The sequence below is a fragment of the Halalkalicoccus paucihalophilus genome (genome assembly GCF_001593955.1).
GTDB classification, from domain to species: Archaea; Halobacteriota; Halobacteria; order Halobacteriales; family Halalkalicoccaceae; genus Halalkalicoccus; species Halalkalicoccus paucihalophilus.
In genome coordinates, this window is record NZ_LTAZ01000003.1 from 217,665 (window position 1) to 275,335 (window position 57,671).

General features: G+C 66.0%; 47 protein-coding genes, 1 rRNA gene and 1 pseudogene (2 of these 49 cut by a window edge). 21 read left to right on the forward strand and 28 right to left on the reverse strand.

Translation table 11 applies throughout. From position 1 onward, the window contains the following. From HAPAU_RS04700 to gdhB, 3 genes are all read left to right on the forward strand, one after another. Positions 1-2,378, forward strand: the 3' portion of a protein-coding gene (locus HAPAU_RS04700; RefSeq protein ID WP_066380199.1) for a bacterio-opsin activator domain-containing protein. It extends 373 nt beyond the left edge of the window; only the last 2,378 of its 2,751 coding nucleotides appear in the window; its start codon lies off the left edge, out of view; its stop codon occupies positions 2,376-2,378. 66 nt (positions 2,379-2,444) lie between these two features. Beyond that, positions 2,445-2,618, forward strand: coding sequence for a rubrerythrin-like domain-containing protein (locus tag HAPAU_RS20840; RefSeq protein WP_157078419.1), 174 nt, complete (start codon positions 2,445-2,447; stop codon positions 2,616-2,618). A 2-nt stretch (positions 2,619-2,620) separates the two neighbouring features. Beyond that, entirely contained in the window at positions 2,621-3,892 is a 1,272-nt protein-coding gene (gene gdhB / locus HAPAU_RS04705) for a glutamate dehydrogenase GdhB (protein WP_066380201.1), read from the forward strand. On the opposite strand, the gene HAPAU_RS04710 is transcribed toward gdhB, so the two are convergent. From HAPAU_RS04710 to HAPAU_RS04735, 6 genes are all read right to left on the reverse strand, one after another. Continuing rightward, a complete protein-coding gene (locus HAPAU_RS04710; RefSeq protein WP_066380203.1) occupies positions 3,893-4,396 on the reverse strand; it encodes an amino acid-binding protein in 504 nt (167 codons plus the stop codon). Then, complete coding sequence (gene hisB, locus HAPAU_RS04715) at positions 4,396-4,983, reverse strand: imidazoleglycerol-phosphate dehydratase HisB (RefSeq protein ID WP_066380206.1); 588 nt, start codon at positions 4,981-4,983, stop codon at positions 4,396-4,398. Before hisB ends, HAPAU_RS04710 begins: the two co-directional genes overlap by 1 nt. Before the next feature lie 38 nt (positions 4,984-5,021). After that, positions 5,022-5,906, reverse strand: coding sequence for a transcription initiation factor IIB (locus HAPAU_RS04720; RefSeq protein WP_066380209.1), 885 nt, complete (start codon positions 5,904-5,906; stop codon positions 5,022-5,024). Between the two features lie 125 nt (positions 5,907-6,031). After that, positions 6,032-6,457 (reverse strand): HIT family protein, encoded by a 426-nt coding sequence (locus tag HAPAU_RS04725; protein WP_066380210.1) that lies wholly within the window; start codon positions 6,455-6,457, stop codon positions 6,032-6,034. A 69-nt stretch (positions 6,458-6,526) separates the two neighbouring features. Continuing rightward, positions 6,527-7,603: a DUF2891 domain-containing protein gene (locus tag HAPAU_RS04730; RefSeq protein ID WP_066380213.1), complete on the reverse strand. Its 1,077-nt coding sequence runs from the start codon at positions 7,601-7,603 to the stop codon at positions 6,527-6,529. 39 nt (positions 7,604-7,642) lie between these two features. Further along, entirely contained in the window at positions 7,643-8,299 is a 657-nt protein-coding gene (locus HAPAU_RS04735; RefSeq protein WP_066380214.1) for a uracil-DNA glycosylase, read from the reverse strand. A 288-nt stretch (positions 8,300-8,587) separates the two neighbouring features. Here HAPAU_RS04735 and ileS point away from each other — a divergent pair, with 288 nt between their 5' ends. Continuing rightward, positions 8,588-11,815, forward strand: a complete 3,228-nt coding sequence (gene ileS, locus HAPAU_RS04740) for an isoleucine--tRNA ligase (protein WP_066380216.1) — start codon at positions 8,588-8,590, stop codon at positions 11,813-11,815. Here the strand turns inward: ileS and prs are convergent. Together prs and HAPAU_RS04750 are read right to left on the reverse strand one after the other, a co-directional pair. Continuing rightward, positions 11,807-12,655, reverse strand: a complete 849-nt coding sequence (gene prs, locus HAPAU_RS04745; RefSeq protein WP_066380217.1) for a ribose-phosphate diphosphokinase — start codon at positions 12,653-12,655, stop codon at positions 11,807-11,809. The genes ileS and prs overlap by 9 nt on opposite strands. A 51-nt stretch (positions 12,656-12,706) precedes the next feature. Next, positions 12,707-13,471, reverse strand: coding sequence for an HVO_0234 family beta-propeller protein (locus HAPAU_RS04750; protein ID WP_066380219.1), 765 nt, complete (start codon positions 13,469-13,471; stop codon positions 12,707-12,709). A 74-nt stretch (positions 13,472-13,545) separates the two neighbouring features. Here HAPAU_RS04750 and glmM point away from each other — a divergent pair, with 74 nt between their 5' ends. Both glmM and HAPAU_RS04760 read left to right on the forward strand, forming a co-directional pair. Further along, positions 13,546-14,910 carry a phosphoglucosamine mutase gene (gene glmM, locus HAPAU_RS04755; RefSeq protein ID WP_066380220.1) on the forward strand — a complete coding sequence of 455 codons (1,365 nt, stop codon included), beginning with the start codon at positions 13,546-13,548 and terminating at the stop codon, positions 14,908-14,910. Positions 14,911-14,968: 58 nt separating this feature from the next. Further along, a complete protein-coding gene (locus tag HAPAU_RS04760; protein WP_066380223.1) occupies positions 14,969-15,331 on the forward strand; it encodes a group I truncated hemoglobin in 363 nt (120 codons plus the stop codon). Here HAPAU_RS04760 and HAPAU_RS04765 read toward each other — a convergent pair. The 5 genes from HAPAU_RS04765 to fer form a co-directional block, all read right to left on the reverse strand. After that, positions 15,304-16,434 carry a DUF7118 family protein gene (locus HAPAU_RS04765; RefSeq protein WP_066380227.1) on the reverse strand — a complete coding sequence of 377 codons (1,131 nt, stop codon included), beginning with the start codon at positions 16,432-16,434 and terminating at the stop codon, positions 15,304-15,306. The genes HAPAU_RS04760 and HAPAU_RS04765 overlap by 28 nt on opposite strands. Further along, on the reverse strand, positions 16,427-16,795 hold the full coding sequence (hisI, locus tag HAPAU_RS04770; RefSeq protein WP_066380229.1) for a phosphoribosyl-AMP cyclohydrolase: 369 nt from the start codon (positions 16,793-16,795) through the stop codon (positions 16,427-16,429). The genes HAPAU_RS04765 and hisI overlap by 8 nt, the downstream gene beginning before the upstream one ends. Positions 16,796-17,029: 234 nt before the next feature. Then, complete coding sequence (locus HAPAU_RS04775) at positions 17,030-17,818, reverse strand: helix-turn-helix transcriptional regulator (RefSeq protein ID WP_066380231.1); 789 nt, start codon at positions 17,816-17,818, stop codon at positions 17,030-17,032. A 43-nt stretch (positions 17,819-17,861) separates the two neighbouring features. After that, positions 17,862-18,800: an A24 family peptidase gene (locus HAPAU_RS04780; protein ID WP_211263532.1), complete on the reverse strand. Its 939-nt coding sequence runs from the start codon at positions 18,798-18,800 to the stop codon at positions 17,862-17,864. Positions 18,801-18,883: 83 nt separating this feature from the next. Beyond that, entirely contained in the window at positions 18,884-19,273 is a 390-nt protein-coding gene (gene fer, locus HAPAU_RS04785) for a ferredoxin Fer (RefSeq protein ID WP_066380232.1), read from the reverse strand. Positions 19,274-19,490: 217 nt separating this feature from the next. On the opposite strand from fer, the gene hisA reads away from it, so the two are divergent. Beyond that, positions 19,491-20,219 (forward strand): 1-(5-phosphoribosyl)-5-[(5-phosphoribosylamino)methylideneamino]imidazole-4-carboxamide isomerase, encoded by a 729-nt coding sequence (hisA, locus tag HAPAU_RS04790; protein WP_066380235.1) that lies wholly within the window; start codon positions 19,491-19,493, stop codon positions 20,217-20,219. Positions 20,220-20,224: 5 nt separating this feature from the next. Here hisA and HAPAU_RS04795 read toward each other — a convergent pair whose 3' ends face one another. Further along, entirely contained in the window at positions 20,225-22,327 is a 2,103-nt protein-coding gene (locus HAPAU_RS04795; protein WP_066380236.1) for a minichromosome maintenance protein MCM, read from the reverse strand. Positions 22,328-22,727: 400 nt separating this feature from the next. Here HAPAU_RS04795 and thsB point away from each other — a divergent pair, with 400 nt between their 5' ends. After that, positions 22,728-24,392: a thermosome subunit beta gene (gene thsB / locus HAPAU_RS04800; RefSeq protein WP_066380238.1), complete on the forward strand. Its 1,665-nt coding sequence runs from the start codon at positions 22,728-22,730 to the stop codon at positions 24,390-24,392. 147 nt (positions 24,393-24,539) lie between these two features. Next, positions 24,540-25,529 (forward strand): ornithine cyclodeaminase family protein, encoded by a 990-nt coding sequence (locus tag HAPAU_RS04805; RefSeq protein WP_066380240.1) that lies wholly within the window; start codon positions 24,540-24,542, stop codon positions 25,527-25,529. On the opposite strand, the gene HAPAU_RS04810 is transcribed toward HAPAU_RS04805, so the two are convergent. Together HAPAU_RS04810 and leuS are read right to left on the reverse strand one after the other, a co-directional pair. Next, a complete protein-coding gene (locus HAPAU_RS04810; protein WP_066380241.1) occupies positions 25,522-25,731 on the reverse strand; it encodes a DUF7535 family protein in 210 nt (69 codons plus the stop codon). The two genes, HAPAU_RS04805 and HAPAU_RS04810, sit on opposite strands and share 8 nt — an antisense overlap. Positions 25,732-25,804: 73 nt before the next feature. Then, positions 25,805-28,465 carry a leucine--tRNA ligase gene (gene leuS / locus HAPAU_RS04815; RefSeq protein WP_066380243.1) on the reverse strand — a complete coding sequence of 887 codons (2,661 nt, stop codon included), beginning with the start codon at positions 28,463-28,465 and terminating at the stop codon, positions 25,805-25,807. A gap of 383 nt (positions 28,466-28,848) precedes the next feature. Here leuS and HAPAU_RS04820 point away from each other — a divergent pair, with 383 nt between their 5' ends. Genes HAPAU_RS04820 through HAPAU_RS04840 form a run of 5 tightly spaced genes read left to right on the forward strand, consistent with a single transcriptional unit; the run spans position 28,849 to position 32,803 of the window. Next, positions 28,849-29,952, forward strand: coding sequence for an ABC transporter substrate-binding protein (locus tag HAPAU_RS04820; RefSeq protein WP_245634029.1), 1,104 nt, complete (start codon positions 28,849-28,851; stop codon positions 29,950-29,952). Next, positions 29,949-30,773 carry an ABC transporter permease gene (locus HAPAU_RS04825; RefSeq protein ID WP_066380245.1) on the forward strand — a complete coding sequence of 275 codons (825 nt, stop codon included), beginning with the start codon at positions 29,949-29,951 and terminating at the stop codon, positions 30,771-30,773. Before HAPAU_RS04820 ends, HAPAU_RS04825 begins: the two co-directional genes overlap by 4 nt. A 28-nt stretch (positions 30,774-30,801) precedes the next feature. After that, on the forward strand, positions 30,802-31,647 hold the full coding sequence (locus HAPAU_RS04830; protein WP_066380249.1) for an ABC transporter ATP-binding protein: 846 nt from the start codon (positions 30,802-30,804) through the stop codon (positions 31,645-31,647). Then, a complete protein-coding gene (locus HAPAU_RS04835) occupies positions 31,647-32,402 on the forward strand; it encodes an ABC transporter permease (protein WP_066380250.1) in 756 nt (251 codons plus the stop codon). Before HAPAU_RS04830 ends, HAPAU_RS04835 begins: the two co-directional genes overlap by 1 nt. Then, complete coding sequence (locus HAPAU_RS04840; RefSeq protein ID WP_066380252.1) at positions 32,399-32,803, forward strand: hypothetical protein; 405 nt, start codon at positions 32,399-32,401, stop codon at positions 32,801-32,803. Before HAPAU_RS04835 ends, HAPAU_RS04840 begins: the two co-directional genes overlap by 4 nt. Positions 32,804-32,812: 9 nt before the next feature. On the opposite strand, the gene treF is transcribed toward HAPAU_RS04840, so the two are convergent. From treF to pheA, 3 genes are read right to left on the reverse strand one after another with little or no spacing between them, the layout of a single operon-like run. Then, complete coding sequence (gene treF / locus HAPAU_RS04845; protein WP_066380253.1) at positions 32,813-34,294, reverse strand: alpha,alpha-trehalase TreF; 1,482 nt, start codon at positions 34,292-34,294, stop codon at positions 32,813-32,815. A 50-nt stretch (positions 34,295-34,344) separates the two neighbouring features. Beyond that, complete coding sequence (locus HAPAU_RS04850) at positions 34,345-36,300, reverse strand: bifunctional metallophosphatase/5'-nucleotidase (protein WP_066380254.1); 1,956 nt, start codon at positions 36,298-36,300, stop codon at positions 34,345-34,347. Between the two features lie 45 nt (positions 36,301-36,345). Then, a complete protein-coding gene (gene pheA, locus HAPAU_RS04855; RefSeq protein WP_066380331.1) occupies positions 36,346-37,158 on the reverse strand; it encodes a prephenate dehydratase in 813 nt (270 codons plus the stop codon). Between the two features lie 97 nt (positions 37,159-37,255). Between pheA and HAPAU_RS04860 the strand changes: the two genes are divergently transcribed. Continuing rightward, entirely contained in the window at positions 37,256-39,220 is a 1,965-nt protein-coding gene (locus HAPAU_RS04860; RefSeq protein ID WP_066380255.1) for an ABC transporter substrate-binding protein, read from the forward strand. A gap of 39 nt (positions 39,221-39,259) precedes the next feature. On the opposite strand, the gene lpdA is transcribed toward HAPAU_RS04860, so the two are convergent. The 6 genes from lpdA to lipA all read right to left on the reverse strand — a co-directional run bounded on the left by lpdA (position 39,260) and on the right by lipA (position 47,537). Next, entirely contained in the window at positions 39,260-40,684 is a 1,425-nt protein-coding gene (lpdA, locus tag HAPAU_RS04865; RefSeq protein ID WP_066380257.1) for a dihydrolipoyl dehydrogenase, read from the reverse strand. Between the two features lie 2 nt (positions 40,685-40,686). Beyond that, positions 40,687-42,231 carry a dihydrolipoamide acetyltransferase family protein gene (locus tag HAPAU_RS04870; RefSeq protein WP_066380259.1) on the reverse strand — a complete coding sequence of 515 codons (1,545 nt, stop codon included), beginning with the start codon at positions 42,229-42,231 and terminating at the stop codon, positions 40,687-40,689. Beyond that, positions 42,231-43,214, reverse strand: coding sequence for an alpha-ketoacid dehydrogenase subunit beta (locus HAPAU_RS04875; protein WP_066380261.1), 984 nt, complete (start codon positions 43,212-43,214; stop codon positions 42,231-42,233). Before HAPAU_RS04875 ends, HAPAU_RS04870 begins: the two co-directional genes overlap by 1 nt. Continuing rightward, complete coding sequence (gene pdhA / locus HAPAU_RS04880; RefSeq protein WP_066380262.1) at positions 43,215-44,327, reverse strand: pyruvate dehydrogenase (acetyl-transferring) E1 component subunit alpha; 1,113 nt, start codon at positions 44,325-44,327, stop codon at positions 43,215-43,217. 223 nt (positions 44,328-44,550) lie between these two features. Then, positions 44,551-46,479, reverse strand: a complete 1,929-nt coding sequence (locus HAPAU_RS04885) for an alkaline phosphatase PhoX (protein WP_245634030.1) — start codon at positions 46,477-46,479, stop codon at positions 44,551-44,553. Positions 46,480-46,598: 119 nt separating this feature from the next. Next, positions 46,599-47,537, reverse strand: coding sequence for a lipoyl synthase (gene lipA / locus HAPAU_RS04890; protein WP_066380265.1), 939 nt, complete (start codon positions 47,535-47,537; stop codon positions 46,599-46,601). Between the two features lie 97 nt (positions 47,538-47,634). Here lipA and HAPAU_RS04895 point away from each other — a divergent pair, with 97 nt between their 5' ends. Further along, complete coding sequence (locus tag HAPAU_RS04895; RefSeq protein WP_066380267.1) at positions 47,635-49,971, forward strand: DEAD/DEAH box helicase; 2,337 nt, start codon at positions 47,635-47,637, stop codon at positions 49,969-49,971. On the opposite strand, the gene HAPAU_RS04900 is transcribed toward HAPAU_RS04895, so the two are convergent. Next, positions 49,954-50,604 (reverse strand): HAD family hydrolase, encoded by a 651-nt coding sequence (locus HAPAU_RS04900; protein ID WP_066380269.1) that lies wholly within the window; start codon positions 50,602-50,604, stop codon positions 49,954-49,956. The two genes, HAPAU_RS04895 and HAPAU_RS04900, sit on opposite strands and share 18 nt — an antisense overlap. A 90-nt stretch (positions 50,605-50,694) precedes the next feature. Between HAPAU_RS04900 and HAPAU_RS04905 the strand changes: the two are divergent. The 3 genes and pseudogenes from HAPAU_RS04905 to HAPAU_RS04915 all read left to right on the forward strand — a co-directional run bounded on the left by HAPAU_RS04905 (position 50,695) and on the right by HAPAU_RS04915 (position 53,968). Beyond that, positions 50,695-51,344 (forward strand): annotated as a pseudogene (locus HAPAU_RS04905) (DUF91 domain-containing protein). A 30-nt stretch (positions 51,345-51,374) separates the two neighbouring features. Further along, a complete protein-coding gene (endA, locus tag HAPAU_RS04910; RefSeq protein ID WP_066380271.1) occupies positions 51,375-52,403 on the forward strand; it encodes a tRNA-intron lyase in 1,029 nt (342 codons plus the stop codon). Continuing rightward, positions 52,400-53,968 (forward strand): tryptophan--tRNA ligase, encoded by a 1,569-nt coding sequence (locus HAPAU_RS04915; RefSeq protein WP_066380273.1) that lies wholly within the window; start codon positions 52,400-52,402, stop codon positions 53,966-53,968. The genes endA and HAPAU_RS04915 overlap by 4 nt, the downstream gene beginning before the upstream one ends. Here the strand turns inward: HAPAU_RS04915 and HAPAU_RS04920 are convergent. Together HAPAU_RS04920 and HAPAU_RS04925 are read right to left on the reverse strand one after the other, a co-directional pair. Further along, the gene (locus HAPAU_RS04920; protein WP_066380275.1) at positions 53,965-55,023 is read right to left on the reverse strand and encodes a quinone-dependent dihydroorotate dehydrogenase; all 1,059 of its coding nucleotides are present in this window, start codon (positions 55,021-55,023) and stop codon (positions 53,965-53,967) included. The two genes, HAPAU_RS04915 and HAPAU_RS04920, sit on opposite strands and share 4 nt — an antisense overlap. Positions 55,024-55,051: 28 nt before the next feature. Beyond that, the gene (locus HAPAU_RS04925) at positions 55,052-55,249 is read right to left on the reverse strand and encodes a hypothetical protein (protein WP_008419196.1); all 198 of its coding nucleotides are present in this window, start codon (positions 55,247-55,249) and stop codon (positions 55,052-55,054) included. Between the two features lie 184 nt (positions 55,250-55,433). Here HAPAU_RS04925 and HAPAU_RS04930 point away from each other — a divergent pair, with 184 nt between their 5' ends. Beyond that, positions 55,434-55,742, forward strand: coding sequence for a non-histone chromosomal MC1 family protein (locus HAPAU_RS04930; protein ID WP_066380279.1), 309 nt, complete (start codon positions 55,434-55,436; stop codon positions 55,740-55,742). Positions 55,743-56,548: 806 nt separating this feature from the next. Then, positions 56,549-57,671, forward strand: a 16S ribosomal RNA gene (locus HAPAU_RS04935) (it continues 351 nt past the right edge of the window).

Here is a 57,671-nt window from a genome sequence, read left to right on the forward strand (position 1 = left end):
CACACGCTCGCAAGGAGCGCAACCGGCGCGCCCGACAGTTCGAGGCGCTGTTCGCGGACTCCCTCTCGGCGACGTGGGTCCTCGATCCGGAAGGCCACGTCAGGCGGGCGAACGACGCCGCTCGGTCGTTCGCGCCCGACGCGGACCCGGACGCGATCGGCGAGCCGCTCTGGGAGCGCCCGTGGATCGCGGACGCGGACCGCGACCGGCTCCGTGATGCGGTCGAACGCGCCGGCGACGAGCCCTCGACGCTGACCCTCGACTGTGTGGGAGACGAGCGCGCGCCGACCACCGTCGAACTCGCCGTCAGACCGGTCGAGGGAACCGACTCGCTGCTGGTGACGGCCGTCGACGTCACCGAGCGCGCCGAACTCGCGGACGAACTCGGGCGTTCGGAGGAACTCCACCGGGTGACGCTCAACAACATGACCGATACGGTGCTGGTCACCGACGACGGGGGCTCGTTTACGTATATCTGCCCGAACGTCCACTTCATCTTCGGCTACACCGTCGAGGAGATCCGCGAGATGGGCACCATCGAGGAACTGCTCGGCTCCGAGCTGTTCGACCCCGCCGAACTCCGCCGGAAGGGCGTGTTAACCAACATCGAGTGTACGGCGACCGACCGCGCCGGACGGGAACACACGCTGCTGGTCAACGTCAAACGCGTCTCGATCCAGGGCGGCACCACCCTCTACAGCTGTCGGGACGTCACCACCCGTAAGCAACGCGAGCGTGCGCTCTCGACGCTTCACGGTACGGCCCGCGACCTGCTGTACGCCGAGAACCGCGGGGAGATCGCGGGGATCGTCACGACGGACGCGACCGACGTGCTCGACGTTCCCGGGATCGGCTGTTACCTCTTTGATGCCGAGGAGAACTCCCTCGAACCGGCGGCGACCACCGACGCCCTCGCGGAGGGCCGCGCGCTCCCCTCGAACCATCCCGGCGACGACCACCCCGTCGGCCGGGCGTTCATCGAGGGGGGCGTCGTCACGAACGGTGACCTCCTCGCGGTCCCGTTGGGCGATCACGGCGTGCTGGCGGCCGAGTCCGACGGGGGGTTCGATGCGCTCGCCGAGGAACTGGCCGACCTGCTGGCGGCGACCGCCGAGGCGGCGCTGGATCGCCTCGAACGCGAGGCCGAACTCTGCGAGCGCGACCGGGAGCTCCGCGAGCGAAACCGCGAGCTCTCGCGGCTCAACCGGATCAACGACGTGATCCGGGGGATCGACGGGGCGCTGGTCGGGGCCGAGACCCGCGAGGAGATCGAACGCGCGGTCTGTGACCGCCTCACGACCGACGACCGCTACCGCTTCGCCTGGACCGGCGAACCCGACGGCGAGGGCGTCGTTCCCCGCGAGTGGGCCGGCGAGGACCGCGAGTATCTCGCAGGCCGTTCGTTCGAGGACGACGAGCCCGCGGCCCGTGCGGCCGAGACGGGCGAGCCCGTCGTCGTCGGGAACGTCGCGGAGGGCTTTCGCAAGGCTCCGTGGCGGGCGGCGGCGCTCGAATACGGCTATCAATCGGTCCTCAGCGTCCCGCTGGCCCACGAGGGCCTCTCCTACGGCGTGCTGTCGGTCTACGCCGACCGGCCCAACGCCTTTGACGAGATGGCCCGGACGGTGTTCCTCGAACTCGCCGACACCATCGCCGCGGCGCTCACGGCGGTCAAACAGCGCGACGCGCTCCTGAGCGACACGGTCAGCGAACTCGAATACGAGATCCGATCGGACTCCTGTCCGCCGCTTTCGCTCGCGCTCGCGGCCGACTGCGAGGTCGCCCTCGACGGCGGCGTCCGACGGGTCGAGGGCGGCGTGCTGGCGTTCGTCTCCGTCGAGGGAACGCCGCTCGACCGGGTCCACGAGGCCGCGAGCGACGTTCCCGCCATCGAGGAGGCGACCCCCATCGCCGAACGCGAGGACGGTGGTGTCTTCCGGCTTCGCCTCGCCTCGCCGTTCGTCGGGACCCGACTCGCCGACCACGGCGCGACCCTCCGAAGCCTGCGGGCGAGCGCCGACGACGCGAGCGCCCGACTGGTCGTCGATGTCCCGAACCCGACGGACGTCCGGGCGGTCGACGGGGCGCTCACTGGGCTGTACGCCGACGCGACGCTGCTGTCCCAGCGCGAGCGAACCCGGGAGAACACGGCCGAGCACACCCGTTCGGCGGTCGTCGACCGGCTCACCGACCGCCAGCGCGAGGCCGTCCGGACGGCCTACCACAGCGGCTTCTTCGAGTCGCCCCGCGCGTGTACCGGCGAGGCCGTCGCGGACGCGCTCGGGATCAGCCCCTCGGCGTTCTACCAGCTCAACCGGGCCGCCCAGCGCGCGCTCTTCGGGGCGGTGTTCGACGGGAACTTCACAATTGAAGCGTGAGTCATTATCACAAACTTCTCTATTGAACCCATTCGTACTTCGCCGTCCGGCAAGTATTGCGCGCCGATGACAGCGAACGGCACCTCACCGACCCCGACGTGGGACGTAGCTTCCGACGCCGAGACCGAATCGACCTACGAGTGTCTCGATTGTGGTACCCGCGTTACCGGGACCTCGCATCCCGGCTCGTGTCCGAACTGTGACGCCCCGTTCCGAAACTGCGCGACCTCGATCGAGTGAGCATGAGTGTTCCCGTTACCGAGGAGCGAGAGGAGCCCGAGACGGCGCTCGCGACGGCGCGGCGCCAACTCGACCGGGCGGCAGCCCACGTCGAGATCGATCCCGCAGTCGTCGAGCGGTTGAAACACCCCGCGCGCGTCCAGCGCGTCTCGCTGCCGGTCGAGCGCGACGACGGGAGCCTCGAGGTCTTTACGGGCTATCGCGCCCAGCACGACAGCGTCCGGGGCCCGTTCAAGGGCGGGATGCGCTATCACCCCGGCGTCACCGAAGAGGAGTGCATCAGCCTCTCGATGTGGATGACGTGGAAGACCGCGGTGATGGACCTGCCCTTCGGCGGCGCGAAGGGCGGCGTCGTGGTCGATCCCAAGGAGCTGAGCGAGGCCGAAACCGAACGGCTGACACGACGGTTCGCCCAGGAACTGCGCGACACGGTCGGCCCGATGCACGACATCCCGGCGCCCGACATGGGCACGGATGCCGAGACGATGGGTTGGTTCATGGACGCCTACAGCGTGTTGCAGGGCGAGACCACGCCCGGCGTCGTGACGGGCAAGCCGCCGGTGATCGGCGGGAGCCACGGCCGCGAGGAGGCCCCCGGACGGAGCGTAGCGATCGTCGCCCGTGAGGCCTGCGAGTACCACGGCCTGCCGCTTGAGGAGGCGACGGTCGCGGTCCAGGGCTACGGCAGCGTCGGCGCGAACGCCGCGCGCCTGCTCGACTCATGGGGTGCGACGGTCGTCGCCGTCAGCGACGTCAACGGCGCGGCCTACGACCCCGCTGGGCTCGACACGACCGCGATTCCGACCCACGAGGAGGAGCCAGAAGCGGTCACGCGGATCGCAGAGCGGACCATTGAGAACGAGGAGCTGCTGGAACTCGACGTCGACGTGCTGGTCCCGGCGGCCGTCGGCAACGTCATCACGGCGTCGAACGCCGACGCGATCGCCGCGAATCTGGTCGTCGAGGGGGCGAACGGCCCCACCACCGCTACCGCCGACTCCATTCTGCGCGAGCGCGGAATCCCCGTTATCCCGGACATCCTCGCGAACGCCGGGGGCGTCACCGTGAGCTACTTCGAGTGGCTCCAGGACATCAACCGGCGATCGTGGAGCCACGACCGCGTCAACGAAGAGTTGGAGACGGAGATGCTCCGCGCGTGGAACGCGGTCGCGGATCGCGTCGACGAGCGGGGGCTGGCGTGGCGCGACGCCGCCTACGCGCTCGCGCTCGAACGCCTCGGGGCCGCCCACGAGGCCCGCGGGCTGTGGCCCTGACTACTGGAGTTCGAGCTTCCGGACGAACGGGAGCTCCCGAAGCTCGTTGAGCACGTCGCCCGGAACCGGCTCGTCGGTGACGATGTAGAGCCGTGGCTCGTCGGTGAACTCCGGGTCCTCGCTCACCGTTTGACGGATCGAGATGCCGTTGTCGGCGAGCAAGCCAGTAACAGTGGCGACGATCCCCTCCTGGCCCGCGTCCCGGACCGCGATCGTCAGCGTCGAGAGGTCGATGACGGGCGCCAGATCCATCAGGCTGGGGATCTGGGAGATGTTCTGGAAGACGAGCCTGAGCTCCTCGTCCGCGAGGATCGCACTCGTGGTCGAATCGACCACTCGCCGGTCGACGTCGATCTCGCGGGCGACCTGCGTATTGGGGATCTCGATGGTCCCCGAAACGACCCGTCCGTCGTCGTTGACCGAGAAGCCGCGTTCGAGGAGGAGCCGTATCACTGCTTGCTGACTCGGCGATCCCTCGAACTTGGCCATGATCTCGTCGAACATCACAGCTGCCCCTTCGTGCTCGGGGTCCCACCGCGGCGCTCGTCGATCCGTGTCGCGTCGTCGAGCGCGCGGGCGAGGCACTTGAACAGCGCCTCTGTCTCGTGATGGGCGTTCTCGCCCTCGACCTCGAGATGGAGCGTGAGTCCGGCATTCATTGCCAGTGACTCCGCGAAGTGCCGCGCCATGTCGCTCGTGAACTCCCCAACCGACTCCTGGGAGAACTCCCCGTCGAAATAGAATCGAGGTCGGCCGCTGACATCGACTACCACCGAGGCGACGGCCTCGTCCAGCGGTACTCGGCGATCCGCGTAGCGGACCATCCCCGCCTTGTCGCCGACGGCTTCCTTAAAAGCGTTCCCGAGGACGATCGCCACGTCCTCGACGGTGTGGTGGTCGTCGATCTCCAAGTCGCCGTCACAGCGTACGGTGAGGTCGAACAGGCCGTGGGTCCCAAAGGCCGTGAGCATGTGGTCGAAAAACCCGATTCCCGTCTCGATCTCCGCGTCGCCGCTGCCGTCCAGATCCAGTACGCACTCGATCTCGGTCTCGGCGGTCTCTCTACTGATTTCCGCCGTCCGGTCGGTCATAACCGACCGAACACGCCGGGGGCACATGGCGGTTGCGCTTAGCCGGTGAGTTCGGCCTCACAGAGCGCTTGGTAGGTCACGCGGATCGTCGGCGGGCTCACGTCCGCGACGTCGGCGGCCTGCTTCTGTGTGACCTCCGCCTCGCGCTCCCTCGCGGCCGTGTAGAGACAGGCCGCCGCGACGCCGGCGGGGTTGTGCCCGCCGATCAGTTCGTCTTCGACGGCCGATTCGAGCAGTTCGGTTCCACGATTTCGCACCTCTTTCGGGAGGTCGAGGCGACTCCCGAACCGGGGGATGTAGTCCCCGGGATCGAGCGGTCCGACGGGGAGGCCGAGTTCGCGGTTGATCGCGTCGTAGGCGGCGTCGAGCTCCGACCGAGAGGCACGCGATACCTCGAGTATCTCGGCGCGGATCCGCGAGACGTCGTGAACCCGGCAGGCGGCGTACACCGCCGCGGCGGTAAACCCTTCGAGCGAGCGCCCCGTGACGATCCCCTCGTTTTGGGCGGAGCGAAACAGGTCACACGCCTGATCCCGGATCGAATCGGGAAGCGCCAATGCCGAGGTCAGGCGACGGATCTGCATGAACACGTCGCGCTGGTTCGCCTCGGCTTTGGTCTCACACTGTGACCACCTGCTGTGCTTTCGCATCCGAGCGTACAGCCTGCGCTTGCGCCCGGTCGCTCGGTTGAGCCCGCCGTAGCCGATCTCCGTCGAGAGCCCGTAGTCGTGGCGCGAGCGCGACAGCGGCGCACCCGTCCGGCGACGATCGTTCTCCTCGTCCTCGAACGAGCGCCACTCCGGGCCGGGGTCGATCGGGTCCTCCGCCACGATCAGTCCACACTCGGTACAGACCGTCTCCGTGTCGTGAACCGAGAGCGATCCGTTACATTCCGGGCAATCCGATGGTTGATTCGCTGCCATTATAATGTAATATATACGACTAATATTTAAAACTAGGTATTGTATTAAGGATTCAAGTAACAGTGGCTGTGATTCGTTTTCTCACCACACGACTGGAGCCTCTCACTACCTCTGAGATCACCGGATTACATCTGGCCGTTCGCGGAGATCCTCTCCGCGATATCGTCCAACTCCTCGTCGTCGAGATCGGGCGGCGAACCCGCTACCGAGTGAATCGGGCCGCCCCCGTCACCCTCGAATCGGGGGATGATGTGACCGTGGACGTGTGGGACCTCCTGGCCGGCGGCCTCGCCGTTGTTGAACGCGACGTTTGAGGCCGAGGCGTCGACGGCCTCCTCGACGACGGGGATCAGCTTCTGAAGCGTATCGTACAGATCGCTCGCGAGGTCGTCGGGGAGGTCGTTCAGGCGCTCGTACTCCTCTTTGGGGATCACGAGCGTGTGGCCCAGTGCGAGCGGGTTGGCGTCGAGAAACGCCATCGTCGTCTCGTCCTCGTAGACGACCCGTGCCGGGATCTCGCCCTCGACGATCTGGCTGAAGATGCTTGCCATATGGGGACGTGTGGTGGCATCCGGCAAGAAGGTTGGCGATGGCCGTAGTGCGATCCGGATCGACGAGATCTACGCTGGCCCAACGGTTCCCTCGCCTCTCGTGACCAGATATAGTGCAAAGGAGGTGAGCCAGTGTGAGCCGGAATACTCATCGGTAAAGGCAACTGTAAGGCCGGTCTCGGCATGTCTGCCGGCGAACTCCTCGAATACGGCTCCGAGGTGCTGATTGTCGATTGCTTCCGCGACTCCCGCGAGACACCACGCCCGCGACAGGTCGAGCCCGGCGAGGTGAAGTTCCATTCCGTCCTCGGCTTCGGGGTCGACCGCGGCCGGCTCCGGAAGTTCCTCATACGGCGATTCGACCACGTCGGGCAGGAAATCCCCGAGCCACCCCGCGAACGCCTTCTTGTCGAGGACGCGCCGCATCAGGTCGGCCTCGGTCAGTGCCGGCGACAGGAAATCCCAGCCCAGCGGCTCGTACTCGATCGGGTAGTCCCGGTCGTCCGCATAGAACCGTCTCGCGGTTTCGGTGGCTGCCGACGCGAGCGACCCGTCCCCGACGACCCGCGCGTAATCGAGGACGCAGGTCAGCCCGAACGCGGAGTTACCGTGAGTCCCGACCCGAATCGGCCGCTCTCGGGACAGGAACCCGGTCTCGACGAGGTCTACGATCTTCATCTCCAGCGGGCGGAGAACCGCTCGCCACTCGTCGGCACGCCGGTCCTCCCACGCGTGGAGTTCCGCCGCGAGCCGCAGAAACCACCCCCAACCATACGGGTTCTCGAAGGAAGGGTTCTCCTCGAAATGCGCGACCTCGTGCCCGACGTTTTTCGGGGTGAGCCGCGATTCGACACTTTCGACGATCTCCCCTGTTCGTGGGTGGTCGTCGAACAGCCGCAGCTGGCGACACAACGACCAGTGCCCGTGGACCGCCGAGTGCCAGTCGAAACAGCCGTAAAACACCGGATGTCGATCGGCTGGACTGGGTATGTCGCTCGACGATTCGACCGAGCGGACGTAGTGGGGGAATTCCCGCTCGATACCCGACAGGGGATGCTCTGCGAACCGATCTATGAGTTCGGGTTCGATCCAATCGAACCGACCGGAGAGAACGGCCTCGGTATCGATCTCCTCAAGCGAAGCCATGTCACCCCGATCGGGTAGGTCACTCGTGATACTTCCGACTCAGACGGATCTTCCGACGAGTTCGTCGAGCTCTTCTTCGAGTCTCGTCCGGTACTCCTCGGGCTCGTAACCGAGGCGCGCGATCCAGATGTTCTGATAGGAGGGATGGAGGACAGGCAGGAGCGGGGTGGAAAGGGCCTCGCAGTCGATGGGTTCGAGGACGTGGTCGGTGAACCCCTCCAAACTCCGACCGTCGAGCGCGAGCAGCGTCTCGGTGGCGTGCTTTCCGGTGGGAACGATCACGCTTGGTTGGACCTGTTCGACCTCGGTGACGAGGTGGGTCCGGCAGGTCGCGAGTTCCTCGTCGGTCGGTTCCCGATTAGAACCCTCGCCGTCCGGCGGGAAGCACTTCACGGCGTTCGTGTAGTAGGCGTCGTGATAGCCCACGGACTCCATCAGGTCGCGGATGACGCGCCCGGAGTGGCGGGCGGTGTAGGCCATCCCGGTCCAGTTGCCACCCTTCCACTGCTCGGCCTCGGGCGTCCCCGCGCCGGGAGCCTCGCCGACGACGATCACCGAGGAATCGAGCGGCCCGGTCCCCCACGAGATGCACTCGCGGGTCTCCGCGAGGTGGGGACACCGGGTGCAGTTCGGTTCGAGGACGTTGCGTGAATCGGGGTACTGCGGCACGGTAGATCCGATGAACCCGCCGACCAAAGCCGTGTCGAGTTGAAACGAGGTGCGGTGGCCAGCGCGAGGGCGGTCGCCATATCGGCGACCGCACGAGCGGGGCGGGGAAGGGCTGGTGTTCCCGGAAGCGGCGCGTGATCGCGCGCCGCGACTCAGCGGAACCTGGCGGTCCTCAGAAATCTCCGATTTCTGGGATCCAGAAAGGCCGCGAAGCGGCCTTTCTTAGGGACATGAAAAGGGCGAGCAGCAGACGCCAGTCTGCTGCGAGGGCTTTCGACCGAACGCTCTTTACCGCGCCGCCGGATTCCTACTGGTATGAGCAGGTCCGATATCGACGAGGAGGACCGACCCTCGGAGGGTGCGCGGTTCGGGGAGGTCCCCGACCAGTACGACCCCGAGGCGGTCGAGAAGCGGGTGTTCGAGTACTGGGAGGAGGTCGACGCCTACGAGAAAACGAAAGAAGCGTTCGCCGACGAGGAGCCCTTCTTCTTCGTCGACGGGCCGCCGTACACCTCCGGGGCGGCCCATATGGGAACGACGTGGAACAAGAGCCTGAAGGACGCCTACATCCGTCACATCCGGATGCGGGGCCACGACGTGACCGACCGCCCGGGCTACGACATGCACGGGCTGCCCATCGAGACGAAGGTCGAAGAGCGCCTTGGCTTCGAGAACAAGAAGGACATCGAGGAGTTCGGCATGGAGAACTTCATTTCCGAGTGCAAGTCCTTCGCGGACGAGCAGTTGGAGGGCCTCCAGAGCGATTTCAAGTCTTTCGGTGTCTGGATGGACTGGGAGAACCCCTACAAGACGGTCTCGCCCGAATACATGGAGGCGGCATGGTGGGGCTTCTCGCAGATCGCCGAACGCGGGCTGGTCGATCAGGGAAAGCGATCCATTTCACAGTGTCCCCGCTGTGAGACCGCCATCGCGAACAACGAGGTCGAGTACGAGGACCGCGAGGACCCGACGGTCTACGTCTCGTTCCCGCTCAGAGAGCGCGAGGGCAGCCTCGTCATCTACACCACCACGCCGTGGACCATCCCGGCGAACGAGTTCGTCGCGGTCGGCGAGGAGCTGACCTACCAGAAAATCCGCGCGACCCGCGACGGCGAGGAGGACGTCCTCTACATCGCCGCCGAGTGTGTCGAGAACGTGCTCTCGAAGGGACGCTACGAGGACTACGAAATCGAGGAGGAGATTTCGGGTGCGGAGATGCTCGGCTGGGAGTACGACCTCCCGCTCGCCGAGGAGGTGCCCGCAAACCCCGACAGAGATGGCACTCACACCGTCTATCACGCCGACTACGTCGAGGCCGAGGACACCGGATTAGTGCACTCCGCGCCCGGCCACGGTGAGGTCGACTTCGAACGCGGACAGGAGTTGGGACTCCCGATCTTCTGTCCCATCGGCGGCGACGGCGTTTATACCTCCGAGGGCGGCAAGTACGAGGGCCAGTTCGTCAAAGAGGCCGACGAGGAGATCACGGCCGACATAGAGGAGAAGGGCCTGCTCGTCGCCTCGGGGACCATTACCCACTCGTACGGCCACTGCTGGCGGTGTGACACGCCGATCCTCCAGATGGCGACCGACCAGTGGTTCATCACGATTACCGACGTCAAAGAGGAACTGCTCGACAACATCGAGGACAGCGAGTGGCACCCACAGTGGGCGCGGGACAACAGGTTCAGGGACTTCGTCGAGAACGCCCCCGACTGGAACGTCTCGCGACAGCGCTACTGGGGGATCCCGATCCCGATCTGGGTCCCCGAGGGCTGGTGCGGGGAGATGGACGACGTGATCGTGATCGGCTCCCGTGAGGAGCTCGCCAAGCGCGTGGACGAAGACGTCGATCCCGAGGAGGTCGACCTCCACCGCCCGACCGTCGACGACCTGACGATCACCGAGGACGGAACGACCTACGAGCGCGTCCCGGACGTCTTCGACGTCTGGCTCGACTCATCCGTGGCCTCGTGGGGCACGCTCGATTATCCGGGCGACGAGGAACGCTTCGAGGAGCTGTGGCCCGCCGACCTCATCATGGAGGCCCACGACCAGACCCGCGGGTGGTTCTGGTCACAGTTGGGTATGGGCACCGCCGCGCTCGGGGAGATCCCCTACGACGAGGTGTTGATGCACGGCTTCGCCAACGACAGCGAGGGCAAGAAGATGTCCAAATCGGTGGGCAACGTCGTCCAGCCCCACGAGGCGATCCAGCGCCACGGCTCGGACGCGATGCGACTGTTCTTGCTCTCGGTCAACCCGCAGGGCGAGGACATGCGCTTCTCGTGGGACGAGATGGCGACGATGGAGCGCAACCTCAACATCCTCTGGAACGTCTTCCGGTTTCCCCTCCCCTATATGCGCATGGACGGGTTCGACCCCGAGGGGACCGATCTGGAGGCGGTCGATTCCGACCTCGAACTCGTCGACGAGTGGATACTTGCCCGCCTCCAGACCGTCACCCGCGAGATGACCGCCGCGTGGGACGACTTCCGCCAGGATCAGGCGCTCTCGGCGCTGATGGAATTCGTCGTCGAGGACGTTTCGAGGTTCTATATCCAGGTGGTGCGAGAGCGCATGTGGGACGAGGAGGACAGCCCCTCGAAGAACGCCGCGTACGCCACGCTGTATCACGTCCTGAAGCAGGTCTGTGCGCTGCTGGCGCCCTATGCCCCCTTCATCACCGAGGAGATCTACGGCGCGCTCACGGGCGACCGGGGCCACGACACCGTCCATATGCTCGAATGGCCCGAGCAAGAGGAGTACTGGACCGACGAACAGCTCGAGACAGACATCGAGCTGGTCCGCGCGGTCGAGGAGGCGGGCTCGAACGCCCGCCAGCAGGCCGAACGCAAACTGCGCTGGCCCGTTTCCCGTGTCGTCGTCGCGGCGGGAGAGGACCGCCTCGCCGAAGCCGTCGGCCGCCAGGGGGCGCTCCTCGAAGACCGGCTCAACGCCCGCGAGATCCATGTCGTCGCCACCGACGAACGCTTCGAGGAACTCGCCTACAGCGCACGGGCCGACATGAGCGTCCTCGGGCCGCAGTTCGGCGATCGGGCCGGCGAGGTCATGAGCGCGCTCAACGAGGCCCGCATCGAGGAGCCCTCGCTCGACGCGCTTTCGGCGGCCGTCTCGACGGCGCTCGGCGAGGACGTCGAGCTGACCGAGGAGATGGTCGAATTCGTCGAGGAGACTCCCGAGGAACTCTCGGGTTCACGGATCACCATCGAGGGCAATGGGTTAGGAGTCGTCTACGTCGACACCGAACTCACCGAGGACATCGAAAGCGAGGGCTACGCCCGCGAGGTTATCAGGAGAGTTCAAGAGATGCGAAAGGAACTGGACCTGCCCATCGACGCCCCGATCCGCCTCGACCTCGACATCGCGGACGACCAGGTCGCGGGGCTCGTGAGCGAGCACGAGGACCTGATCGCCGAGGAGGTCCGCGCGGCGGAACTCGAAACGGTCGAGGACGGCCATCGCAAGGAATGGGAGGTCGAGGGGATCGAGATGGAGATCGCGATCGAATCGTTAGAGTGAGCGGATCACCTCGGCGAGCGGCCGGGCGACGCTGACCTCGCTTTCGGCGCGCTCGATCGTGTCGGTGCCGTACACCCGCTCGACGCCCGCACGGGCGAGTTTCGTTCTGGCGTTGGCCGCGAGCATTGGGTGGACGCAGGTCACGAACACTCGTTTCGGGTTTTCGAGCGCGGCGATCGCCCCGCTCATCGTCGACCCCGTCGCGATGATGTCGTCGGCGATCACCACGTCCCGACCATCCACTTCGACGTCGCTGGGCGTGATTTCGACCTCGCTGCCCGAGCGCCGGATCTTCTCGAAGTAGTCGACCTCGCCCTCGCCGTGGGAATCCTGTACCGTTTCCGCGAGTTCGATCGCCCCCGCGTCGGGCGAGAGAAACACCGGGTCCGTGAGTTCGGGGAGCGGGTCGGCGAGCACGCTCGCGCCCTCGACCGCCTCCGCGGGCACCGAGAAGTGTTCGAGGGCGCTCTCCTCGTGGGGTGAGACCGTCAGCACGCGATCGGTGCCGGTGCTCACCGCGCGGGCGACTGCGCGTACGGAGACGGGCTGGCCCGGCTCGAAGGCGCTGTCCTGGCGGGCGTAGCCCATGTAGGGCAGCACGGTCGTGATCTCCGAGACGCCCGATTCTCGCAGGGCGTCCTGTAGCTGGAGCAGTTCGAGGTGGGCGTCGCTGGTGGTCGTCGAGGCGACGATCACCGCGGAATCGGTCTCGACCTCGGGTGTGGCGGCGAGCAGTTCGCCGTCGGGAAAGCGCTCGAACTCGACGGGTGCCAGCGGTCGGTCGAGTTCGCTCGCCAGTGCGGCCGCGAGCGACTGTGATGACGAACCGGGTACGATCATACCCGTGGATCCACCGGGCGCGCTAAACCCGTTTTCGGTCTCAACGGAGCACTACCGAACGAGCATCGCCCGCACGCCCGGGACGCCGAGCGCCTGCGAGCGCCACCCCTCGCCCGCATCGACGTACAGCATTCCGTCGGAGCTCGCCCCGTAGACCGCCTCGCCGACCGCCACCGCCGCCAGCGGTTCGGGCGTCTCGCGCTCGCGCCACTCGCCGCCGTAAACGGAGAGGGTATCGCCGGCGAGTGTGGCTCCAGAAGAGAGTTCACCCGGCGAACCGGTCCCCGAAACCCGGTCGAACGCCCCGTCGAGGTCGCGCATCCAGCCGTTGCCCAGACGGTAGAGCCCCGAGTCGGTCGCCGCGAGCGGGATCCCGGGGGTCGAGACATCGTGTACACCCTCCAACCCGACGTGTGTGAGGTCGTCGCCGACGCGGTAGACGCCCTCACCGGTCGCGAGCAGGTCCCCGTCGGCCGCCCGCACGTCCTCGTGGGTCCCGATCTCGGTCCACTCGCCGCCTTCGAGACGGGCGACCCGTCCCACCGGGGAGACGGCGATGGGTTCGACACTTCCGCCGACGGCGACGGCGGGGCCGAACCCCGTCGGTTCGCCCTCCAGCAGGACGTCCTCGTCGGTGGCGACCGCCAACTCGCCGACCCACGCGAGGTCGCGGGCGACACACCGGTGTTCGATGCCGAAGTTCCCGATCGAATCGCCCGAGACGGAGACGCCGAGGACGCCGAGATCGGTCGCGAGATAGACGCGCGTCTCGGCGCTCTTGTCGGCGTAGACGCGCTTTTCCTCGATGCTGCTCATACGGGAGGTTCGCGCTCGGGCGTCAAATGGCTGTTCCGGAATCCATTTGCCCCGTCGCTCCCCAGAGTCGGGTGATGGACGTGTTCGGATCGAGCGGGACGCGCGGGGTTGCGAACGAGGAGATCACGCCGGCGTTCGTCCTGCAGGTCGTCGCGGCCGCCGGAACGGTCTGGGGGACCGACCGGATCGCCGTCGCCCGCGACACCCGATCGACCGGACGCATGCTCGAAAACGCCGCCGTGAGCGGCCTCCAGAGCGTCGGCTGTGACGTCGATCGGCTGGGCGTGATTCCCACGCCGGGCGCACAGGCCTACGCCGCCCGCGAGGGCGTCCCGGCGGTGATGATCACCGCCTCACACAACCCACCGGAGTACAACGGTGTCAAACTCATCGGAGCCGATGGCATCGAACTCTCCGTCTCGGAACTTGAGGTCGTCGAGGAGACCTTCCTCTCGGAGGCCGACGGCGCGCGCTCGTGGGCCCGAACCGGCGACGAGTTCGCCGTCGAGGACGCCACCCAGCGATACGTCGAGGGCGTCCGCGAGGCGGTCGATACGGAGAAAATCGCCGACGCCGATTTGACCGTGGCCATCGACCCCGGCCACGGCGCGGCCTCGCTGACCAGCCCACGGCTCTTCCGGGAACTGGGCTGTCGGGTCGTCACCGTCAACGCTCAACCCGACGGCCGGTTCCCGGGGCGAAACCCCGAACCCGTCGAGAAGAACCTCGCGGATCTGGGGCGGCTCGTCCGCGCGAGCGACGCCGACGTCGGCATCGCCCACGACGGCGACGGCGACCGGGCGATCTTCTACGACGAACTGGGGACCTACATCGAGGGCGATGCGGCGCTGGCGGCGCTCGCGGACGCCGAACTCGGTCCCGAGGACGCTACCGTCGCCGCGGTCAACGTCTCCCAACGGCTGGTCGACGTCTGTGACCGAACGGGGGCGGACCTCGAACTCACGCCGATCGGCAGCACCTACATCACCAGCCGGATCCAGCAGCTCCGGGCCGAGGGGATCCCCGTGCCGGTCGCGGGCGAGGGTAACGGCGGGATCTACTTCCCCGAGTACAGCCTCGCGCGCGATGGGGCGTACATCGCCGCGCGCTTTCTCGAACTAGTAGTAGAGAGGCCCGCCAGCGAGGTGGTCGAACCGTTCGGCGGCTATCACAACGTCCGGCTGAAACTGGCCTACACGAACGACGCCGAACGGGAGGCGATGCTTACGGCCGTCGAGGACGCCGCGGCGGACTCCCGCGCCGAGAAGAACACGACCGACGGCGTGCGTCTCGACTACGGCGACGGCTGGGTGCTCGCCCGCCCCAGCGGGACCGAACCCGTCATCCGGGTGTACGCAGAGGCCCGCGGGGAGGGGCGAGCCGAGGAACTGGCCGCGCGGCTCTACGACGCCGCCGAGGCCGCCCGCCGGTCGGTATAGCTCGGCCGAACCCGTTCGGGACAGGTAGTATAACGCCTCAGTGTCAACACGCATCCGTATGTCAGAGCAGACGCTCTACGAACGACTCGGTGGCGAGGAGTCGATCGAGGCAGTCGTCGATCGATTCTACGGATACGTCATGGACGACGATCTGGTCAACGGCTACTTCGAGGACACCGATATGCAGAAACAGATCGCCCACCAGACCCAGTTCATCAGCTCCGTCACCGGCGGGCCCGTCGAGTACTCCGGCGAGGACATGTACGCGGCCCACGAGGGCATGGGGATCTCCGAAGAGGAGTTCAACGCCATCGCGAAACACCTCAACACGGCCCTGAAGGAGTTCGACGTGCCCGAAAGCGACCGCGAGGACGTCCTCGACGAGATCGCGAGCTACGAGGACGATATCGTCGGCGCGTAACGCGAGAGTACCTCTTCCAGTCGCCGTTTCTCCTCGCTCGCCGCCTCCCGTTCGGCGGCGATCGCCCCGCTCACGAGTCGCGTTCGTTCCCTCTCGTCGAGTCGCTCGCGGGCCTCGGCCGCCCGGCGGAGGCGCTCGTAATCCGGGTCCCGCGTCACCGTCTCGACCTCCCGGAGGCGGGCAACGGTCTCCTCGGGGGCGAACCGCCCGACGACCGCCCGGAGTTCGCGGAGGCGAAATCGGAGCTCGGCGGCGGGCCGGGGCGGCCACTCCAGTCGAAAGGGCTCGGCGTCGATCCGTTCGAGGGCCGTCCGCTGGGTCGCGACCGCCCGCTTGAGGGCGTCGGCGTCGGCGACGTAGTGGTCCAGTTTCGAGCGCGAGTAGCCGGCGTACTCGAGTAGCGTCGGGATCGGTTCGGTCCCAGCCTCCGCGCGCTCGATGTAGGCCCGCAGGTCCGCCGGCACTTGTGGAGTGTCGACCAGCGGGAACAACTCGGTCCGATCGAGGAAGACGGCGACCTCGCGGGCGCTCGTCCGGTCGAGGTACGCCGAAAAGGCCGCCTCGACCGCGTCGTTGTACCCCTCGATGGGGACCCGCAGGTCGGCGACCGGGGCGTCGAGGTCGATATCGGAGAGCGCGAGCAGTCGGTCGTACTCGTCGATCCGCTCTTCGAGGGTTTCGATCCGCGTCTCGGCCGCTCGGCGCGCCTCGCGTAGGTCCTCGCGGGCGGCCGCGCGCTCCTCGAGCCGGTCGAGGTCGTCGTCGACGGGTGCGAGCAACTCGCGTGCGCGCTCGAAGTCGCCCTCGTTGAGCCGCCGTTTGTCGAAGGCGTCCTCGGCCGCCTCGAAGGCCTCGCGGTGGGCGAGGTCCTCGGGGAGTTCGGAGACGACCGAGTCGAGCCCGCCCTGAAACTCGATGAAGGCCGTGAAATCGCCCGTTCCCGTCGCCCGGTCCTCGTAGCGATCGAAGAGTTCGTTCAGGCGTTCGCGGGCGTCGGCGAGCCGCCGTAGCTCCGACTCGCCGAGTTCCTCGACGGCCTCGGTTGCGGCCTCGTAGCGGGCGTGGGCGTCGGCGAGCCGCCGTTCGGGGTCGTTCTCACTCATAGGCGTCGTCGGGGTCGAACACCTCCTCACCGACGTGTTCGCCCTCGATGGTCCGGTAGAAACACGTGCGGTGGCCGGTGTGACAGGCCCCGCCCTCCTGGTCAACGAGATACAGCAGGGTGTCCCCGTCACAGTCGACCCGGATCTCCCGTACCGCCTGCGTGTGGCCGCTGGTCGCACCCTTCTCCCAGAGCTGCTGGCGGCTGCGCGAGTAGTAATGTGCCCGGTCGGTTTCGCGGGTCCGCTCGATCGCCTCCCGGTTCGCGTACGCGAGCATCAGCACGTCGCCGGTGTCCGCGTCCTGGGCGATCACGGGCAGCAGTCCACGGTCGTCGAACTCCAGATCGGGTGCGTCGCTCATGGATCGAACGAGCCACCGGCGTCGAATAGGTCTTCCGTGTCGATCGATTGACGGTCGAAGCAGGAGCGTGGATCGGCGGTGTGACCACGAGCGCAGGGGTGCGTAGTATGGGCCATCCGGGTGCGACTGTCAGGGGCACCGCCGATCCGGGCACGCCGGCCGGCCCATACTCCCCGTTTGGGACGAACCGAACCTATAGCTACCCCCCACCACATGTGGCGCGGCGTCGGACACCTACGACGAGAGCGCCGTCGCGTCCACCTCGCGGGCGGCTTCCTTATGGGTCTCGTAGGCCAAAAGCGCCTGCTCCCTGACGTCGGGGTCGCCCCACTCGAAACAGGCGACGAACTGTCCCCCCTCGTAGGCTCCGAGGAAGACCCGCTCGCCGATGATCGAGAGCCCGAACGAGAAGGAATCGGGATGGGCGTACAACGAGAGCCCGTCGATCGAGACGGCGTCATCGAACTCGGTGTCGTACTCGGTTTTCGAGGCCGAGAGCGCGGCCGTGTCCAACACGAGTTCGCCCTCGGCGCCCCGCTCCAGCAGCGTTCGGTGGGCCTCGTTGAACAGCGGGCTGACGACCGGAACGATCCCGACGAACCGCGACGGCTCGAGTTCCCGCACCCGCTCGGTGTAGTACCGGAGCGGGGCGTGGGGGTCCGTTTCCGTCGCCGTGACGACCGTCGCGCTCTCCAGGACGGCGGGCGACAGCGTCATACCGGCCTCGTCGAGCGGTTCGAGGCTCTCGCCGTACGTCTCGACGAGCCCGACGGTTGCGATCAGTTCGTCGTACGCCGCGAGGACGAGTCGACCCCCGACCGTGCAGGTGTACCCCCCGTCGACCCGGCGAATCCAGCCCAGGTCGGTCAGTTCCTTGAGGTTGCGCTGGGTCGCCGAGCGGGACAACCCCAGTTGATCGACGAGTTCTGCGGGCTGCAGCGGGCCGTCTTCGAGTTCACTCAGCAGGGAGACGCGGTTCGGCGAGGTCGCGAGAAAACGAACGCGCTCGTCCGGCGATGGCATCGTCCGAGTGCTTCGGGCCGACCGTTATAGTGTTTCCGTCACGCTATACCACACCGACTGTCCGAAGGGCGCTCGTCAGCAGGTCACCGTAGACGAGCGCGACGAGCAGACCGACGAGGATGGGGACGAGAAACGGGATCCCCGGCGAGACCCAGACCGTCTCCCGCGTGGCGAGCACGTCGAGGCCGTCGCGCAGTCCCTCGGGCGTGGTCCCGTAGGCCGAGCTGACGTCGGCGAGAAAGGCCGCCGCGCCCCAGTCGTCCTCGATGACCCCTCCATCGGCCACTGCGCCGTCACCGGCGGGCGACGGTTCGGCGGGCAGCGACCCCGGATCCCGGAAGCGTTCGGGGTCCTCGCGGAGGTCCGCGAGCGTCGTCCCCCGCCACCGCAGGTACATCCGTAGGGCGTCCAGATCGAGCCCCGATCGGGTGAATCCCTTCCCGTTTTCGAGCAGCCGTCCGTGGGTTCGCTCGGCGTCCGACCAGTGGACCGGCCAGCCCACGACCATCAGCGGGGTAACGCGTCCGGCGAGTGCGTTCCTGATCGCGAGGACGAGCGGGTAACACGCCCCGACGAGCACGGTGTTCGAAAGGATCGTGAGCGCGAACGCCCTCGTGGGGGTTTCGACGACCGGAAGCAGGGAGGGGCCGACCGCGTAGGCCGGGAAGGTCGGGAACAAGAGGGCAAGAACGATCAGCGCCTTCGCGTCCGCGCCGCCGAACGCGCCGAACCGCCAGAAGCCATAGGAGACAGGGATCACGAGCAGTAGGCTGATCCCCGCGCCGACGAGGAAGTACGACCACGTCAGCCCGCCCGCGAGAAACGAGTCGACCCCGTCCCACACCAAGAGGACGGTCGCGAGCGCGAAGAGGGGTCTCCACGTCCGGTTCGGGACTCGTCGGTTTTTCACGTCACGGTAGGCCGCCCAGACGAGGACGGGGACGACGACGAGGCGCAGGAGGTCGGGAACCGAAGCGAACACGACCCTACGGGTGCGGTCGCTCGGTGAATATTTTGTGGTTTAACCAGTGGAAAGAAGAACGCGTAGCCGTCGGCCGTATCAGCTCAGATGACGCGGTTCTGGAGGTAGTCGAGGTGTTTCGCGTTGTAGACGATCTTGACCGTATCGGCGGCGGGCGAGCCGATGCAGGTCAGGCGGACGTTCTTGTCGTCGACTTCCTCGTCCGAGAGGATCTGCTGCATGTCCATCTCGATCTCGCCCTCTTTGAGGATCGCCGCACAGTTCGCACACGCACCGGCGCGACACGAGAAGGGCCAGTCGTAGCCCTGGGCCTCCGCGGCCTCGAGGATGTACTCGCCCTCGTTGACGTCGAGCGTGCCGTAGTCTTCGTCGTCCAGGCCGGCGTCGGCGGCCTCCTCGAAGAGGTCGTCGTCGTCGATGTCCCAGCCCTGGTCGTCCAGCGTCTCGTAGTTGAGGTATTCTACTGTTGGCATCACCCGGTCCTTCGTCGGCATGCCTGTTAGACCTTGCTGTTCATTTCTAAATCACCTCATTTGACGATTTGCGTACTCTTAGGGCTCACAGCGGCTATGTTCTGATATAATTTGCCGTAAATTTGGTCGACCAAAACCCGCGTGAGGGCCTGTAAACGGGATCGAGTCGTCGCACGAGACCGGTGCGTTTAGGCCTGCACCGAGCCTCGCCAAGACCATGTTCGAGGAGTACGAGGTGATCCCCGCCGTGGACATGCAGGACGGTGAGGTCGTCCAGTTGGTACAGGGCGAACGTGGCACCGAGAAACGCTACGGCGAGCCCGCGGCGGCCGCCCGACGGTGGATCGAGGCGGGCGCACGAACCCTCCATCTCGTCGATCTCGACGGCGCGTTCGAGGGAGAGCGGAAGAACGCTCCCGCGGTCGAGGCCGTTCTGGACGCCACCGACGACGAGGTGGCGGTCCAACTGGGCGGGGGGATTCGGACCGCCGAGGACGCGATCGAGCTACTGGACCGGGGCGTCGACCGGGTGATCCTCGGTACGGCGGCGGTCGAGACTCCCGAGATCGTCCGGGAGATCAGCGCCGAATATAAGGGAAGCGTGATGGTCAGCCTCGACGCGAAAGGGGGTGAGGTGGTCGTCTCCGGATGGACCGAAGGTACTGGATTAGACCCCGCCGAGGCCGCCGCCCGCTACGAGGAGTTGGGTGCGGGCGCGATCCTCTTTACGAACGTCGACGTCGAGGGTCGGTTAGAGGGCGTCAAGAGGGGTCCGGTCGAGCGGCTCGTTGAGGCGGTCTCGATCCCGGTCGTCGCGAGCGGCGGCGTCGCGAGTCTCGATGACGTGCGGGCACTGAAGGAGGCGGGCGCGGGCGCCGTCGTGATCGGAACGGCGCTCTACGAGGGGCGGTTCACGCTCGAAGACGCGATCGACGCTCCGGCTTAACTCGCTTAGACCAGCCTGAGGTGGTTCTGATCGGGCGAGTAGATCTCGCCTTTGTCCCGAAGCTTCTGGATCTCGTGTTCGGCCTTGCTGTCCTCGATTCCCGCTTCGGCGGCCCGTTCGATGACCTTCTCTTGGGGTGCGCCGGGTTCGCCGTCGTACTCCTCCTGAAGCTCCCGGATGATCTCCTTGATCCCTTTCACTCGATCGCGCTGGGTTTTCGAGCGACCCGTCTCGATCACGTCGACGTCGTACTCGCCGGTTTCGGGATCGACACCGATGTCCTGCAGGCAGGAGCGCACGATCTCGATGACGCGTTCGGCGTCCTCGCGCTCGACGGTATCGGAAAGCCGGACGCGGGCGCTCGCCTCCGCGAGCCTGACGAGCGCTTCGAGCTTCCGGGCCGTGACGGGGACGGGTGCGTCCTCGTCGGCGCCCTTCGAGCGCAGGTCGACGTAGAACTCCTGGATCGCCTCGCGGGCCTCGTCGGTCATCCGGGGGAAACAGCTCTGTTGGGCGTACGCGATGTACTTTCTCAACAACTCGGCGTCGATGTCGGGGGCGACCTCCTCGGTGACGGCGTCGACCTCCTCGCGGGTGACGTCGGGCGAGGGGAGGTTGGTCCGCTGGGTGTTCAACTCGCCGGCATAGTTCGTCTGGAGGATGTGCTGGGCGAGCTTGCGGTCCTCGTCGGGGTCGGGCTTGTCGGTGACGGTGAAGATCAGGTCGAACCGCGAGATGAGGGCCGGTTCGAGGTCGATCTGCTCGCCGATCGGCTCGTACTGGTCGAACCGTCCATATTTCGGGTTCGCCGCACCGAGTAGCGAACACCGCGACTTGAGGGTGGCGTTGATCCCCGCCTTCGAGATCGAGATCGACTGCTGTTCTAATGCCTCGTGCATCGCAGACCGGTCCTCCGGGCGCATCTTGTCGAGCTCGTCGACCGCGGCGATTCCCCGATCGGCGAGCACGAGTGCGCCGGCTTCGAGTGTCCATTGTTGGCCCTCGCCGAAGTCGTCGCGTACGGCAGCGGCCGTTAACCCGGCCGAGCTGCTCCCTTTTCCGGAGGTGTACACGGAGCGGGGCGCGATGTTGCGGATGTACTGCAACAGCGCGGACTTCCCGGTCCCGGGGTCCCCGATCAGGAGCATGTGCATGTCCCCGCGGGTGCGCGAGCCGTCGGGGAGGTGTTTGGTCACGCCCGAGAACAGTTGGAGGGTCATCGCGAGTTTGGCCTGGCGGTGGCCGTAGATCGAGGGCGCGAGGCTGTCGACCATCCGCTCGTAGATGTCGGGATCCGAGGAGAGCTCGACGATGGCTTGCTTGTCCTCGTCGGTGATCTCCATGTCCTCGAACTGCTCCTCTTCGACCTCGACCGCGTGGCCCTCCATGTAGATGTCGAACATGGTCGACTTCTCCTGGTTCGAGCCCTGCTGTTCGAGGTGGAGTACCCCGGTCACGCGGACGTGATCCCCTGCCGTGACTTTCCCCGTTATATCGTCCTCGATGTGGACGTCCAGACTCTGGGGGGTTTCGCCGCCGCGGAGTCCTTCAGGACTCTCCTGGACGCGGAGCTTCTGGGCGTCGATGAACTCCGACTGGTCGAAGTTGATCCTGAACGGGCCCTGGCGTTCACAGCCCGAACACTGGTGGGGCTCTTGGAAATCGCCGCCGGTCTGTGGGATCCGGGTGAGGGTGCCACAGCGCTGGCACTCGAAGGCCGCCTGCTGGATCTTCGGGCGGACGTCCGTCGCCTTGCGGACGATTCCACGGACCTCGACGAGCGTGTTGACGTTCTTCGAGCGGATCTCGCGAATGTCGGTCGCGCCGGGGAGGTTCAGCACCCGGACGTGGGCCTGTCCGAGGCTCACGTCGACCGGGAGGTCGTAGAGGCGAAGCGCCTCCTCGGCGTACGGTTGCATCTGTTCGGGCTGATTCCGGAAGTCGTCAGCGATGTCGGGGTCGAAGCGGTTCAGGTCGGTCCAGTCGAGGTAGAGCGAGCGCTGTTCGTTCGGGTAGTGCTGTGCCAGCGTGCCGATCTCGTCGTGATAATAGGTCCGGTAGAACTCCTCGAATCGGCCGACAAGCTCCTGATTCTCCGCACTAGCCATACTACTTTCTGTAGCTTCCGACCGGTATGAACCTTCGGACCGCAGCTTTTGCGCTGCGGGCGGCTTCGCCGCCCTCGGCAAAAGCTGCATCAAAAGCGCAGGCGGTTCCCGGTGGTTACCACCTGCTACCGCTTGCTCACTCCGTTCGCTCGCGGCGAGTACACTGAGTCCGCCTGCCATCCTCCACCCCGCTCATGCTACCCTACTATCGGTATTAGTATTTAAACGCAGTTTTACCGTACGGTTCTCGGCCCGAAGAACCTTGATAGCACATCTCACGAAATAGGGAGATATGCCGGAACGACGGCATTTCACCCACTCTCTACCGCGCGGACGATCTGGAGCGCTCCGCCACTATCGGCACGTTTATATAGAACCACAAACAACGATTCGACTGACTATGAGCCAGCGAATGCAGCAGGGTCAGCCCATGATCATCATGGGTGACGACGCACAGCGCGTACAGGACCGCAACGCGCAGGACTACAACATCTCTGCGGCACGAGCGGTCGCGGAATCGGTTCGCTCGACGCTCGGCCCCAAGGGGATGGACAAGATGCTCGTCGACTCGATGGGCTCGGTCACCATCACCAACGACGGCGTGACCATCCTCAAGGAGATGGACATCGACAACCCGACCGCCGAGATGATCATCGAGGTCGCCGAGACCCAAGAGGACGAGGCCGGCGACGGGACAACTACTGCCGTCGCCATCGCGGGCGAACTCCTGAAGAACGCCGAGGACCTCCTCGAGCAGGACATCCACCCGACGGCGATCATCAAGGGCTTCCACATGGCCAGCGAGCAGGCCCGTGAGGAAGTCGACAACGTCGCCGAACGCGTCGATTCGAGCGACGAGGAGCTCCTGAAGAAGGTCGCCGAGACCTCTATGACCGGCAAGGGCGCCGAGCTCAACAAGGAGCACCTCGCCCAGCTGATCGTCGACGCAGTCAGCCAGGTCACCGTCGAGACCGACGAGGGCGACAACGTCGTCGACCTCGAGTTCCTCGAGATCGAGACCCAGACCGGCCGCTCGGCCAGCGAGAGCGAGCTTCTGGAGGGCGCCATCGTCGATAAGGACCCGGTCCACGACGACATGCCCTCCGAGGTCGAGGACGCGCGAGTTCTCCTGCTCAACGAGGCCATCGAGGTCGAGGAGGCAAACGCCGACACGAACGTGAGCATCGACAGCCCCGATCAGCTCCAGCAGTTCCTCGACCAGGAGGAGGCCCAGCTGAAGAAGAAGGTCGAGCAGATCAAGGAGACCGGCGCGAACGTCGTCTTCTGCCAGAAGGGTATTGACGACCTCGCCCAGCACTACCTCGCGAAGGAGGGCATCCTGGCGGTCCGGCGCGCGAAGAAGTCCGACCTCGAGTTCCTGAAGGAGGTTCTCGACGCCGCAGTCGTCTCCGACCTCGACAGCGCGACCGAGGCCGAACTCGGACAGGGTAGCGTCACGCGCGACGAGACCGACGACATGTTCTACGTCACCGGCGAGGACGCCCACGGCGTCACCTTGCTCCTTCGGGGCTCGACCGAGCACGTCGTCGACGAGCTCGAACGAGGAATCAGCGACGCGCTCGAAGTCGTCGCACAGACCGTTTCCGACGGTCGCGTGCTGGCGGGCGGCGGCGCAGTCGAAGTCGAGGTCGCCTCGCGTCTGCGTGACTACGCCGACTCCGTTTCGGGTCGCGAGCAGCTCGCCGTCGAGGCGTTCGCCGACGCGCTCGAACTCGTCCCCCGCGTGCTGGCCGAAAACGCTGGCCTCGATTCGATCGACACGCTGGTCGACCTGCGCTCGGCCCACGAGTCGGGCGACGAACACGCCGGTCTGAACGTCTTCAGCGGCGACGTCGAGGACACCTTCGAGGCGGGCATCGTCGAGCCGGCCCACGCCAAGGAGCAGGCGCTCACGAGCGCCACCGAGGCCGCGAACCTCGTGCTCAAGATCGACGACATCATCTCCGCCGGCGACCTCTCGACGGACAAGGGCGACGACGAGGGCGGCGCGCCCGGCGGCATGGGTGGCATGGGCGGTATGGGCGGCATGGGCGGCGCGATGTGAGGTAGGCGACGATCCAACCCGACGTAGATATCGACGTACCGCTTTTCACCCGTTTTCGAAAACCGTGTTTTTTCAACGAATCGAGTAGCAGGAACGTATCGTCCCGTTTCAGATGGAACTAAGTGGGGCTCCGCGATAGTTGCCGCTATGCAAACGCTGCTTTTGAACGGCGACGACGTGGCCGAGAACGCGCGCCTCTCGGAGCTCATCCCCGCGATCGAGGACGCCTTCGCGGCCTACGAGCGCGGCGACGCCCAGATGCCGCCCAAATCTTACATCGACCTGCCCCAGTACAACGGCGACTTCCGGTCGATGCCCGCGTACCTCGACGCCGGATCGTGGGACGCCGCCGGGATCAAGTGGGTCAACGTCCACCCCGATAACCCCGCGGATCACGAGTTGCCCACGGTTCTGGGCACGATGATCTACTCGGACCCCGAGACCGCGGTGCCGCTCGCGATCATGGACGGAACGGAACTCACGATGCAGCGCACCGGCGCGGCCGCCGCGGTCGCCACGGATCATCTGGCCGTCGAGGACGCGGGTTCGATGGGGATCATCGGCGCGGGCGTCCAGGCCTACACGCAACTCGAAGCGATCGCCGAGGTCCGCCCGATCGAGCGCGTCGTGATCAGCGACCTCGACGAGGAGCGCGTCGAGCGCTTCGTCTCGGAGTTCTCCGACCGGTTCGACGTGTCGGGCGGGTCGATCGAGGAGGCCGCCTCGTGTGACGTCCTTTCGACCGTGACCCCCGTCGAAGAGCCGATCGTCTCCCGTGAGGCGGTCGGCGAGTACACCCACATCAACGCGATGGGTGCGGACGCCGAGGGCAAACACGAGATCGCCGACGAGGTCCTGCTCGATGCGAAACTCGTCATCGACGACCACGCCCAGACCACCCACTCGGGCGAGATCAACGTCCCCTACAACGCCGGCGTGCTGGGCGACGAGGACATCCACGCCGCGATCGGCGAGATCGTCGTCGGCGATGAGGAGGGTCGCACCCCCGAGGACGGCGTTACGGTGTTCGACTCGACTGGACTCGCAATTCAGGACGTGGCCGCCGCACACGTCGTCTACGAACACGCAGACGAGAACGACAACGGTTACCCCTTCGACCTGCTCGGTCTCATGTAGTCCGCTGGTGGAGGGCCTCGAAGACCTTACTCAGCACCCAGACGATGAGGACGAACGGAAGCAGGGGAACGAGCACTACCAGTAACACGAGGAAGTACGTGACCCCGATCAGGTTCATCTCCCCGTCCGATCGCCCCCGGTAGTACGGCGTCACCGTCCGGAGGGTCTTTTTCACCGTCGAATCGGTCTCGGATTCGCTCATATCTCAGATAGCACGTCTGACAGAATAACCCTTTTCGCGCGATCCGTGAGTTTGCCGCTCTGGACCCCGACGATCAGTTTTCGATGTGGATCGCCGGGCGTCCGGGTTCGGCCTTCCGGACGACCTCCTCGTCGGCCCCCTCGGCCCGAACGACCTCGACGGGCGCGTCGAACTCGCGTTCGAGCAGCCACGCGGCGGCTTCGAGCGCGTCGTGTTCCTCTTCGGGATCGAGGGTCATCGAGAGCGCCTCGCGTTCGGTCTGCAGGTCCTGGCCGTAGTCGGCCGCGGCGTCGCCCTGTTCGCGGATGTGGTCCTCGCCCATGAGTTCGCCGATCAGGTTGTCGGCGTCGCTGTCGATCGCGATCTCCAAGGCGTCGTACTTCCAGTCGGGCGCGATCACGACGTCGATCGCCTGCGGGTCCTCAATCCCGGCGACCTCGACGATATCGCGGACGTCTTTGCGGGTGTTCTCGACCAGCTGTCGGCGCTTTTCGACGCGATCCCGGTCGATCTCGGCGTCCGGCCAGTCGGCCTCGACGACGAACCCCTCCCCTTCCAGTTCCTCCCATAGCTCCTCGGCGAGATGGGGTGCGACCGGCGCGAGCAGTCGAACCACCGCCGACAGCCCGTGCCCGTAGGTTCCGGCGTGAGGTTCGGTGTACTCGGCGTACTGCCGGAGCGTCCGGACCAGCCCCTGGGTCTCCCGTAGCGCCTCGTTGAACCGCAGCGTGTCGTACTCGTCGGTGGCGATGGCGACCGTCGCGTCGATCTCGCTTTCGACGTAGCTGGCGACGGCGTTCCGCTCGCCGTCGGGTTCGTTTTCGACGAACCCATCCACCATTCCCTTCAGACGGTCGAGGAAGGCGTAGGTCGAGCGCACGCCCTCCTCACTCCAGTCGAAGTCCCGCTCGGGCTGGGCGGCCTGCATCATGAACAGGCGGGCGGTGTCGGCGCCGTACTCCTCGACGATGCGCTGGGGTGAGACGGTGTTCCCCTTCGATTTCGACATCTTCTCGCCCTCCAGTTGGACCATCCCCTGAGCAAGCAGGTTCGTGAAGGGCTCGCGGTGCTCTAAGCCCTCGTGGTCGGCGAGCACCTTCGTGAAGAAGCGCGAGTACAGCAGGTGCATCACGGCGTGCTCGATGCCCCCGACGTACTGGTCGACGGGCATCCAGTCGTTGGCCCGATCGCGGTCGAACGGGGCCGTCTCGAGGTCGGGTGAGATATACCTGAGAAAGTACCACGAGGAGTCGACGAAGGTGTCCATCGTGTCGGTTTCTCGCTCCGCGGGCCCGCCACACGCCGGACAGGTCGTCTCCTTCCACTCCTCGGCGGCGTCGAGCGGGTTGCCGGTCGTGTTGACGAACTCCGGCAGTTCGACCGGCAGCTCCTCCTCGGGCACCATGACGGCACCACAGTCGTCGTGGCAGTGGACGACAGGGATCGGCGTCCCCCAGTAGCGTTGCCGGGAGATCCCCCAGTCGCGCAGTTGGTACTGCGTCGACTCCTCGGCGGTCTCGATTTCCTCGGTGATCCGCGCGCGTGCCGTCTCGCTGTCGAGGCCGGAGTACTCGCCCGAGTTCACGAGCACGCCGTCCTCGGTATAGGCTTCCTCGCCCACGTCCGGGGCGTCGGGAACCGTCTCGCCGTCCCACCCCTCGGGCTCGGGGGCGATGACCGGCTTGATCTCGACGTCGTGTTTCTGCGCGAAGGCGTGGTCGCGCTCGTCGTGGCCGGGGACGGCCATCAGCGCGCCCGTCCCGACATCCGAGAGGACGAAATCCGCGACGTAGACCGGGATCTCCTCGCCCGTCGCGGGGTTGGTGGCGGTGAGATCGGTCGAAACGCCGTTTGGCTCATCGCCCTCAGGGTCGGCCTCCTCCTCGACGAACCGGCGAACCTCCTCGCTCTCCTCGGCCAGCCGCTCGCTGATCGGATGGTCGGGCGCGAGCGCGAAGAAGGTCGCGCCGTTGATCGTGTCGATTCGGGTGGTGAAGGCCGTAACCGGACCGTGGTCCTCGATCTCGAAGTCGATCTCTGCCCCGTACTGGCGACCGATCCAGTTGCGCTGCATCTGGCGTACCGAGTTGGGCCACCCCTCCAGGTCGTCGATCGCCTCCAGCAGCTCGTCGGCGTACTCCGTGATCCGCAGGAACCACTGCTCGAGTTCGCGCTGGACGACCGGCGTCCCACACCGCCAGCAGAGTTCGGCCTCGCCCTCGACCTGCTCGTCGGCCAGCACCGTCTCGCAGTTGGGACACCAGTTGACCTCGGCGTCGCGCCGTTCGACCAGCCCCTCCTCGTGAAAGCGCTCGAAGAGCCACTGGTTCCACTTGTAGTACTCGGGCGTGCAGGTGGCGATCTCGCGGTCCCAGTCGTAGCCAAAGCCCATCGAGCGCATCTGCTCGCGCATCGTCCCGATGCAGTCCATCGTCCAGTCCCGCGGGTTGGTATCGCGCTCCTTGGCGGCGTTCTCGGCGGGCAGGCCGAAGGCGTCCCACCCCATCGGGTGAAGTACCTCGTCGCCGGTCATCCGCCGGTACCGGGCGTAGGCGTCCGTGATCGTGTAGTTGCGGACGTGGCCCATGTGGAGTTTCCCCGAAGGGTAGGGGTACATCCCGAGGACGTACGTCGGATTCTCGGCGTCGTCGGGCGTCCGATACACGTCCGCGTCGGCCCACGCCGTCTGCCAGCGCTCTTCGATCGCCGTGTGGTCGTAGTCCCGTTCGCTCATCTCTTATATACGGATGGGCGAGAGGTCTCCCTATAGCTTTCCATCCACCGGTTCCCGTCCGTGTCTTCGACTTCCCGAGAGAACACGGGGGTTCACGGGGCGGCGTGTCCGATCCGCTCCGTCTGCGGGTCGTCCCTACCCGATCGCCCGATCCTCGTCACAAACGTGTGAAATAACTAACTGATAACTTAAACCCGTTGCTGGTACAAACAGGTGTCTTTTCCGTCTCTATCGTCAACAGTGGGATACGTTATTGATACTATTCGGTCACGATGTCGGTACGCGCCGATCCGATCGCGGCCGAACGGTTCGGTTTCTACGGGAGATCAATGGATACGACCACACGAGATACACGGCGGCAGACGGGAGAATCGACCGACAGAATGGGGGTGAGCAGGCGGCGTCTGCTCGAAGCCTCGGGCGTCCTCGGCGCGAGCGCGCTCGCGGGCTGTACCGAGACCGGGATCCTCGGAGGGACCGCCGCCGCGTTCGACGAGAAGTCCTTCATCGTGGGGTATCAGCCCTTCTACACCGAGTCGTGGTCGGCGCTGGTGATCAGACACGCCGGCCTCGCGGACAAACACCTCCCCGACGACTACTCCGTCGGGAGCTGGGAGGTCGCCCTTCAGGGTGCGGTGATCGGAAACAAGATGATCTCCACCCAGAACGACATCGGCTACACCGGCGACATGCCGTCGATCACCGCGATCGCGAACACGGAGACCCCGATCGATCTGGTCGCCATGGCGGGGTTCTCACAGGGCCAGCAGTGTAACCTCTGTTTCGTTCCGACCGGTTCGGACGTCAGCGAACCGGCGGACCTCGACGGCCGGGAGGTCGGCGTCACGACCGGCAGCTGTACCCACCGATTCATCCTGCAGGTCATGGAACAGGAGGGGATCGAACCGAACCTCTCGGACCAGGGGATGGCGACGATCTCAACGAACATCCGGGAGGGCAACATCCCGGTCGGCGTCGGCTGGGAGCCCGCCGTCGCCCGGTCGGTCATCCAGCAGGACGCCGCGGAGTACGCCTTCACCGGCGCGCAGTACGACCTCTACGACGCCGCCGGCCTGCTCATGCTCGACTCGCTGGTCGAGGACCATCCAGAGGCGGCCAAGGGCTGGCTCAAGGCCGAACTCGAGGCCAAACACATCATGGCCACCCAGCCCGAGCGGACGATAGACCTCATCAAACGGGAGGGCCAACTGCGCGCCTACGACCGCGAGACGGTCCGCGCGACCCTCTACGAGAACCTCGAGGTCAGCTCCGACGTCCAACGGTTGCTGTTCTACACCGACTACGAGGCCGTCGACCCAGCGAACAGGTTGTTCAAGGAACGCGCTCCGGAGTTCCTCTACGAGAACCAGGAGGTCATCCCGCGGATCCCGCCCGAGGAGCGCTACCGGATCGATCTCCTGCGGGAGGCCGTCGAGGAACTCCGCGCCGAGATCGACTGGGACCCGCTCCGGGGGGCCGAACGATGAGCACCGTCGAACAGGTCAAGCGCCGATTCGGCGCGGGAACGGTGCCCCTCCTCACGAAACGGCTCCGACAGGCGCTGTCGGTGGTCCTGTTTTTCGCCCTGTGGGCGGTCCTCGTCCGGCTCGAGGTGCTTGGCTTCGGCCGGTTCGTCGGCCCCGTACCGGCGCTATCGACGTTCGTCTCCGCGTTGCTTGGCGCGCCTATGACCGGGAGCGGGGCGACGATCTACCAACACGCCGCCTTCTCGGCGATGCGCGTCGTCGTCGCGATGGTTCTCGCCACCGCGACGGCCATCCCGCTGGGACTGCTCATCGGCGCGAACCGCCGCTGGGAGGACGCCCTGTTTCCGGCTCTGGAGGTCTTTCGACCGGTGCCGCCGGTCGCGTGGGTCCCCATCGCCCTCCTCCTCTTGCCCACCTTCAGAAGCGGCGTGCTCTTCGTCGTCTTCGTCGGCGCGTTCTTCCCGATCCTCGTCAACACTATCGAGGGCGTCGACACCGTCGACGAGGAGTACCTCCGGGCAGCCGAGAGCCTGGGGGCCGACTCCCGGGAGGTCTTCCGACACGTGATCTTCCCGGCGACCCTGCCCTCGATCGTCACGGGCGTCTCGACCGGCGTCGGCCTGGCCTGGATCACCGTCGTCGCCGCCGAGATGATCGCCGGGGGGATCGGGATCGGCTACATCATCTTCCAGGCCTACCGCCTGCTCCAGACCGACGTCGTCGCCGTCGGCATGATCGCCATCGGCGTCCTCGGTTACGCGTCGGCGGCACTCGTCTATCGGATCGGCAACCGACTGACCGAGTGGCAGACGATCGACTAACCCGCGAACCACCACACCACCACTACCAATGAGCAATCAGACACAGACCACACGCGAACCGACGATGGAGGGCGAACCGACACCCGAGAAGACCGGCGCGATCGACATCGAGAACCTGACGAAGGTCTACGACCCCGAGGGCGAGCGCGTCGTCGCGGTCGACGACATGGACCTACAGATCGGGGCCGAGGAGTTCGTCGCGCTGCTTGGCCCCTCGGGCTGTGGGAAGAGCACCGTCATGAACTGCATCGCGGGCTACCTCGAACCCACCGAGGGCGAGGTGCTCGTCGACGGGAACCGGGTTTCGGGTCCCGACCCCAAGCGCGGGGTCGTCTTCCAGGACAACCGGCTGTTCCCCTGGAAGACGATCCAGGAGAACGTCGAGTTCGGCCCGCAAATGAACGATGGCGTCGAGGAGGGACGGGCCCGAAGCATCCTCGACGAGATGGGCCTCGACGGCTTCGAGGACGCCTACCCCTCGGGGCTTTCCGGTGGAATGCAACAGCGCGCCGAACTCGCGCGCCTGCTCGCGAACGACCCCGACATCATGCTGATGGACGAACCGTTCAGCGCGCTCGACGCCCTCACCAAGGAGATCATGCAGAAGAAGCTGATCGAGGTCTGGGAGCGGGACAACCGGACGGTGCTCTTCATCACCCACGACGTCGAGGAGGCGATTCTCCTCGCGGACCGCGTGGTCGTCATGACTGCCCGACCCGGCCAGGTCAAGGACGTCATCGATGTCGACCTCGACCGGCCGCGTGACCCCGAGGTCGTCACGACCGATCGCTTCACCGAACTGCGAGAGCGCGCCCTCTCTGTCATCCGCGAGGAGGCCCAGCGCGCGCTCGAACAGGAGGAGGGGGAGGTCTGATGGAGACGCGAAGGCGCCTCGTCCGGGCGGGTTCGGTCCTCGCGGTCCCGATCCTCTGGTTCCTCCTTACCCGACTGGGTATCGTCGCCGGGTTGCCAACACCGACGGCGGTCGCGAGTTCCTTCCTCGAGGAGTTCTACCGCCAGGACTTCTGGCTCTCGGTGGCCCGCAGCACGGTCCGCGTGCTGGTCTCGTTCGTGGTCGCGGCCGCCGTCGCGATCCCGCTGGGGCTGTTGATCGGCCGGTACACCGTCTTCGCCGACCTCACCTTCCCCGCCCTCGAGATGCTCCGGCCGATCCCGCCGATCGCGTGGATCCCCTTCACGATCCTCGTTCTGCCGGCCTCGGAGCTCTCGATCATGTTCATCACCTTTCTGGGAGCGTTCTTCCCCATCCTGCTGAACACCATCCAGGGCGCACGCGGCGTCGAGGTCGAGTTCTCGCGGGCCGCCCAGTCGCTCGGCGCCGGCTCGTTCCAGACGTTCCGACACGTGATCTATCCGAGCGCGCTGCCCGCGATCCACGCCGGCATGATCGTCGGGATGGGACTGGCGTGGGTCAACCTCATCGCCGGCGAGATGGTCGCCGGCGGCACCGGGCTGGGATTCCTGACGTGGTCTGCTTACACCAGCGGGTCGTACCCGACCATCATCGTCGGGATCATCACCATCGGCGTGCTCGGGGCGCTCTCATCGGCGCTCGTTCGACTGTTCGCCAACTGGCAGATCGGCTGGCGGGAGGTCGAGTCCGCGTGAGCCACTCGCGGGCCCCGTCGCGACCCTCCCTCGGGACCGCCACGACGCTGGCCCCGCTCGCGGGGTTCGCCCTCGCGCTCGCGGCGCTCGTCCATCGCACCCCACTTCGAGGTCCGCTGTACCAGCCGACGCTGCTGCCGGGTCGGATCCCCCTCGAAACCGCCGGGGCCGATCCGCTGGTGGTCCTCGCGTCGGTCGGATTCGGCGAAAGCTGGCTCTACCTGACCGGGCTCCCGGCGGCGTTGCTCGGGGCCGGGGTTCTCGCGGCGTTCGTCGGCTCCCGCTTCGGGGCGATCCTCGGGGCCGTCCTCGCGAGCGGCGCGGCCGGGACCGTCGTGCGCGTCTCTGGCTGTCACTGTGGGGCCGGATCGACGGGCCAACTCTGGGAACTGCTCGTCTGAGCGCTCGAATCAGTAAAACAGGTTCGGCAGTGCGAGGGCGACGCCGTTGGTCCAGCCGAAACCGTACTGCAGCGGGTACTCCCCACCGCCGCCGACGCCCGACCCGCCGGTCACGTCGTACTTCTCGAGCATCTGGCCGGTCCGCTCGAACACCGAACGGTTGAGGTCGAGCCACCGTCCCGCGATCTCGGTCGCGAGGCGCTCGTAGCCGTAGCCCGCGAGGCCGACGACCGCCATCCACTGCAGCGGCGCCCACCCGTTCGGAGAGTCCCACTGCTCGCCCGACTCGGTGAGCGTGGTCACGAGCCCGCCCTGTTCGAGGAATCGCTCGTCGAGTGTTTCGGCCACCGCGGCCGCCTGCGTTTCGCTCGCCATCCCGGTAAACAGCGGCACCGCGGCCGCGAGCGTCCACGCGTCGGTTCGCTCGCCCGCCGTCCACGCGTGATCGAAATAGAAGCCGTCCTCGGCGTCCCAACAGTACCGATCGACCAGCGCCCGGCGTCGGGTTGCGCGCTCGTGAAACCCGGCCGCCCGCTCGTCGTCACCTGCCTGCTCGTGCCAGTCTGCAAGCGAGCGCTCCATCCCGTAGAGGAAGGCGTTCAGGTCGACCGGAACGAGATCGGTGGTCCGGACGGTCTCCAGATCCTCGCCCGAGAGCCACCGACTGCTGAAGTCCCAGCCCGACTCGGCGGCCGCCCGAACGTCCCGATAGAGCCCTTCGGGCTCTCGATCCGCGCGTTCGGCGAGTTCGACGTCCTCGCGGTAGGACTCGACTCGAGGGCTCGGATCGTCGTCCCAGTACCGGTTGAGGACGCCCCCGTCGAGGCCCACGGTTCGGCGGTGGGTCTCGCCCGTGCCCACGTCCGACTCGCCGTCCATCCAGAAGTCGTACTCGCGGTCGAGCGCGGGGAGGTACTCGACGGCCGCCTCGGGGCCGCGCCTGCTGGCGAGTAAGTCGAGCAGGCGGTGATAGAGCGGCGGGTTCGACCGGCTGGTGTAATAGACCCGCCCGCCGTTGGGGACGAACCCGAACCGGTCGATCAGCGACGCGAAGTTCGCCGCGAGTTCGTCGATCAGGTCGAGCCGCCCGGTGACGGCGAGTCCTTCGGCGGCGAAGTAGCTGTCCCAGTAGTAGATCTCCCGGAAGCGTCCGCCGGGGATCACGCTCCGGTTCGGGAGCGAGATGATCGTCTCGCCCGAGCGGGTTTCGACCGGATCGCGGATCAGGTGTCCCCACAGTTCGTCGATGTACCACTCCATCGAGACCGTCGAGGGATCGACGCCCGTGATCGGATCCGTCGGGACGTCGAAGTTGTCGGTGACGAACCGCTCGATGTCGGTCTCGTCCCGGTCGAACCGCTCGTGGATCTCGACGGGGTCGGAGGCGGGGACACAGTCGACCAGCGTCTTCGAGTCGGGGAAGACGCCGTCGTGCTGGGCCATCTCGAAGAGGGGCCCGTCGAGTTGGGGATAAGGGACATGAGATGGCATGGTCAGAGGTAATCGGTGGAACCGTCTTGTGCCTGTCGGCTCGCGTCCCGTCAGTCGCCGCCGATCAGCCCCTTCATGACGAACCTCTCGACCGCGTCCGTGACGGGCAGCTCGCGCAGATCGCCCTCGGCGTCGCGATAATCGTAGGCCGCATCGTCGGGCTCGAAGCCGCCGAACACCCGGATCCGGTGCTCCCTGCCGGCCGGCGCGAACGACTGCCACCCCGCGCGGTCGAACGCGACTTCCACCTCCTCGCCGTCGCGCTCGACCCGTCGTGCGGGGTAGCGCTCGACCTCCCGGTTCAGCGCGTAGAAGCTCCCCTCGTGGATCGATTCGGCCCGATCCGGCACCTCGAACCGGACGACCAAGTCGTCGTCGACCAGCGAGACGTCCGTCGACTCGCCGACGTCGGCGTCGACCCGGAGGATGCGCTCTTCGATCCGCGGGGCGACGCGGCCGCGGTTCTCGACGTACTCCATGACGGCGGGACCGAGTCCCGCGTCGGTTTCTCTCAGGACCTCGTTGTCCCGGAACGACTCGTAGCCCAGCGCCGTCTCCTTGACGTAACCCGTCGTCCCGACGGTGTAGAGCCCCTCGGGGTCGAGTTCCTCGCCCGCGACGTAGACCTCGCCGACCGAGGGCTCGTCGTGGCCGCTCCACTCGTAGCTCAGCCCGCCGACCTGCTGGCGCTGGCGCGCGCCGAAGGGGTCCTCGGGGAGGTAGTCGATCCGTCCCTCCAGCGCCTCACGTATCTGCTGGCCGGTCGCCTCGAAGGCCATCAGCGTGTCGGTAAACGGCATGACCTGCAGGACGTCCCTCGTCGTGAGCGTGCCCGGGCCGTAGGTGTTGTCGGTGCGGATCCGACCGGCGGTCTGGAGGGCGATCTCGGCGTCGACGGTCTCGCGGATCGCGTCGGTGATGAGGTTGCCCAGTCGGCTCTCGCGGCCGTTGGTGACGGTTCCGTCGGCGTCGAGTTCGACCGCCGTCTCGCCGACCTCCCGCGAGAGTCGCTCGTGGAGGTCCGCGTACTGGACGCGCATCCGGGCGTCGAACGCCGGATCGGGCTCGACCGTCTCGTCGAGGTCGATGCGCTTCCACTCGACGAGTTCGCCCGCCGAATCCAACGTCATCACGCCCAGATGGGCGTAGGCGTAGCCGATCTCGCTGATGACGGTTCCCTCGTGGACCTCGGCCTCGTCGAACGTGATGTGCGAGTGCGAGCCGAAGATGGCGTCGAGCCCGTCGACGGCCTCCGCGATCTCGTAGTGGGTGTCGTGGGCGACGTGGGAGGCCAGCACGATCACGTCCGCGCCCTCCGCTTCGAGGGTCTCGACCATCTCCCGTGAGACCTCGACGGGGTCGCCGGCCTCGTAGGCCTCGGGGTAGTCCGTGATGTTGTGAAATCCCCTGACGACGACGTTGAACACCCCCAGTGTGAGGTCGCCGATCTCGATGGTCCGCCAGCGCTCGGTCCCCGGGATGGGATCGCCCTCCTGGGTCGAGAGCGCGGAGTTGATCCACGGGAACTCGCTGGACTCGAAGCGCTCGGTCGCGGTCTCGACGCCGTAGTCGAAGTCGTGGTTGCCCACGCCCGCAGCGGCGATGTCGAGTTCGTTCATGAACGCCACGTTGTGGGTCCCCTTCGTGAAAAACGAGATCGGCGAGGAGCCAAGTTCGTCGCCGCTCGTGAGGAAGACGGCGTCGTCGTGGGCGGCGAGCTGTTCGTCTATCACCGTTCGGTACCGGGCGATGTTGGGCCCGTCAAGCGGGCCGATGCCGCTGTGGGTGTGCAGGTCGTGGACGATGGTCACGGTATCGCCCTCTGTTTCCGCCTCCGACTGCGCACCGGCCCGGCCCGCAAGCGCCGTCCCCGCGAGGCCGGCGGCCGACGCGGCGAGCATCGTCCGTCGCGTGGTCCGCCCGCGCTTGCGAACCGTACTGCGCTCGCGGGCGGGCTCGCCGCGCCGTCGCGCCTCGCCGTGGCCCCGCCCACAGTCGTCTGTCATCGTCCTCGGATTCGGGTGCGAGCCACTAGTAGTTCCCGGCCGAGTTCAGTACAGGACGTGTTCGGTGTCGTACGAGCCGAGCCAGCGCACCCACCCCTTGCGCGCGATCGATTCGACGCGCTCGAAGGCCCGCTCGGTGCGCCCCTCGTACATGCCGGCCTCACAATCGATATGAAAGAGGTAGTCCCCGAGGCGCTCGCCGCTGGGGCGCGATTCGATCCGCGAGAGATTGATGTCCTCGTCGGCGAAGGCCTCCAGCAGTTCCAGGAGGAGTCCGGGGTAGTTCTCGCTCGGGTAGACGACGAAGGAGGACTTCCCGCCGGCTTTCGAGCGCTCGTCGGTGGGTGCGACGACGAGAAAGCGCGTCGCGTTCGAGTCCCGATCCTGAATGTCTTCGGCGAGGATCCGCAACTCGGTGCCGTTGCTCGCGTTGTCCGGGTGGCCGATCGCCGCCACTGAGGGGTCCTCGCGGGCGAGTTCGACCCCGCGGGCGGTGCTCGCGACCGGTTCGAGGTCGACGTCGGGGTACTCCGCCTCGAGGAACTCCCGACACTGCGCGAGCGCCTGCGAGTGGCTCGCGACGGTGACAAACTCCCCGCTTTGGGCGAGCAGCGCGTGGCGGATCGGCGTGACGATCTCCCTGACGACGCCTATTTCGAACTCCGCGAGCGCGTCGAGGCTCTCGGTGACGCTGCCCTCGATGCTGTTCTCGATAGGGATCACGCCCCGATCCGCGCTCGTGGTCGCGACCGCCTCGACGATCCCCGTGACCGATTCGCGGAAGTCGACGTCCTCGGCGACGGCGCTCGCCGCCCGGTGTGAGTAGGTTCCGGCCGGCCCCAGCGTGACTGCTCTCATGGGGCGCGGTTTCGCGCTCATGGGCAAAAGGCCTCGGGTGCGAGCGTGGATCCGGTGGATCCGAGTACTTACGGTCCCCGATCGGGTGGGTCGTACCATGGCGGAGTTCACCGACGTGACGCGCCGATCCCTCCTGCGGGCGACGGGGGCGGGGCTGGCGCTCTCGGTTGCGGGCTGTCTCAGCGGCGACGAGGGCGAGACCCCGCCGGGCGACACCGACCCCGAGTCGATCGAGCGCGGCGGTCGATTCACCGTCGGTCTGTCCGACGACCTCGGGGCGCTGAACGTGCTGACCGCGAGTTCGGCCCCCACGAACGCGCTGCTCGACCTCCTCTATCAGCCGGGCGTTCTCGTCGACCCCGACGGTTTCGAGGCGATGCCGTGGGTCTTTCCCGACTGGGACGCCCGGGAGACGACCGATGGGATGGAGGTCCGCTTCAGCGTCCGCGAGGACCTCCGGTGGACCGACGGCGAGCCCCTGACCGTCGAGGACGTCCGTTTCACCTACGAGTACTACGTGGACCGGGGACCGGGGCGCGTTCGATCCGTGGTCGACCCCATCGAGTCGATCGGGGAGGCCACGGGCGAGTACGACCTCGCGCTGTCGCTCGACCGGGTTGTCGGGACCTACGCGAGCGAACAGCTCTCGTTGCGGTTGTTGCCCCAACACGTCTGGCGCGACGTCGACGATCACACCGCCCACGACCCCGAGGCACCCGTCGGACTCGGACCGGGCCGCGTCGTCTCCGGCGACCGCGAAACCGGTTTCGAACTCTCGCTCGTGGACGACTGGCCGCTCACCCGACAGGACTGGATCGAGGACCACCCCCTGTTCATCCACGGCGGCCCCTTCCTCGACTCACTGGAAGTCCGCCTTCTCGCCAACCGGGACGCGCTCCACCGCGAACTCCTCGGGGGCGGGATCGACGCGATGGACGACGGCGGGTTCGACCCCGCCCAAGCGCCGGCGATCGACGAGCGGGAGGGACTGGGGCTGATCGACGGCCACGACGACGGCTACAGCCACTACACGATCAACATGCGGGTCCCCCCGCTCGACGACCGGGCGTTCAGACAGGCCCTGAGCATGGCGATGGATCGCCGCCGGTGGGTCGAGGGGATGATGCGGGGCTACGCGATCCCCGGCAGCGTCGTCGTGCCGCCGGGGTTCGAGCACCTCCGTCCGGAGGCGAGCGCCGGCGAACCCATCCAGGGCTCGCCCGACGAGGGCGCCCACCCGGCCCTGGAGGCGCTGTGGTTCCGCGAGGAGGAAGACGGCGACCTCGACGTCGCGGCGGTCCGCGACTTCCTCGAATCGGGCTCGATCGTCTCGGGTGCGGCGGGAACCTACGCCGGTCGCGAGTATCCCGGGAGCCTGACGGGAATCGACGTGGCCGACCGGACCGGGGCGACCTACGACTACGGGTTCGGCGCGGTCCGGTCGAGCGTGCTCGAGGAGGCCGGGATCGACCGGGAGCTCTACGTCGACGGGCGGACCGTCGAGGAGCTGAACGGGGGGCCGATTACGATGCTCAGCGTCCCCCCGGACGCGAATCCGCGGGCGGTCGAGTTCACCCAGGAGTACGTCCGGAACGTCCGTCTGCTGGGGATCCCGATCGAACTGGAGGTCGCCACCGCGAACTCGATCGCCGACCGGGCGTATCTCGAGGCCGACTTCGATATCTACCCCGGGGAGTGGGCCGGCCTCTCGGCGGACGGGGTCTCCTCTCTCTACGACCTGTTTCACAGCGACAACGCCCACGCCGAGGACTCGACGTTCGATACCTTCGGGTACAACGCCGCAGGCTACGGGCTCGCGGGCCTGCCGGGGGCCGACCGCGCCATCGAGGAGGCCCGCGGCGAACTCGATCCGACACGGCGTGCCGAACTCGTCCGCGAGGTCGCAGAACGGATCTACCTCGACGCGCCGACGCTCGTTCGCTCCTATCGCTGGCCCCAGTGGCCGGTCAACACCGCCGACTTCGCGGGCTTTCTGCCCTCGATTCCCGGCCTCGGCAGTTCGAACCTCTGGATGCAGGCGCTCACCGTCCACCGGCGCTGACCACCCTTCCCACACCGTCTCGGCTCTCGCTTCAGAGCTTCAGCGGTTCAGCGTGTGGATCGCGTGGCCCAGCGCGTTCTCGGCGGCCTCGTGGACCGCCTCCGAGAGCGTCGGGTGGGTGTGGATCGTCGCCGCCACGTCCTCGAGGGTCGCGCCGAGTTCGATCGCGAGGCCGACCTCCGCGATCAACTCGGAGGCCTCGGGGCCGACGATCTGCCCGCCCAGCAGAAAGCCGCTCTCCGAATCGGCGACGATCCGGACGAACCCGTCGGTGTGGCCGGTGGTGAGCGCCCGCCCGCTGGCGCGAAACGGCATCTGGCCGACCGCGGGTTCGAAGCCCGCTTCTTCGGCTTCGGTCTCGGTCATTCCCACCGTTCCTATCTCGGGCTCGGTAAAGACGGCCGCGGGGACCGCTTGGTAGTCCAGCGCGCTCGGCTCGCCCGCGATGACCTCCGCGGCGACCTGTCCCTCTTTCATTCCCTTGTGGGCGAGCATCGGCTCGCCGGCGACATCGCCGACTGCGAAGACATGCTCCAGGTCCGTCCGTGCGCGGTCGTCGGTCGCGAGGAAGCCGCCCTCGTCGGGCTCTATTCCTACTGCCTCCAGATTGAGGGTGTCCGTCACCGGCTGGCGGCCGACGGCCACGAGCGCCTTCTCGCAGGCGTAGCTCGCCTCCTCACCGTCCTCGGTCTCCGTGGTGACGCTCATCCCATCCCCCGTCTCCTCCCACCCGCTCGCGGCCTCGCCGAGGCGGATCTCCACGCCGAGGTCCTCCATGTTGTCGACGACGGGTTTCGCGAGGTCGTCGGCGTAGCCCGTCAGCGCCTCCTCGAGCATCTCGACGACCGTCACGTCGGTGCCGAGTTTCGCGAAGACGCCCGCCAGTTCCATCCCGATGTAGCCCGCGCCGATGATCACCAGCGAGTCGGGGACCGACTCGAGCGCGAGGGCGTCACGGGAGCTCAGGATCCGCTCGCCGTCGAACTCGAAGCCGGGGATCTCGATCGGTCTCGAACCCGTCGCGACGACCGCGTGTTCGAACTCGATCGATTCCGAGCCCTGCCCGTCGCCGCCGTGGGCGACCCTCGCTCTGTTCTCGCCGTCGAACTCCGCACGCCCTTCGACGAGGTTCACGCCGTTGGCTTTACAGAGCTTCTCGACGCCGCCCGTGAGCTGGGAGACGACGCCGTCTTTCCACTCCATCATCCCGCCCATGTCGATGGCGGGGTCGGCGTGGATGCCCATCCCCTCTGCGTTTCCGGCCTCGTGGGCGACCCCCGTTGCCGTGATGAGCGCCTTCGAGGGGATGCAGCCGTGGTTCAGACAGGTCCCTCCATACGATTCCTTCTCGACGAGGGTCACGTCCAGATCGAGCTGTCCCGCCCGAATGGCGGCCACGTACCCGCCCGGTCCTGCGCCGATCACCAGTACGTCCGTGCCAGTTGCGATGTCTCCGACGACCATTGTTATTCTAGTAGCAGCAGCGTTGGGTTCTCAAGGTACTCTATCACGCGGTTCGCGAACGCCGCGGCCTCTGCGCCGTCGATCACCCGGTGATCGATCGACAGCGACAGCGGCAGGGTGTGGGCGGCCCGAACGTCGTTATCCTCGACCACCGGCCGTTCGGTCAGCTCGCCCAGCCCCAGGATTGCGACCTCGGGGTGGTTAATGATCGGGGTGGCGTATTCGCCGCCGATCGCCCCGAAGTTCGTGATCGTGAACGTCCCGCCCTGCATCTCCTCCCGGGTTATCGAGCGCTCGCGGGCCTTCTGAGCCAGTTCGTTCACTTCCGAGGCGAGTTGCAGGATCCCCTTCTCGTCGACGTTTCTCACCACCGGCACCATCAGTCCCGCGTCGGTGGCGACGGCGATCCCGACGTTGTAGTAGTGCTTGACGACGATCTCCTCGCTCTCTTCGTCGAGGGCGGCGTTCATCTCGGGGAACTCCTTCAGCGCCGCGACCAGCGCTTTCATCATGAACGGCATATATGTGAGCCGAACGCCCCGTTCCTCCGCGCGGGCTCTGAGGTCCGATCGCGTCTCGACCAGCCCCTCAACCTCGGCGGTGTCGTGGTGGGTGACGTGGGGCGCCGTGAACTTCGAGTTGGCCATCTGACGGCCGATCGTCCGGCGGATCCCCCGGTAGGGGACCCGTTCCTCGCGCTCTTCGGACCCGCTCGGCTCCTCGGCGGCGACCGCCTCGGCGTCGGCGGCTTGGGCCGCCCGTTGGGCTTCGGCGTATTCCCGGACCGCCTCGGGCGTGACGAAGGCCTCGCCGTCGCGCTCCTCGCTCGCGGGCACCCGGTTCAGGTCGACGCTCTCCTCCTCGGCGAGCCGTCGGGTCGCGGGCGCGGCCAGTGTCCGCTCGCGGTCGGCGGATTCGCGACCCGCCGTGCCGGACTGCGGGGCAGGCTCGCCGCCGGCGTCGCTTTCGCTCTCTCCCGTCCGCCGAGTCGCGGATTCGAGCCCCTCGTCGAGCTGTTTCGGTCCCTCAGTGCCTGTTTCGCCTTCTCCTTTCGCGGCCTCGCGCACGTCGCCCTCTGTGACTCGGCCGCTCGGGCCCGACCCGGGGACGCTCGCGATGTCGACGCCGAGTTCGCGGGCGAGGCGGCGGACGTTCGGCGGGGCGAAAGTCCGCCCTGCGGACGTTTCGACTGCTTCGCTCTTTCCGTCGCCGATGTCGGCGGGCTCCTCGCTGACCCGTTCCTGAGACTCGGTCGGTTCCTCGGTGTCGGCGCTCTCGGTCGTTCCTTCCTCCTCGCTTTCGTCCTCGCCCTCGACCGCGAAGGTGATAATCACGGTCCCCACGGGAACGACCTCGCCCTCGTCGGCGCGGATCTCCTTTACCGATCCGTTGACCGGCGAGGGCACTTCGACCACTGCTTTGTCGGTTTCGACCTCCGCGACGGGTTGATCTTCCGTGACCTCGTCGCCCCCCGAGACCAGCCACCGAACGATCTCTCCCTCCGCGACGCCCTCGCCCACGTCGGGCAGTTTGAACTCGCGGACCATCAGAACTCGACGGCCTCCCTGATGCCCTCCTCGATGCGGGTGGATTCGGGCAGATAGTAGTCCTCGAGTGCGTACAGGGGAAATGGCGTGTCGAACCCGGTGATGCGCTTGACGGGCGCCTCCTGATAGACCAACGCCTCCTCCTGGATCGTGGCGGTGATCTCCGCACCCAATCCCGCTGTCTTGGGCGCTTCGTGGACCACGGCCGCCCGTCCGGTCTTCTTGAAGGAGTCGACGATTGCATCCTCGTCGAGCGGCGAGAGCGTTCGGAGGTCGACCACCTCCACGTCGATCTCTCCATCCAGGTTCTCCGCCGCGTCGAGGGTCGGACGGGTCATCGCGCCCCACGTGAACACCGAGACGTCCGAACCTTTACGCCGAACCGACGCCTCCCCCAGCGGAACCTCGTAGGACTCGTCGGGAACTTCCTCCCTGAACGCCCGGTAGATGAGTTTGGGTTCGAGAAAGACGACCGGGTCGGGGTCGCGGATCGCGCTCGTGAGCAGGCCCTTCGTGTCGTACGGCGTGCTCGGTATCACGACCTTGAGACCGGGCTCGTGAACGTAGAAGGCCTCCTTCGACTCCGAGTGGTGCTCGGGCGCGCGGATCCCGCCGCCGTACGGTGCTCGAAGCACCATCGGGCAGGTGAACCGTCCGCGAGAGCGCGTCCGGAGTCGCCCCATATGCGAGACGATCTGGTCGAACGCGGGGTACATAAAGCCCGAGAACTGGATCTCGGGGACGGGTTTCAGCCCGTAGGCAGCCATCCCGATCGCCGTGCCGACGATCCCCGATTCCGCGAGGGGGGTGTCGATCACGCGATCCTCGCCGAACTCGTCGAAGAGCCCTTCGGTTGCGCGGAAGACGCCGCCGTTCTTTCCGACGTCCTCGCCCATGACGAGCACGTCCTCGTCGGTTCGCATCTCTGCGGCCAGTCCGTCCCGTACCGCCTGTACCAGGGTCAGGTTCTGTGTCTCGCTCATTCAGTGGTCCTCCAACAGGGCCGCGTCGCCGTGTGTTTCGCGGATCGACCGGAACCACTCCAACTGCTCCTCCAGCCGTCCGGGCAGCTCCGCGTAGACGTCCGTGAACATCTCTTCGGGATCGGGCCGCTCGACCGCCTCGGCGGCCTCGATTGCGTCTGCGACCTCCTCTCCGACTTCGGCCTCGATCGCCTCGATGCCCTCCGCGTCGAGATAGCCGTGTTCGAGGAGGAACGTCTCCAGTCGCGGAATTGGATCCTTCTTTTTCCACTGCTCGACCTCGCCCTCCTCGCGGTAGACCGAGGGGTCGTCGGCGGTGGTGTGTGCGCCGAAGCGGTACTGGACCGCCTCGATCAGGGTCGGCCTGCGTTCGCCCTCGCCGGGCGATTTCGCCTTCTCGACTGCGTCGCGGGTGACTTTGTACACCGCGAGCGGGTCCATCCCATCGACCTGGACGCCCTCGAAGCCGTAGGCGCTGGCCTTGACCGCCAGCGTCTCGCTTGCGGTCTGTCGTTCCCTCGGTACGGAGATCGCCCACTGGTTGTTATTGCAGAAGAAGACGTTGGGCGTGTCGAACACCCCCGCGAAGTTCAGTCCCTCGTGGAAGTCGCCCTCGCTCGTAGCCCCGTCCCCGAAGTAACAGATCGCGGCGGTGTCCTCGCCTTTGAGCTTCGCGGCCCACGCGTAGCCGACGGCGTGGGGGATCTGGGAGGCGATCGGAACTGCGACGGTGAATATGTTGGCCTCCTCGGGGATCGCGTTGCCGTCCTCGTGGCCCATCCAGTAGAGCAGGGTCCGCTCCAGCGAGAGGCCGCGAACGAGGCCGGCGCCGTGTTCCCGGTAGCTCGGAAACAGCCAGTCCTCCTCGTCGAGCGCGTGTGCGCTCGCGACCTGTGCGCCCTCCTGACCCGATAACGGAGGATAGGTTCCCATTCGCCCCTGGCGCTGGAGGCTCACCGCCCGCTGGTCGAAATGGCGGGCCAGACGCATCTGGCGGTAGATCTCGACGGCCTCCTCGTCGCCGATATCGGGCACCTCCGCGTCCTTGAGGACCGACCCGTCGTCGGCGAGGACCTGTACGCGCGTCTCAGGGTCGCGCTCTACCGTACTCATGAATACACTCTCCGCAGCATGTCACAACCGTCTCCCGCTCGGGTTATAGGATTTTCGTAACGATCGTTCCCTGGTTTTATTTCTCCCGATACCGATAGACGATACGTGTGTCAGACGGTGACTCACCGGTCGAATTCCGACCCGCCCCCGATAAAAGAACACGTTCGGTCGGATCCGACCGCTCTCGAATCCGACCGCTATACGTTCGTGGGGAACCGCCCGCTCACCCGTCGGGGTCGTAGACCCAGACCATGTTGTTCTCGTGGCCCCGCAACGAACTGTCCTCGCCGATGACAACGCGGCCGTCGTCCATCACGACGATGTTGTCGGGGTTCGCGATCGTCGTCGAGGGGTCAAAGCCCTGTCTCGTGAACACGGTCTCGATCTTCTCCATGCCCCTGCCGACGACGCCCTCCTCGCTCTCCTTGGCGGGGTTGAACGAGCAGTCGGTACAGACGGTGCTCTTCGAATCGGGACGCGCGTCGTAGGGACAGCCCCCGCAGATGTTGGCGTTCGGGCCGCCGGTGACGACCGGCTCCATCCGGAGCAGGTCGTAGTCGTGTGCGGCAGTCCGCTTGCCACAGCGCTCTCCCTCGCCGTAGAGACGCATCCGGTAGACAACACCCCACTCGCCGCCGTTGACCTGAATGTGGTCCTCCTCGTCATGGAACTCCTCGTCGGCCTCGTCGTTGGGTAGGAACGTCTGGTTGGTCTCGGACATCGCGACGTAGGCGTGGTCGCCGATCTCGGCGTCCCGGCGGATGTTGACGCCCTCCATCTTGCGGAACTCGTCGGTCGCGCCGAGCGCGCCGGCCGCGCGGTTCGTCTCGAGGAAGGCGACCCGGTCGTCCTCGGCGTTCCCCGCTGCCCACCGCTCGACCTCCTCGTCGGTGATGTAGCTGGTCTCGCCCTCGGTGTAGTCGGCCTGGGTGACGTCGTCGTACTCGGCGATCCAGGACTCGATCTCCTCGTTGTCGGCGTGGCCGATTTCGATCCATTGGAGTTCGAATCCGACGTCCGCGGGGTCGCCCCCGACCGGGCCCTGTTGGATCGCCTTGGCGGCGTACAGCGTCCCAGACGAGAGGTCGCCCGCCTCGTCGGCGACGAACTTGTAGAACCCGCGTGCGGTGCCGTCCGAGGTGGTGTAGGCGGTCTTCTCGTCGGGCATCACGACCGCGTTCTCGTGGGTCGAACGCCCGAGCGCGAAGTGTTTGACCGGTGTCGGCTCCTCGATTGGGTTGGTGATCTCGACGATGTAGCCGTAGCGATACGGGTTGGGGTAGGCCTCCTCGTAGACGCCCTCGTCGTTGGGTTCATGGCCGAGGTACTTCGCGAGGCGTTCGACGTCCTCGATCCCGTCGTAAGCGGGGTCGTTCCAGCGGTCGGTGTCCGGGATGGAGTAGTTCTCCTCGGAGGTCAGCGGCGTGTTCCACGGCGAGACGGTGCCGAAACAGTTGACCCACGTTCCTTCGACGTCGCGGAAGTCGACGTTCTCGGCGTCGAGAACCTGCCACGGGCCCGTTCCCTCCGAGACGATGTGGATCCGGCTCATCATCCCGGGCCGGGTTTCCCAGTTCGTGAACAGATATCCCTCCTGGACGTCCCCGTCGTTTTCGACCGGGACATAGCCGTTGAAGTCGGGCCAGACCCCTTCGGTCAGATGCTCGCCGCCGGGCGTCTTTGGGACGCCGAGCCGTTCGTCATCGCCGATATAGGTGCCACCCTCCAGAATCGGCTGATACGAGCCCATCGCCGTCTGGACCATCCGGTCGTAGGACTCGGGCGTGCCGTCGCCGTCCCCGTAATCGTCGTCGTCGCCCGCCGGGATCTGAACGGAGGGGAAGTCCTTCGGCAGGTCGTTGATGTTCAGTCCCCGCACCCCGCCGACGATGCCGGGTTCGTCCTCGCCGTCCAGATCCGTGTCGGGGTGCTGGACGTTGAAGAAGAACCGTCCCTCGCGCGTGATGAACATCCCCGTCACCTCCGCGCCGATGATCGAGGTCGCGAAGCGGTTGAGCGTCGGCCCCCCCTCGTCGTGATCGTGACCCTCTCCCTCGCCCTTCGAACCGTCCGCACTGACGCCAGTCGTGCCGACTGCCGCAAGCGTCAGCACCTCTAATGCCCGCCGCCGTGTGAGTTCTGTCAGAACCATGCGTGTGGTATCTCGCGACACCCCCATTTTACTCTTATATTTGTACTATAATTTATATATTCTATTCCGGATCAGTATGTGCGATATATAGACGTTCCTCGGACGCCTCAAGGACGGGGTTAGTTCCCGGCGGCCCTGGCCTCGCGGCGAGCGTCCTCGACGCTCGCTCCCTCCCGCAGCACCGCTTCGACGAACAGCTCGCCGGCCTTGTACGACGAGCGGACCATCGGCCCCGACGCACAGTACAGAAAGCCCAATTCCGACTCGGCGACCCGCCGCCACGTCTCGTACTCGTGGGGGTGGACGTACCGGGAGACGTCGAGATGGCTCCGGGAGGGCTGGAGGTACTGGCCCAGCGTCACGACGTCGACCTCCGCCTCCCGGAGGTCCGAGAGCGTCTGGTAGATCTCATGACTATGCTCGCCGACGCCGAGCATCAGGCTCGTCTTCGTGTGGATCTCCGATTCGGCGCTGACCTGCTGAAGTACTGAGAGGCTCTGTTCGTAGTTCGCCCGGCGGTCACGCACGGGGAACTGCAGGCGCTCGACGGTCTCGATGTTGTGGGCGATCACGTCCGGTTCGGCGTCGACGATCTCTCTCACTAACTCGGGCTCGCCACGGAAATCGGGGATCAGCACCTCGACGAGGATGCCCGGATGGCGCGCTTTGATCTCGCGGATCGTCTCGGCGAAATGGCCCGCGCCCTGATCGGGCAGGTCGTCCCGATCCACGCTGGTGAGCACGACGTAATCGAGGCCGATCTCGGCGATCGCGCTCGCGACGTTCGCGGGCTCGTCCGGATCGAGGGGCTCCATTCCGCCGGTTTTCACGTCACAGAAGTTGCAGCCCCGTGAGCAGCGATCGCCCATCAGCATGAACGTGGCGGTCCCCCCGTCTCCGGACGCGCCGCCGCTCCAACACTCCCCGAGATTGGGACAGTTCGCCTCCTCACAGACGGTGTGGAGGTCGTGCTCGCGCAGGGTGCGTTTGATCCCGGCGAACTCCTGGCCAGACGGCGGGCGGGTCTTGAGCCAGTCGGGCTTGCGCGAGAGACTCATTGGCGCTAGTGGGGAGCGCCGGGGCAAAAACCTGCGGGGATCGTTCCTCCGAGCGGACTAGAAACGCCTTTCCTGTGCGGGACCTGGTGTCCGATAGATGCAGGTCGCCGAGGCGCTTCCCGAGTTCGCCGATGCCTTCCCCTTCGAGTCGTTCAACGCGATGCAACGCGAGGCACTGCCGGCGCTCGTCGAGGGCGACGAGAACGTCGTCGCGAGCGCGCCGACGGCATCCGGTAAAACGGCGCTCGCCGAACTCGCCATCTGCCGGACGCTCAAGGAGGGCGGCACCGCGCTGTTCATCGCGCCCATGCGCGCGCTCACCAACGAGAAGGAAGGCGAGTGGGAACGATTCGAGGCCCTCGGGTATTCGGTCTACGTCGTCACCGGCGAGCGCGACCTCAACCCCCGTCGGGCGCGCCGGGCAGACATCCTCGTGATGACCCCCGAGAAGGCCGATTCCGCCACGAGAAAACACGATTCTCGAAGATACGACTTCGTCACGGACATCGACTGCTGCGTGATCGACGAGGTCCACCTGCTGGATTCCGATCGCCGCGGCTCGGTACTGGAGGTGACGATCTCGCGGCTCCGACGGCTCTGTGATCCCAGAATCGTCGCGCTGTCGGCGACGATGCCCAACATCGAGGACGTCGCCGACTGGCTCGACGCCGGTCCCGAGACCACGTTCGCCTTCGGCGAGGAGTACCGCCCCGTCGATCTCCACGCCGACGTAAAGACCTACTCCCACGGCGAGAACTCGTTTGCCGACAAGTACCGCCGGCTCTACCGGGCGCTCGACCTCGCCGAGCCACATATCCGCGAGGACGGCCAGGCGCTCGTGTTCGTCGCCTCCCGCCAGGACACGGTGCAGGCGGCGAAGAAGGCCCGCGACGAACTGGTCGAACGCGACATTCCGGTGGGTGCACGCGGCGATTACGACTTCCACACCGAGACCCAGAAGTTGGAGAACAACACGCTTCGCCAGTCCGCCCTCGACGGCGTCGGGTTTCACCACGCCGGTCTCTCGAAGAACGACCGGGACCTGATCGAGGGGTGGTTCAAGGAGGGAAAGATCCAGCTGCTGTTTTCGACCTCCACCTTGGCGTGGGGCGTGAACCTCCCCGCTCGGTGTGTCGTGATCCGAGACACGAAGTACCACGACCCCCTCGAGGGCGAAGTGGACATGAGCCCGCTCGACGTCCTTCAGATGCTCGGGCGGGCCGGCCGTCCGGGCTACGACGACGTGGGATACGGCTGGGTGATCTGTGACCGCTCGGAGGCCGACCGGTATCGCCGCCTGCTCCGTGAGGGAAAGGAGATCGAATCGCGTCTCGCCGAGGATCTCGATGCCCACCTGAACGCCGAGGTCGCGATGGGGACGATCCGCGACCTGGAGGACGTGATGGAGTGGCTCGAAACGACGTTCTACTACGTACGCTCGCGGAGCAAACCCGACGAGTACGGGTTCGAGACGCTCCGCGAGCGTGTGCGTGACACCCTCGACTCGCTGGTCGAACGGGGTTTCCTCACGGTTGGCGAGGACCTCTCGGTCGGGACCACGCCGCTAGGAGTACTCGCCTCGAAGTACTACCTGCGCCTCTCGACGGCCGCCCGGTTTCACGACCTCGCGGCCCGCGAGGAGATCACTGAGGACGCGATCCTCGAAACGATAGCGCGAGCCAGCGAGTTCGACAGCGTCAGCGCCCGGCAATCGGAGCGTGACGCGATCGATGCGGCGCTCAGCGGGCGTGGGAGCGACCTCGACGCTGGCGAGCGCAAGGTGCTCGCCGTCCTTCGGGGGGCGATGACGAGTACGACTCCGAGCGAACTCTCGGGCGACGCGTGGGTGATCCGCCAGAACGCCCTCAGACTGCTCGCGGCCTTTCAGGCCTTCTGCCATCGGTTCGCGGACCCTCGAACGACGAACCTCGTGAGCCGGATCGAGGGCCGCGTCGAGTACGGGGTGAGCGACGACGCGGTGGGGCTGACGGCGATCTCGGGTGTCGGTCCCGGCCGGGCGAGCAAGCTCGCGAGCGAGGGTCTGACCTCGCCCGGTGACGTGCGGGCGGCGGGCGTCGAAGGGCTGGTCGACGCGGGTCTCACCGAGAGCGTCGCCGAGCGCGTGCTCGAAAACGCCAGTTCCCTACCTGTCGTCTCGATCGACTGGGGGGCGTTCCCCGAGACTATCGGTCAGGGGGAAAACGAGATGTGCGAGGTAACCGTCGAATCGACCGCGGGCGGGGCGAATGCCGCGGTCCGAGTCACAGTTAACGGGATAGAGATGACCGAAAGCGAGACCTTCCTCGGCTCGACGACGGTTCCAGTGGGGGTCTTCGGTGGGAACGCCGAGGAACTCACCTATACAGTCGAGGTGGTCTTTCCCGACCTGCCGCTCGAGCCCGTCGCCGAGAGCCGGTCAGTCCGCGTCCGATAGCGCGAGCAGTCGCTCGCGAAGCTTCTCGGGTCCTGAGACGACCTCGTCGGCCGCGGAGTGGTCGTGCTCGGCGTTGGTCGGCGTCTCGTAGGCGATCGTGTACGCACCGGCCGCGGCGGCGGCCTCGACGCCGTGTTCCGAATCCTCGACGACGATGCATTCCTCCGATGAGACGCCTAGCTCCGCCGCGGCGTGCTCGTAGATCGTCGGCTCGGGCTTTCCGGGCCCGTCGATGTCCTCGGCGCTTATGATCCCGTCGAACCCGTCGAGTTCGAACCGTTCGGTGACGAGGGAGATCCAGTCGGGCGGCGAGGAGGAGACGATGGCGGTTCGGACCCCGCGAACGTGAAGCGCCGCGAGCAGGTCACGAAATCCGGCCATGAGCTCGGCGTGTTCGGTGTAGATCTCCGACGCGATCGTCTCGAAGCGCTCGATGAACTCCGATCGCTCGACGAGAGTGGTGTAGTTCGAATCGAGGTACTCGTAGATCTCCTTGTAGTTCATTCCGGTGATCTCCGAAACAGGAACGTCCTCCTCGACGACCGCCGGCAGCAGCTCTTCTCGCTCGTGTTCGACCCAGTAGTCCTCCGAGTCGACGATCACGCCGTCCATGTCGAACAGCACGCAGTCCATACCCGACCTGCCGGCTCCCAGGGCATAGTCCTGCCGACCCCCGGGCGACCCGGACGAAGGTTCATATACGGTGGCCGGGCCAGCCGACCCATGCCCGCATCCGATTCCCTGCAGGTGCTTGCCGGGGAGTGTCTCGTTCATACCGACGAGACCACCCACCGCGGCGAGGTGGTCGTCCTGCTCAAGCCCGACAACACAGTGTTGGTCCACGATACCGATGGCTATCAGCCCGTCGCGTGGCTCACCCGCGCCGACTCGGTCGCCAGCACGCGAAACGGCGGCTTCTCCGTCACTGCGATCGCCGGCGAGAAGACGCTCCGTGTCGAATCGAGGAGCGCCTACGGCTTCGGCGAGTACCCCGGCTCCGCGGCGGGTATTCCCATCGGGGACTGCCCGACGGCGCGAGCGTCCTCGACGAACGATGCAGCTGTGGACTACCGAAAATGACCGTCGCGCGTGGCGAACGCTTTGAACTCTGTCTCTCGCGGGACTGTGGCTCACTCGATCCGGCAGTGAAAGAACGCTTCGATCACGAGTGGGACTGTCCCGAGTGCGACGGCTCGCTGCGGGTCATCCGCCGGGGTGGGCTGCTCGCGGGCTGTGAGAACTACCCCGATTGCGAGACCGGCTACGTGATCCCCGACGGGATCGTCTCCGGGGAATGTGACTGCGGGCTACCCCGATTCGAAACACCCAGAGGAACCCGCTGTCTCGATTCCGCGTGCGAACGCGACCGGTGAGTCCTTCAGCGAGCCGTTCCCATCCCGGGTATGAACGAACCGCAGGGCCGGATCGAAAACGGGGTGGTCCGCGTCGGTGGCGACGCCCGCCAGCGCTACTACGACTCGCGGGGGTATGGCCGCCCGCTCGACGGTAACGAGATCGCGCTCGCCCCCGTCGAGGCCGCCCATCTGCTGTACCGTGGCGATCTTCGCATCGAGGACATGGACTTCCCGTCGTTCGTCCAAGGGGTCGAGGACCCGAGCTTCTTCGTCCGCTATCTCGTCTACGCCGACCTCCGTGAGCGGGGCTTTTACCTCTCGCCCGCACGCGAGGGCTGGGTACCCGACCCACCCGCCGAGGCCCAGTTCGTCGTCTACGAGCGCGGCTCGGGGCCGTGGGACGACGATCGGCTCTACGACCTTCGGGTCGCCGGCGAGCGCGAATCGCTTTCTCTCACTACCCTCCACGGGGCGCTCGCGGTCGTCGACGAGGAAAGCGAGGTGACTTACTTCGAGGTCGACCGGCCCGAGATCGAGGGTTCGTCCGCCGGGTTCTCGAAACCGACCGAAGCCGACCTGCTCGCGGACCGCGCGATCGTCTGGAACCCCCCTCATGAGCTGTTCTCGGCGGCGTTCTACGGCCAGCCCCTTTCCGGTCGCGAGGATGGGGATGGCCCGATCCAGCTCTCGCTTCTCGAGGCCGCCTATCTGGCGGATCGGGGCGTCCTCTCGACGGACGGATCGATCCTCGAACGCGGCCGGGAGGTCGAGGGCGACCGCTTCGAGCGCCGACTTGCGGTGTATGCCGCGTTCCGAGAGCGCGGTGTCGTCCCCAAGACCGGCTTCAAGTTCGGGGCGGACTTCCGAGTGTACGCCGACGTCGAGTCGATCGACGACCTCGGCCACTCCGAGTACCTCGTTCGCGTCCTCCCCCCCGACTGCGCTCGGTCGCCGCGCGAGATCGCACTCGACGTGCGCCTCGCCCACGGGGTGCGCAAACGAATGGTTTTTGCGCTGGCGAGCGCGAACGACGGTACGGAGCCGACCTGGATCTCGGTCGGCAGACTCACACCATGAGCGAGGAACCCACAGACGACACCGAGGACGTACAGCCCGACGGAAACGCGAACGGAGCTGATGATGTCGCTCTCGACCCGTGGGGTTCCTCGACCATCGACGACTACCGAAACCTCTTCGAACAGTTCGGTATCGAGGAGTTCGATACGCTTCTTCCCGACGTGTCCGGCCCTCATTACCTGATGCGTCGGGGCGTCATCTTCGGGCACCGCGAGTACGACCGGGTGGCTCGCGCGATGCGCGAGGGCGAGCCCTTTGCCGCCCTCTCGGGCTTTATGCCGACGGGCGACCCTCACATCGGTCACAAACTCGTCTTCGACGAGTTGATCTGGCACCAAGAGCAGGGCGGCGACACCTACGGCCTGATCGCCGACCTCGAAGCCCACTCCGCCCGGGGCCTCTCGTGGGAGGAGATCGACGAGCACGCCCGGGACTACATCCTCAGTCTGCTCGCACTCGGGTTCGACCCCGAGGACGGAACGCTCTATCGACAGTCCGACAATCGGGAACTGCAGGACTTGGCGTTCGAACTCGGTAGCGAGGTCAACTTCTCGGAGATGGAGGCGATCTACGGCTTCGAGGGCGAGACGTCGGTCTCGCACATGCAGTCGGTCGTCACCCAGATGGCCGACATCCTCTATCCCCAACTCGACGAACCGAAGCCCACCGTGATCCCTGTGGGTCCCGATCAGGACCCGCACGTCCGGCTGGCGCGCGATCTGGCGGCACGAACCCGATACTTCGGCGTCACCGAGGCGTATGCGAGTTTCGAGGCCGATCCCAAAGAACGGGCGGTGCTCGCGCGTGCGTACGAGGAACGCGAGACCTTCGCCGAGGAGCCCGATCGACCGCGGTGTGTCGAGGCGGCCGACTGGCTCGCCGAGCACGACACGCTGTCGGACCTCTACGATCCCGGTGTGATCGCCTCGACGGTCGAGAAACTGCGGGCCGCGGGTAAGGAGCCGCTGCGCCCTCGGGTTCGATTCCTCGATCGCAACGCGACCGACGAGGCCTTCGAGGCCCTGATCGAGGCTATCCACGGGGAAAAACGCGTCTATGACGCCCACATCGACACGTTCGATCTCTCAGCCGAGGAGGCCGAGGACCTCGCCCGTGAGGTCGAACTCGCTCACGGGGGGTATGGCTTTCTCGCCCCCTCCTCGATCTACCACCGCTTCATGACCGGGCTCACGGGTGGCAAAATGTCCTCGTCGATCCCCGCGAGCCACATCAGCCTGCTCGACGACCCCGAGGACGGCTACGACAAGGTACGCTCGGCGACCACGGGCGGGCGCGAGACGGCCGAACTCCAGCGCGAACTCGGTGGGAAAGCCGACGAGTGTCCCGTCTACGAGCTGTACGCCTACCTGCTCGCTGGCGACGACGACGCGTTCGCAAAGGAGGTCTACGACGAATGTGTCGGCGGCGAACGCCTCTGTGGCGATTGCAAGGAACAGGCTGCCGTGTTGATGAAGGAATTCCTCGCCGAGCACCAGGAAAAACGCGCGGAAGCGGAGGAACTGCTCGCGGATCTCGACATCGAGTTCGATTCGGCACGTGCCTAATCGAGGTCCGCACTGACTACGTCTTCTATCGATTCGTATCCATCACGCTCGAGCAACGCGAGCAACCCTCGGTTGATATCACGAGCGATCGAGGGGCCACGATAGACCAAGCCCGTGTAGAGTTGGACGAGGCTCGCGCCCGCGCGGATCTTGCGGTAGGCGTCCTCGGCAGTGAAGACCCCGCCGACGCCGATCACCGGAACGTCGACCCGCTCGGCGATGAAGCGAATCATGTCGGTCGAACGGGACTCGATCGGGCGACCCGAGAGCCCGCCGGTCTCCCCGCGGTGTGTTCCTCGGAGGTCGTCGGGTCGCTCAGTCGTCGTGTTGGTCGCGACGATTCCATCGAGATCGAGGTCGGAGACGACGCCGATCGCGTCCGTGATCGCCCCCTCTGTGAGGTCCGGCGAGAGTTTGACCAGGAGGGGACTCGCTCCGGCGTCCTGTAGTGTACTGAGGATCCCTCGCAGGTGGGATTCGTCTTGGAGATCCCGAAGTCCCGGTGTGTTCGGGCTCGAGACGTTGACGACGAAGAAATCGCCGTGTTCGGCGAGCCGTCGGTAGGTATAGCGGTAGTCCTCCGGTGCGCGCTCGGGCGGGGTCGCCTTCGACTTGCCGATGTTCACGCCCATCGGTGTTTCAGGGGGGTTCGATCGCTCGAGTCGTGCCCCCACGCGGTCGGCCCCGTCGTTATTGAAGCCCATTCGGTTGATGATCGCCTCGTCCTCGGGAAGCCGAAACATCCGTGGTTTCGGGTTTCCGGACTGTGGATCGGCGGTGACGCCACCGATCTCGATGTGACCGAAGCCGAGTGCCGCCAGCGCTTTTGGGAACTCGCCGTTCTTATCGAACCCCGCGGCGACCCCGACCGGATTCGAAAACTGGTGACCTAGCAGCGACACCGATAGTCGTGGATCGTCGAGACGGTATCGTCTCTGGGAAAGCGCCGTTACCGGCGTCCGCTGAGCGGCGCTGAGGAGGGTCGTAACGGTTGTATGCGCACTTTCTGCTGGTAACCGGAACAGGGCGGGACGGAGAAGGGAATAGAGTGACATTCGAGACGGGATCGAGGACGGGTGACCGTCAGAAATCGTGTTCGACCTCGTCCTTGTCGGCCTTCTGAATGATGATCTTGTCTTCTCGAACACGGACGAACACCTCGTCACCGATGTCCATTCCGGCGACGGCCAGTTCGTCCTCGTGGAGGTTGAGATGTACGTTGTGGTACTGGCCCTGGTCGTCTTTTGCGCCACTCGGGCTCAGCTTCTTTTTGCGCACCATCGGGGTACTCTACCGAACGTTCAGCCCACGGTCTACATAAGTGTTGTCTCATTGTAGGCCAACGAGATCACCGATTCTTTCCGATACGGACTGGAACAAGTATATAAACGATCCGGCCGCAGGCACTCGATTCGGGGGGTATGTTTATTATGAAGGATGTGTTGGTCTGACATGGAGTATCATCATGGTCCGCGAAGACGGAAAACGAAACTTCGCACTGCGCGAAGACAGCGGTGACGAATCGAGCGTGTTCTCGGGGAATACCCCCCGGCAGGCCGCACTGAAAGCCGCTCGTCGCCTCGAGCCTGCGTCCAGCGAGGACGACGCGAACCGAACGACCCTCCAACTCCGCGAGAAGGGGACGGACAAGGTCCACATCTACGAAGGCTGGGCGTGGGAGCAGACTGCTCCCGACGACAGTCCCGACTGGATGCCCGACGAGATCACCGAAGCGAACGTCTCGAAGCAAGGTATCGAGCATATCGAAGAGTAAAACCGACTACGGGGAGGGGGACGTGCTTCATCAGTAGACGAGCTATCGGTTTCGCCATACATAATACTCTTCGCGGACGCACGTACGAACGCGCGGACACCACTCGGCCCGACCTACCGTCCACGGGCTACGGGATGACCTGCCGACCTCCATCCGCGCGATATTCGTACTCGAAACCTCCTTTCGGCAAGCCGCATGTCTGTTCCGCCCAGCTGTCGTACCATCTCCGAATGTGGTACCCCGATTCATGGTATCGCAAGACGAAGCGCCGATCGAACGACGGCCTTATATGTTCACCTGCCATTCGAAGAAATGCGAAGGACGCCCCGGGCGACTCCGGGGCGATCCCCCGCTGGCGTTGTGTTCCAACGCCAGTGGGAGTCCGATGCCCTTATACGAATGGGGGCACTCGGAACAAACACCGCGACGCCGACGCCGGGTATCGATTCCGGGGTCGTCGACGATCCGATGCCCTTAAGTGGTTAAGGGCACTCGGTTGTGATGCGGAGAAAGAAACACAGTGATCGTGGGGCGCTCACACCGCTCCACAATCGAGACCTGGTGGGGATGGGGATTGGCCCCTTCTCTCAATGAGCTTCGAAGGGTTTATGACCCATCGAAGCCAACAATCAGGTCCGAAGGAAATGAGGATTCCACCCCTGCGGTCCGCCGTACAGATGGGATCTGATGTTAGCCCTGGTAGTTCGGTGATACCCGATCGGATTCGGGACTGATCATCGAACTACGGACCATGCAATGTGTACACCTTTGTGTACCCGCCTAACCCTGAGCATTCGCTCAGGACCATTCCGGTTGATCCTGCCGGAGGCCATTGCTATTGGAGTCCGATTTAGCCATGCTAGTCGCACGGGTTTAGACCCGTGGCGAATAGCTCCGTAACACGTGGCCAAACTACCCTATGGATCGGAATAACCTCGGGAAACTGAGGCTAATACCGAATACCGCTCTCACGTTGGAATTACAGAGAGCACGAAACGCTCCGGCGCCATAGGATGTGGCTGCGGCCGATTAGGTAGACGGTGGGGTAACGGCCCACCGTGCCGATAATCGGTACGGGTTGTGAGAGCAAGAACCCGGAGACGGTATCTGAGACAAGATACCGGGCCCTACGGGGCGCAGCAGGCGCGAAACCTTTACACTGCACGAACGTGCGATAAGGGGACTCCAAGTGCGAGGGCATACAGTCCTCGCTTTTCCCTACCGTAAGGTGGTAGGTGAATAAGAGCTGGGCAAGACCGGTGCCAGCCGCCGCGGTAATACCGGCAGCTCGAGTGATGGCCAATATTATTGGGCCTAAAGCGTCCGTAGCTGGCCGAACAGGTCCGTCGGGAAATCCGCTCGCTCAACGAGCGGACGTCCGGCGGAAACCAGTCGGCTTGGGACCGGAAGACCCGAGGGGTACGTCCGGGGTAGGAGTGAAATCCTGTAATCCTGGACGGACCACCGGTGGCGAAAGCGCCTCGGGAGGACGGATCCGACAGTGAGGGACGAAAGCTTGGGTCACGAACCGGATTAGATACCCGGGTAGTCCAAGCTGTAAACGATGCTCGCTAGGTGTGGCACTGGCTACGAGCCAGTGCTGTGCCGTAGGGAAGCCGAGAAGCGAGCCGCCTGGGAAGTACGTCCGCAAGGATGAAACTTAAAGGAATTGGCGGGGGAGCACTACAACCGGAGGAGCCTGCGGTTTAATTGGACTCAACGCCGGACATCTCACCAGCACCGACAGTGTGCGATGAAGATCAGTGTGATGAGCTTATTGGAGCCACTGAGAGGAGGTGCATGGCCGCCGTCAGCTCGTACCGTGAGGCGTCCTGTTAAGTCAGGCAACGAGCGAGACCCGCATCCTTAATTGCCAGCAGTACCCTTGTGGTAGCTGGGTACATTAGGGAGACTGCCGTGGCCAACACG

Coding starts and splice junctions, on each gene's coding strand:
- HAPAU_RS20840 (WP_157078419.1), top strand. CDS start 2,445: ATGACAGCGAACGGCACCTCACCGACCCCGACGTGGGACGTAGCTTCC.
- gdhB (WP_066380201.1), top strand. CDS start 2,621: ATGAGTGTTCCCGTTACCGAGGAGCGAGAGGAGCCCGAGACGGCGCTC.
- HAPAU_RS04710 (WP_066380203.1), bottom strand. CDS start 4,396: ATGTTCGACGAGATCATGGCCAAGTTCGAGGGATCGCCGAGTCAGCAA.
- hisB (WP_066380206.1), bottom strand. CDS start 4,983: ATGACCGACCGGACGGCGGAAATCAGTAGAGAGACCGCCGAGACCGAG.
- HAPAU_RS04720 (WP_066380209.1), bottom strand. CDS start 5,906: ATGGCAGCGAATCAACCATCGGATTGCCCGGAATGTAACGGATCGCTC.
- HAPAU_RS04725 (WP_066380210.1), bottom strand. CDS start 6,457: ATGGCAAGCATCTTCAGCCAGATCGTCGAGGGCGAGATCCCGGCACGG.
- HAPAU_RS04730 (WP_066380213.1), bottom strand. CDS start 7,603: ATGGCTTCGCTTGAGGAGATCGATACCGAGGCCGTTCTCTCCGGTCGG.
- ileS (WP_066380216.1), top strand. CDS start 8,588: ATGAGCAGGTCCGATATCGACGAGGAGGACCGACCCTCGGAGGGTGCG.
- prs (WP_066380217.1), bottom strand. CDS start 12,655: ATGATCGTACCCGGTTCGTCATCACAGTCGCTCGCGGCCGCACTGGCG.
- HAPAU_RS04750 (WP_066380219.1), bottom strand. CDS start 13,471: ATGAGCAGCATCGAGGAAAAGCGCGTCTACGCCGACAAGAGCGCCGAG.
- glmM (WP_066380220.1), top strand. CDS start 13,546: ATGGACGTGTTCGGATCGAGCGGGACGCGCGGGGTTGCGAACGAGGAG.
- HAPAU_RS04760 (WP_066380223.1), top strand. CDS start 14,969: ATGTCAGAGCAGACGCTCTACGAACGACTCGGTGGCGAGGAGTCGATC.
- HAPAU_RS04765 (WP_066380227.1), bottom strand. CDS start 16,434: ATGAGTGAGAACGACCCCGAACGGCGGCTCGCCGACGCCCACGCCCGC.
- hisI (WP_066380229.1), bottom strand. CDS start 16,795: ATGAGCGACGCACCCGATCTGGAGTTCGACGACCGTGGACTGCTGCCC.
- HAPAU_RS04775 (WP_066380231.1), bottom strand. CDS start 17,818: ATGCCATCGCCGGACGAGCGCGTTCGTTTTCTCGCGACCTCGCCGAAC.
- fer (WP_066380232.1), bottom strand. CDS start 19,273: ATGCCAACAGTAGAATACCTCAACTACGAGACGCTGGACGACCAGGGC.
- hisA (WP_066380235.1), top strand. CDS start 19,491: ATGTTCGAGGAGTACGAGGTGATCCCCGCCGTGGACATGCAGGACGGT.
- HAPAU_RS04795 (WP_066380236.1), bottom strand. CDS start 22,327: ATGGCTAGTGCGGAGAATCAGGAGCTTGTCGGCCGATTCGAGGAGTTC.
- thsB (WP_066380238.1), top strand. CDS start 22,728: ATGAGCCAGCGAATGCAGCAGGGTCAGCCCATGATCATCATGGGTGAC.
- HAPAU_RS04805 (WP_066380240.1), top strand. CDS start 24,540: ATGCAAACGCTGCTTTTGAACGGCGACGACGTGGCCGAGAACGCGCGC.
- HAPAU_RS04810 (WP_066380241.1), bottom strand. CDS start 25,731: ATGAGCGAATCCGAGACCGATTCGACGGTGAAAAAGACCCTCCGGACG.
- leuS (WP_066380243.1), bottom strand. CDS start 28,465: ATGAGCGAACGGGACTACGACCACACGGCGATCGAAGAGCGCTGGCAG.
- HAPAU_RS04820 (WP_245634029.1), top strand. CDS start 28,849: ATGGGGGTGAGCAGGCGGCGTCTGCTCGAAGCCTCGGGCGTCCTCGGC.
- HAPAU_RS04825 (WP_066380245.1), top strand. CDS start 29,949: ATGAGCACCGTCGAACAGGTCAAGCGCCGATTCGGCGCGGGAACGGTG.
- HAPAU_RS04830 (WP_066380249.1), top strand. CDS start 30,802: ATGAGCAATCAGACACAGACCACACGCGAACCGACGATGGAGGGCGAA.
- HAPAU_RS04835 (WP_066380250.1), top strand. CDS start 31,647: ATGGAGACGCGAAGGCGCCTCGTCCGGGCGGGTTCGGTCCTCGCGGTC.
- treF (WP_066380253.1), bottom strand. CDS start 34,294: ATGCCATCTCATGTCCCTTATCCCCAACTCGACGGGCCCCTCTTCGAG.
- HAPAU_RS04850 (WP_066380254.1), bottom strand. CDS start 36,300: ATGACAGACGACTGTGGGCGGGGCCACGGCGAGGCGCGACGGCGCGGC.
- pheA (WP_066380331.1), bottom strand. CDS start 37,158: ATGAGAGCAGTCACGCTGGGGCCGGCCGGAACCTACTCACACCGGGCG.
- HAPAU_RS04860 (WP_066380255.1), top strand. CDS start 37,256: ATGGCGGAGTTCACCGACGTGACGCGCCGATCCCTCCTGCGGGCGACG.
- lpdA (WP_066380257.1), bottom strand. CDS start 40,684: ATGGTCGTCGGAGACATCGCAACTGGCACGGACGTACTGGTGATCGGC.
- HAPAU_RS04870 (WP_066380259.1), bottom strand. CDS start 42,231: ATGGTCCGCGAGTTCAAACTGCCCGACGTGGGCGAGGGCGTCGCGGAG.
- HAPAU_RS04875 (WP_066380261.1), bottom strand. CDS start 43,214: ATGAGCGAGACACAGAACCTGACCCTGGTACAGGCGGTACGGGACGGA.
- pdhA (WP_066380262.1), bottom strand. CDS start 44,327: ATGAGTACGGTAGAGCGCGACCCTGAGACGCGCGTACAGGTCCTCGCC.
- HAPAU_RS04885 (WP_245634030.1), bottom strand. CDS start 46,479: ATGGTTCTGACAGAACTCACACGGCGGCGGGCATTAGAGGTGCTGACG.
- lipA (WP_066380265.1), bottom strand. CDS start 47,537: ATGAGTCTCTCGCGCAAGCCCGACTGGCTCAAGACCCGCCCGCCGTCT.
- HAPAU_RS04895 (WP_066380267.1), top strand. CDS start 47,635: ATGCAGGTCGCCGAGGCGCTTCCCGAGTTCGCCGATGCCTTCCCCTTC.
- HAPAU_RS04900 (WP_066380269.1), bottom strand. CDS start 50,604: ATGGACTGCGTGCTGTTCGACATGGACGGCGTGATCGTCGACTCGGAG.
- endA (WP_066380271.1), top strand. CDS start 51,375: ATGAACGAACCGCAGGGCCGGATCGAAAACGGGGTGGTCCGCGTCGGT.
- HAPAU_RS04915 (WP_066380273.1), top strand. CDS start 52,400: ATGAGCGAGGAACCCACAGACGACACCGAGGACGTACAGCCCGACGGA.
- HAPAU_RS04920 (WP_066380275.1), bottom strand. CDS start 55,023: ATGTCACTCTATTCCCTTCTCCGTCCCGCCCTGTTCCGGTTACCAGCA.
- HAPAU_RS04925 (WP_008419196.1), bottom strand. CDS start 55,249: ATGGTGCGCAAAAAGAAGCTGAGCCCGAGTGGCGCAAAAGACGACCAG.
- HAPAU_RS04930 (WP_066380279.1), top strand. CDS start 55,434: ATGGTCCGCGAAGACGGAAAACGAAACTTCGCACTGCGCGAAGACAGC.